This window comes from Buchnera aphidicola (Mindarus keteleerifoliae) (assembly GCF_039392895.1).
In the GTDB taxonomy this organism is placed as follows: domain Bacteria; phylum Pseudomonadota; class Gammaproteobacteria; order Enterobacterales; family Enterobacteriaceae; genus Buchnera_A; species Buchnera_A aphidicola_A.
The window spans coordinates 461,372-519,042 of sequence record NZ_CP135027.1; the positions used below are offsets into that span (position 1 = coordinate 461,372).

At 24.3% G+C, this 57,671-nt stretch carries 69 protein-coding genes and 4 tRNA genes (2 of these 73 running past the window's edge); 16 read left to right on the forward strand and 57 right to left on the reverse strand.

The features are described from left to right. The 32 genes from rpsK to tusD all read right to left on the reverse strand — a co-directional run. Nucleotides 1-65: the 5' portion of a 30S ribosomal protein S11 gene (gene rpsK / locus RJT62_RS02095; RefSeq protein WP_343153507.1), read on the reverse strand. The gene continues 325 nt to the left of window position 1, outside the view; the window shows 65 of its 390 coding nt (coding positions 1-65); the start codon lies at nt 63-65; the stop codon falls past the left edge of the window. A gap of 16 nt (nt 66-81) precedes the next feature. After that, a complete protein-coding gene (rpsM, locus tag RJT62_RS02100) occupies nt 82-438 on the reverse strand; it encodes a 30S ribosomal protein S13 (RefSeq protein WP_343153510.1) in 357 nt (118 codons plus the stop codon). Between the two features lie 109 nt (nt 439-547). After that, complete coding sequence (rpmJ, locus tag RJT62_RS02105; RefSeq protein WP_343153512.1) at nt 548-664, reverse strand: 50S ribosomal protein L36; 117 nt, start codon at nt 662-664, stop codon at nt 548-550. Between the two features lie 29 nt (nt 665-693). Continuing rightward, on the reverse strand, nt 694-2,025 hold the full coding sequence (gene secY / locus RJT62_RS02110) for a preprotein translocase subunit SecY (protein ID WP_343153515.1): 1,332 nt from the start codon (nt 2,023-2,025) through the stop codon (nt 694-696). Between the two features lie 10 nt (nt 2,026-2,035). After that, nucleotides 2,036-2,470, reverse strand: coding sequence for a 50S ribosomal protein L15 (gene rplO / locus RJT62_RS02115; RefSeq protein WP_343153518.1), 435 nt, complete (start codon nt 2,468-2,470; stop codon nt 2,036-2,038). Between the two features lie 3 nt (nt 2,471-2,473). After that, nucleotides 2,474-2,653, reverse strand: coding sequence for a 50S ribosomal protein L30 (rpmD, locus tag RJT62_RS02120; protein ID WP_343153520.1), 180 nt, complete (start codon nt 2,651-2,653; stop codon nt 2,474-2,476). A 4-nt stretch (nt 2,654-2,657) separates the two neighbouring features. Further along, complete coding sequence (gene rpsE, locus RJT62_RS02125; RefSeq protein WP_343153522.1) at nt 2,658-3,158, reverse strand: 30S ribosomal protein S5; 501 nt, start codon at nt 3,156-3,158, stop codon at nt 2,658-2,660. A gap of 14 nt (nt 3,159-3,172) precedes the next feature. Beyond that, entirely contained in the window at nt 3,173-3,541 is a 369-nt protein-coding gene (gene rplR, locus RJT62_RS02130; RefSeq protein ID WP_343153524.1) for a 50S ribosomal protein L18, read from the reverse strand. Nucleotide 3,542: 1 nt separating this feature from the next. Continuing rightward, the gene (gene rplF, locus RJT62_RS02135; protein ID WP_343153526.1) at nt 3,543-4,085 is read right to left on the reverse strand and encodes a 50S ribosomal protein L6; all 543 of its coding nucleotides are present in this window, start codon (nt 4,083-4,085) and stop codon (nt 3,543-3,545) included. A 29-nt stretch (nt 4,086-4,114) separates the two neighbouring features. Continuing rightward, a complete protein-coding gene (gene rpsH / locus RJT62_RS02140; protein ID WP_343153527.1) occupies nt 4,115-4,507 on the reverse strand; it encodes a 30S ribosomal protein S8 in 393 nt (130 codons plus the stop codon). Between the two features lie 31 nt (nt 4,508-4,538). Then, nucleotides 4,539-4,844 carry a 30S ribosomal protein S14 gene (gene rpsN, locus RJT62_RS02145; RefSeq protein WP_343153529.1) on the reverse strand — a complete coding sequence of 102 codons (306 nt, stop codon included), beginning with the start codon at nt 4,842-4,844 and terminating at the stop codon, nt 4,539-4,541. A gap of 25 nt (nt 4,845-4,869) precedes the next feature. Continuing rightward, nucleotides 4,870-5,409, reverse strand: a complete 540-nt coding sequence (rplE, locus tag RJT62_RS02150; protein ID WP_343153531.1) for a 50S ribosomal protein L5 — start codon at nt 5,407-5,409, stop codon at nt 4,870-4,872. Nucleotides 5,410-5,428: 19 nt separating this feature from the next. Then, nucleotides 5,429-5,743 carry a 50S ribosomal protein L24 gene (gene rplX / locus RJT62_RS02155; RefSeq protein WP_343153533.1) on the reverse strand — a complete coding sequence of 105 codons (315 nt, stop codon included), beginning with the start codon at nt 5,741-5,743 and terminating at the stop codon, nt 5,429-5,431. A gap of 13 nt (nt 5,744-5,756) precedes the next feature. Continuing rightward, complete coding sequence (gene rplN, locus RJT62_RS02160; protein WP_343153535.1) at nt 5,757-6,125, reverse strand: 50S ribosomal protein L14; 369 nt, start codon at nt 6,123-6,125, stop codon at nt 5,757-5,759. 123 nt (nt 6,126-6,248) lie between these two features. Then, nucleotides 6,249-6,503, reverse strand: a complete 255-nt coding sequence (rpsQ, locus tag RJT62_RS02165) for a 30S ribosomal protein S17 (protein ID WP_343153537.1) — start codon at nt 6,501-6,503, stop codon at nt 6,249-6,251. Continuing rightward, nucleotides 6,500-6,697, reverse strand: a complete 198-nt coding sequence (gene rpmC / locus RJT62_RS02170; RefSeq protein WP_343153539.1) for a 50S ribosomal protein L29 — start codon at nt 6,695-6,697, stop codon at nt 6,500-6,502. The genes rpsQ and rpmC overlap by 4 nt, the downstream gene beginning before the upstream one ends. Further along, the gene (gene rplP, locus RJT62_RS02175) at nt 6,697-7,107 is read right to left on the reverse strand and encodes a 50S ribosomal protein L16 (protein WP_343153541.1); all 411 of its coding nucleotides are present in this window, start codon (nt 7,105-7,107) and stop codon (nt 6,697-6,699) included. Before rplP ends, rpmC begins: the two co-directional genes overlap by 1 nt. A 12-nt stretch (nt 7,108-7,119) precedes the next feature. Beyond that, complete coding sequence (rpsC, locus tag RJT62_RS02180) at nt 7,120-7,830, reverse strand: 30S ribosomal protein S3 (protein WP_343153543.1); 711 nt, start codon at nt 7,828-7,830, stop codon at nt 7,120-7,122. Nucleotides 7,831-7,845: 15 nt separating this feature from the next. Further along, nucleotides 7,846-8,178: a 50S ribosomal protein L22 gene (gene rplV / locus RJT62_RS02185; protein WP_343153545.1), complete on the reverse strand. Its 333-nt coding sequence runs from the start codon at nt 8,176-8,178 to the stop codon at nt 7,846-7,848. Between the two features lie 16 nt (nt 8,179-8,194). Next, nucleotides 8,195-8,473: a 30S ribosomal protein S19 gene (rpsS, locus tag RJT62_RS02190; RefSeq protein WP_343153547.1), complete on the reverse strand. Its 279-nt coding sequence runs from the start codon at nt 8,471-8,473 to the stop codon at nt 8,195-8,197. A gap of 18 nt (nt 8,474-8,491) precedes the next feature. Next, nucleotides 8,492-9,313, reverse strand: a complete 822-nt coding sequence (gene rplB / locus RJT62_RS02195; protein WP_343153549.1) for a 50S ribosomal protein L2 — start codon at nt 9,311-9,313, stop codon at nt 8,492-8,494. A gap of 28 nt (nt 9,314-9,341) precedes the next feature. After that, complete coding sequence (rplW, locus tag RJT62_RS02200; RefSeq protein WP_343153551.1) at nt 9,342-9,644, reverse strand: 50S ribosomal protein L23; 303 nt, start codon at nt 9,642-9,644, stop codon at nt 9,342-9,344. Beyond that, a complete protein-coding gene (gene rplD / locus RJT62_RS02205; RefSeq protein WP_343153553.1) occupies nt 9,644-10,246 on the reverse strand; it encodes a 50S ribosomal protein L4 in 603 nt (200 codons plus the stop codon). The genes rplW and rplD overlap by 1 nt, the downstream gene beginning before the upstream one ends. Before the next feature lie 3 nt (nt 10,247-10,249). Beyond that, nucleotides 10,250-10,891, reverse strand: a complete 642-nt coding sequence (gene rplC / locus RJT62_RS02210) for a 50S ribosomal protein L3 (protein ID WP_343153555.1) — start codon at nt 10,889-10,891, stop codon at nt 10,250-10,252. 36 nt (nt 10,892-10,927) lie between these two features. Continuing rightward, nucleotides 10,928-11,239 carry a 30S ribosomal protein S10 gene (gene rpsJ, locus RJT62_RS02215; protein WP_343152651.1) on the reverse strand — a complete coding sequence of 104 codons (312 nt, stop codon included), beginning with the start codon at nt 11,237-11,239 and terminating at the stop codon, nt 10,928-10,930. Between the two features lie 441 nt (nt 11,240-11,680). After that, complete coding sequence (gene tuf, locus RJT62_RS02220) at nt 11,681-12,865, reverse strand: elongation factor Tu (protein ID WP_343153557.1); 1,185 nt, start codon at nt 12,863-12,865, stop codon at nt 11,681-11,683. Between the two features lie 59 nt (nt 12,866-12,924). Then, the gene (gene fusA / locus RJT62_RS02225) at nt 12,925-15,030 is read right to left on the reverse strand and encodes an elongation factor G (protein ID WP_343153559.1); all 2,106 of its coding nucleotides are present in this window, start codon (nt 15,028-15,030) and stop codon (nt 12,925-12,927) included. Between the two features lie 99 nt (nt 15,031-15,129). Further along, nucleotides 15,130-15,600: a 30S ribosomal protein S7 gene (gene rpsG, locus RJT62_RS02230; protein WP_343153561.1), complete on the reverse strand. Its 471-nt coding sequence runs from the start codon at nt 15,598-15,600 to the stop codon at nt 15,130-15,132. A gap of 62 nt (nt 15,601-15,662) precedes the next feature. After that, nucleotides 15,663-16,037, reverse strand: a complete 375-nt coding sequence (gene rpsL, locus RJT62_RS02235) for a 30S ribosomal protein S12 (protein ID WP_343153563.1) — start codon at nt 16,035-16,037, stop codon at nt 15,663-15,665. A gap of 126 nt (nt 16,038-16,163) precedes the next feature. Beyond that, the gene (gene tusB / locus RJT62_RS02240; protein WP_343153565.1) at nt 16,164-16,451 is read right to left on the reverse strand and encodes a sulfurtransferase complex subunit TusB; all 288 of its coding nucleotides are present in this window, start codon (nt 16,449-16,451) and stop codon (nt 16,164-16,166) included. 14 nt (nt 16,452-16,465) lie between these two features. Further along, entirely contained in the window at nt 16,466-16,861 is a 396-nt protein-coding gene (gene tusC / locus RJT62_RS02245) for a sulfurtransferase complex subunit TusC (RefSeq protein WP_343153567.1), read from the reverse strand. Continuing rightward, a complete protein-coding gene (gene tusD / locus RJT62_RS02250) occupies nt 16,839-17,201 on the reverse strand; it encodes a sulfurtransferase complex subunit TusD (RefSeq protein ID WP_343153569.1) in 363 nt (120 codons plus the stop codon). The genes tusC and tusD overlap by 23 nt, the downstream gene beginning before the upstream one ends. Nucleotides 17,202-17,809: 608 nt before the next feature. On the opposite strand from tusD, the gene tsgA reads away from it, so the two are divergent. Beyond that, a complete protein-coding gene (gene tsgA, locus RJT62_RS02255) occupies nt 17,810-18,991 on the forward strand; it encodes an MFS transporter TsgA (RefSeq protein ID WP_343153571.1) in 1,182 nt (393 codons plus the stop codon). 23 nt (nt 18,992-19,014) lie between these two features. On the opposite strand, the gene trpS is transcribed toward tsgA, so the two are convergent. The 4 genes from trpS to aroK form a co-directional block, all read right to left on the reverse strand. Further along, complete coding sequence (trpS, locus tag RJT62_RS02260; RefSeq protein ID WP_343153573.1) at nt 19,015-20,025, reverse strand: tryptophan--tRNA ligase; 1,011 nt, start codon at nt 20,023-20,025, stop codon at nt 19,015-19,017. Between the two features lie 62 nt (nt 20,026-20,087). Beyond that, nucleotides 20,088-20,774: a ribulose-phosphate 3-epimerase gene (gene rpe / locus RJT62_RS02265; protein ID WP_343153575.1), complete on the reverse strand. Its 687-nt coding sequence runs from the start codon at nt 20,772-20,774 to the stop codon at nt 20,088-20,090. 365 nt (nt 20,775-21,139) lie between these two features. Beyond that, nucleotides 21,140-22,222 carry a 3-dehydroquinate synthase gene (gene aroB / locus RJT62_RS02270; protein ID WP_343153577.1) on the reverse strand — a complete coding sequence of 361 codons (1,083 nt, stop codon included), beginning with the start codon at nt 22,220-22,222 and terminating at the stop codon, nt 21,140-21,142. Nucleotides 22,223-22,273: 51 nt separating this feature from the next. Further along, nucleotides 22,274-22,798: a shikimate kinase AroK gene (aroK, locus tag RJT62_RS02275; protein ID WP_343153579.1), complete on the reverse strand. Its 525-nt coding sequence runs from the start codon at nt 22,796-22,798 to the stop codon at nt 22,274-22,276. Between the two features lie 400 nt (nt 22,799-23,198). On the opposite strand from aroK, the gene RJT62_RS02280 reads away from it, so the two are divergent. Beyond that, nucleotides 23,199-23,283, forward strand: a tRNA-Ser gene (locus tag RJT62_RS02280). 55 nt (nt 23,284-23,338) lie between these two features. Here the strand turns inward: RJT62_RS02280 and deoD are convergent. Both deoD and RJT62_RS02290 read right to left on the reverse strand, forming a co-directional pair. After that, on the reverse strand, nt 23,339-24,061 hold the full coding sequence (gene deoD / locus RJT62_RS02285; protein ID WP_343153972.1) for a purine-nucleoside phosphorylase: 723 nt from the start codon (nt 24,059-24,061) through the stop codon (nt 23,339-23,341). 37 nt (nt 24,062-24,098) lie between these two features. Beyond that, complete coding sequence (locus tag RJT62_RS02290; RefSeq protein ID WP_343153581.1) at nt 24,099-25,340, reverse strand: phosphopentomutase; 1,242 nt, start codon at nt 25,338-25,340, stop codon at nt 24,099-24,101. 331 nt (nt 25,341-25,671) lie between these two features. On the opposite strand from RJT62_RS02290, the gene ansA reads away from it, so the two are divergent. Then, complete coding sequence (gene ansA, locus RJT62_RS02295; RefSeq protein WP_343153583.1) at nt 25,672-26,715, forward strand: asparaginase; 1,044 nt, start codon at nt 25,672-25,674, stop codon at nt 26,713-26,715. 23 nt (nt 26,716-26,738) lie between these two features. On the opposite strand, the gene RJT62_RS02300 is transcribed toward ansA, so the two are convergent. After that, complete coding sequence (locus tag RJT62_RS02300; protein WP_343153585.1) at nt 26,739-27,314, reverse strand: NifU family protein; 576 nt, start codon at nt 27,312-27,314, stop codon at nt 26,739-26,741. A gap of 128 nt (nt 27,315-27,442) precedes the next feature. Here RJT62_RS02300 and bioH point away from each other — a divergent pair, with 128 nt between their 5' ends. After that, on the forward strand, nt 27,443-28,237 hold the full coding sequence (gene bioH / locus RJT62_RS02305; protein WP_343153587.1) for a pimeloyl-ACP methyl ester esterase BioH: 795 nt from the start codon (nt 27,443-27,445) through the stop codon (nt 28,235-28,237). Between the two features lie 86 nt (nt 28,238-28,323). Here the strand turns inward: bioH and RJT62_RS02310 are convergent, their stop codons facing one another. Continuing rightward, nucleotides 28,324-28,842 carry a single-stranded DNA-binding protein gene (locus tag RJT62_RS02310; protein ID WP_343153588.1) on the reverse strand — a complete coding sequence of 173 codons (519 nt, stop codon included), beginning with the start codon at nt 28,840-28,842 and terminating at the stop codon, nt 28,324-28,326. A 235-nt stretch (nt 28,843-29,077) separates the two neighbouring features. On the opposite strand from RJT62_RS02310, the gene dusA reads away from it, so the two are divergent. The 5 genes from dusA to hemW all read left to right on the forward strand — a co-directional run bounded on the left by dusA (nt 29,078) and on the right by hemW (nt 34,596). Then, entirely contained in the window at nt 29,078-30,097 is a 1,020-nt protein-coding gene (gene dusA / locus RJT62_RS02315) for a tRNA dihydrouridine(20/20a) synthase DusA (RefSeq protein WP_343153590.1), read from the forward strand. Nucleotides 30,098-30,359: 262 nt separating this feature from the next. Beyond that, a complete protein-coding gene (dnaB, locus tag RJT62_RS02320; protein WP_343153592.1) occupies nt 30,360-31,748 on the forward strand; it encodes a replicative DNA helicase in 1,389 nt (462 codons plus the stop codon). Between the two features lie 133 nt (nt 31,749-31,881). Further along, nucleotides 31,882-32,832 carry a glutathione synthase gene (gene gshB / locus RJT62_RS02325; protein ID WP_343153594.1) on the forward strand — a complete coding sequence of 317 codons (951 nt, stop codon included), beginning with the start codon at nt 31,882-31,884 and terminating at the stop codon, nt 32,830-32,832. Between the two features lie 26 nt (nt 32,833-32,858). Then, the gene (gene ruvX, locus RJT62_RS02330; protein WP_343153596.1) at nt 32,859-33,275 is read left to right on the forward strand and encodes a Holliday junction resolvase RuvX; all 417 of its coding nucleotides are present in this window, start codon (nt 32,859-32,861) and stop codon (nt 33,273-33,275) included. A 196-nt stretch (nt 33,276-33,471) separates the two neighbouring features. Further along, a complete protein-coding gene (hemW, locus tag RJT62_RS02335; RefSeq protein WP_343153598.1) occupies nt 33,472-34,596 on the forward strand; it encodes a radical SAM family heme chaperone HemW in 1,125 nt (374 codons plus the stop codon). A gap of 39 nt (nt 34,597-34,635) precedes the next feature. Here the strand turns inward: hemW and trmB are convergent, their stop codons facing one another. After that, nucleotides 34,636-35,352 (reverse strand): tRNA (guanosine(46)-N7)-methyltransferase TrmB, encoded by a 717-nt coding sequence (gene trmB, locus RJT62_RS02340; protein WP_343153600.1) that lies wholly within the window; start codon nt 35,350-35,352, stop codon nt 34,636-34,638. Between the two features lie 97 nt (nt 35,353-35,449). On the opposite strand from trmB, the gene mutY reads away from it, so the two are divergent. Beyond that, nucleotides 35,450-36,487 carry an A/G-specific adenine glycosylase gene (gene mutY / locus RJT62_RS02345; RefSeq protein WP_343153601.1) on the forward strand — a complete coding sequence of 346 codons (1,038 nt, stop codon included), beginning with the start codon at nt 35,450-35,452 and terminating at the stop codon, nt 36,485-36,487. Between the two features lie 10 nt (nt 36,488-36,497). Further along, the gene (locus RJT62_RS02350; RefSeq protein ID WP_343153602.1) at nt 36,498-36,734 is read left to right on the forward strand and encodes an oxidative damage protection protein; all 237 of its coding nucleotides are present in this window, start codon (nt 36,498-36,500) and stop codon (nt 36,732-36,734) included. 21 nt (nt 36,735-36,755) lie between these two features. On the opposite strand, the gene sbcB is transcribed toward RJT62_RS02350, so the two are convergent. Together sbcB and RJT62_RS02360 are read right to left on the reverse strand one after the other, a co-directional pair. Continuing rightward, nucleotides 36,756-38,183 (reverse strand): exodeoxyribonuclease I, encoded by a 1,428-nt coding sequence (sbcB, locus tag RJT62_RS02355; RefSeq protein WP_343153604.1) that lies wholly within the window; start codon nt 38,181-38,183, stop codon nt 36,756-36,758. A gap of 67 nt (nt 38,184-38,250) precedes the next feature. Then, a tRNA-Asn gene (locus RJT62_RS02360) sits at nt 38,251-38,323 on the reverse strand. 142 nt (nt 38,324-38,465) lie between these two features. On the opposite strand from RJT62_RS02360, the gene RJT62_RS02365 reads away from it, so the two are divergent. Continuing rightward, a tRNA-Ile gene (locus RJT62_RS02365) sits at nt 38,466-38,537 on the forward strand. A gap of 447 nt (nt 38,538-38,984) precedes the next feature. On the opposite strand, the gene dut is transcribed toward RJT62_RS02365, so the two are convergent. From dut to pgi, 13 genes are all read right to left on the reverse strand, one after another. After that, entirely contained in the window at nt 38,985-39,443 is a 459-nt protein-coding gene (dut, locus tag RJT62_RS02370; protein WP_343153606.1) for a dUTP diphosphatase, read from the reverse strand. A gap of 201 nt (nt 39,444-39,644) precedes the next feature. After that, nucleotides 39,645-40,406, reverse strand: a complete 762-nt coding sequence (gene cysQ / locus RJT62_RS02375; RefSeq protein WP_343153608.1) for a 3'(2'),5'-bisphosphate nucleotidase CysQ — start codon at nt 40,404-40,406, stop codon at nt 39,645-39,647. A 55-nt stretch (nt 40,407-40,461) separates the two neighbouring features. Further along, a complete protein-coding gene (gene rplI / locus RJT62_RS02380) occupies nt 40,462-40,932 on the reverse strand; it encodes a 50S ribosomal protein L9 (protein ID WP_343153609.1) in 471 nt (156 codons plus the stop codon). A 33-nt stretch (nt 40,933-40,965) separates the two neighbouring features. Next, a complete protein-coding gene (gene rpsR, locus RJT62_RS02385; RefSeq protein WP_343153610.1) occupies nt 40,966-41,193 on the reverse strand; it encodes a 30S ribosomal protein S18 in 228 nt (75 codons plus the stop codon). 135 nt (nt 41,194-41,328) lie between these two features. Next, nucleotides 41,329-41,694, reverse strand: a complete 366-nt coding sequence (rpsF, locus tag RJT62_RS02390; protein WP_343153973.1) for a 30S ribosomal protein S6 — start codon at nt 41,692-41,694, stop codon at nt 41,329-41,331. A 102-nt stretch (nt 41,695-41,796) separates the two neighbouring features. Next, nucleotides 41,797-43,710: a ribonuclease R gene (gene rnr / locus RJT62_RS02395; protein ID WP_343153611.1), complete on the reverse strand. Its 1,914-nt coding sequence runs from the start codon at nt 43,708-43,710 to the stop codon at nt 41,797-41,799. 5 nt (nt 43,711-43,715) lie between these two features. Continuing rightward, nucleotides 43,716-43,898, reverse strand: coding sequence for a hypothetical protein (locus tag RJT62_RS02400; protein WP_343153612.1), 183 nt, complete (start codon nt 43,896-43,898; stop codon nt 43,716-43,718). 212 nt (nt 43,899-44,110) lie between these two features. Further along, nucleotides 44,111-45,418, reverse strand: a complete 1,308-nt coding sequence (locus RJT62_RS02405; protein WP_343153614.1) for an adenylosuccinate synthase — start codon at nt 45,416-45,418, stop codon at nt 44,111-44,113. Between the two features lie 1,430 nt (nt 45,419-46,848). Next, entirely contained in the window at nt 46,849-47,802 is a 954-nt protein-coding gene (gene miaA, locus RJT62_RS02410; RefSeq protein WP_343153616.1) for a tRNA (adenosine(37)-N6)-dimethylallyltransferase MiaA, read from the reverse strand. After that, nucleotides 47,786-49,492, reverse strand: a complete 1,707-nt coding sequence (gene mutL / locus RJT62_RS02415) for a DNA mismatch repair endonuclease MutL (RefSeq protein WP_343153618.1) — start codon at nt 49,490-49,492, stop codon at nt 47,786-47,788. Before mutL ends, miaA begins: the two co-directional genes overlap by 17 nt. 78 nt (nt 49,493-49,570) lie before the next feature. Beyond that, a complete protein-coding gene (locus tag RJT62_RS02420; protein WP_343153621.1) occupies nt 49,571-50,761 on the reverse strand; it encodes a mannitol-1-phosphate 5-dehydrogenase in 1,191 nt (396 codons plus the stop codon). Between the two features lie 68 nt (nt 50,762-50,829). Beyond that, nucleotides 50,830-52,707, reverse strand: coding sequence for a PTS mannitol transporter subunit IICBA (locus RJT62_RS02425; protein ID WP_343153623.1), 1,878 nt, complete (start codon nt 52,705-52,707; stop codon nt 50,830-50,832). Nucleotides 52,708-53,021: 314 nt separating this feature from the next. Then, nucleotides 53,022-54,650, reverse strand: a complete 1,629-nt coding sequence (gene pgi / locus RJT62_RS02430) for a glucose-6-phosphate isomerase (protein ID WP_343153625.1) — start codon at nt 54,648-54,650, stop codon at nt 53,022-53,024. A gap of 200 nt (nt 54,651-54,850) precedes the next feature. On the opposite strand from pgi, the gene orn reads away from it, so the two are divergent. Continuing rightward, a complete protein-coding gene (gene orn, locus RJT62_RS02435) occupies nt 54,851-55,399 on the forward strand; it encodes an oligoribonuclease (RefSeq protein ID WP_343153627.1) in 549 nt (182 codons plus the stop codon). 89 nt (nt 55,400-55,488) lie between these two features. After that, nucleotides 55,489-55,560 (forward strand) — tRNA-Gly (locus tag RJT62_RS02440). Nucleotides 55,561-56,050: 490 nt separating this feature from the next. On the opposite strand, the gene rpmE is transcribed toward RJT62_RS02440, so the two are convergent. Beyond that, the gene (gene rpmE / locus RJT62_RS02445) at nt 56,051-56,251 is read right to left on the reverse strand and encodes a 50S ribosomal protein L31 (protein ID WP_343153628.1); all 201 of its coding nucleotides are present in this window, start codon (nt 56,249-56,251) and stop codon (nt 56,051-56,053) included. Nucleotides 56,252-56,707: 456 nt separating this feature from the next. On the opposite strand from rpmE, the gene hslV reads away from it, so the two are divergent. Continuing rightward, a complete protein-coding gene (gene hslV, locus RJT62_RS02450) occupies nt 56,708-57,238 on the forward strand; it encodes an ATP-dependent protease subunit HslV (protein ID WP_343153629.1) in 531 nt (176 codons plus the stop codon). A gap of 10 nt (nt 57,239-57,248) precedes the next feature. Next, a protein-coding gene (gene hslU, locus RJT62_RS02455) for an HslU--HslV peptidase ATPase subunit (protein WP_343153631.1) crosses the window boundary here: on the forward strand, nt 57,249-57,671 show its 5' portion. 909 nt of this gene lie beyond the right edge of the window; the window shows 423 of its 1,332 coding nt (coding positions 1-423); it begins with the start codon at nt 57,249-57,251; its stop codon lies off the right edge, out of view.

The window sequence follows — 57,671 nt, forward strand, 5'->3', positions numbered from 1 at the left end:
TGTGCAACACCATCTAAAATTTGTTTTTTCACTTTTTTTTTAGTACGAATAGGCATTTTAGCCATTTTTTTCACCTTTTAATTATTTTCGAATTGGTTTTCTAGGTCCTTTTCTTGTTCTTGCGTTGGTCTTGGTTCGTTGTCCCCTTACTGGCAAACTTTTTTTATGACGATTACCTCTATAACAACCAAGATCCATCAAACGTTTAATATTTAAAGTTACCTCCCTCCTTAAATCTCCTTCTACAACAAATTTAGATACAACTTCTCGTAATAATTCTATTTGTTTTTCCGACAAATTTTTAATTTTTGTATTCTTTGGTATTTTTAACTTAAAACAAATATTAAAAGCTCGAGTTTTTCCTATTCCATATATTTTACTTAACGAAATAACCACATGCTTATTATCAGGAATGTTAATACCTGCTATACGAGCCATTTTATTCTCCTATAAATTATTTAATTTTAAACTTTATATTTTACAAAAATATTTTAAAAATTAGAGCTATCATTTAAAAATTAAAATTTATATTTTAAAAATCAAAATATTATCCTTGACGTTGTTTATGTTTTGGATCATTAGCACAAATAACTTTAACAACATTTTTTCTTCGAACTATTTTACAATTTCTACATAATTTCTGAACAGAAGTTCTTACTTTCATAAAAATTTTTCCATTTTTTTAATTAAATGCTATTTTTTAAAATAAAAATTAGCTTTTTTTAATGCTAAATCGTAATGCGTAGACATAATTATAGTTTGAATTTGTGAAATAAAATCCATAATAACTACTACTATAATCAATAATGAAGTACCTCCAAAATTAAAAGGAAATTTAAATAAACTTTTCATAAATTCAGGAACTAAACAAATAAAGGTAATATATATAGAACCTATTAATGTCAAACGAACATTAATTCTATTAATATATCTTGCCGTTTGTTCCCCTGGTCGAATTCCTGATATAAATGCCCCAGATTTTTTTAAGTTTTCTGCTGTTTCCTTAGGATTAAAAACAAGTCCTGTATAAAAAAAACAGAAAAAAATAATTGCTATGGAATACAAAACTATGTAAAAAAAATGATTAGGTTGTAAAAAAGATAACATTTTTTTTAACCAAAAACATTTTGAGTTATATAATTGAAACCAAGATGCAATTGTTGTAGGAAACAAAATAATACTAGAAGCAAATATTGCAGGAATAACACCCGCCATATTAATTTTTAACGGAAGATGACTGCTTTGAGAAATATACATTCTTCGACCTTTTTGACGGCGAGGATAATGCACTACTATTTTTCTTTGACTTTGTTCCATAAATGCCACTAAATACGTAACTAAAAAGGATAGAACAATAATTAACAATATTAATATCTCATGTAAAAAATCTTTTTTTATCTGTTGAAATAATAGAACTACGGTTGAAGGAAAACTAGCCACAATACCTGTAAAAATAATTAAAGATATTCCATTTCCTATACCCCTATTGGTAATTAACTCACCTAACCACATCAAGAAAATAGTTCCTGTAACTAAACTAACTACTGTTGTTACATAAAAAGAAAAATTAAAATGAGTTATTAATCGATACATCCCAGGAATTTTAGGTAAAGTTATTGCCAAGCTAACAGCTTGCGCTATTGCTATTATTAACGTTACGTACCGAACGTATTGATTAATCTTTTTTTTTCCTATTTCTCCATCTTTTTTTATTTCTGCTAATTTTTTATTAGATAAAGTTAATAATTGAACTATTATAGATCCTGAAATATATGGCATTATACCTAAAGAAAAAATAGAAGCACGACCTAAAGAACCCCCTGAAAATGTATTAAACATATCAATAATGGTACCTTTATGTTCTATCAATATTTTCGATAACATTAAAGTATTAATACCCGGAATCGAAATAAAAGAACCAATCCTAAAAATAATCAATGATATTATAACAAATAAAATTCTTTTTTTTAATTCCAAAATTCCATTATTCATTTTAATAGAACTTGATTTTATTTTTTTTACCATTATTTACTAACTATTCCTCGACTTGACCACCTAAAGATTTAACGATAGAAAGAGCACCTTTTGTGATGCCCAAACCTTTTATTTTTAAAAGATTATTTAATTTTCCTGAAGAAATAATTTTTACATATTTTATTTTATTTTTAATAATTTTTTTACTCTTTAACAAATTTAAATCAATGATATTTTTAGATAAATGTTCTAAATCAGATAAACGAACTTCTTTTTGCAATTTTTTTTTTCTTGATGTAAAACCAAATTTAGGAAGCCTTCTATACAAAGGCATTTGTCCCCCTTCAAAACCTCTACGTATACTAGAACCAGATCTAGATTTTTGTCCTTTATGTCCTCTTCCAGAGGTTTTTCCAAATCCAGATCCTATTCCTCTACCTAACCTTTTTTTATTTTTTCTAGATCCTAATTTAGGAGATAATGTATTAAGTTCCATTAACTAAACCTCTTCTATATGTAACAAATATGATATTTTTTTAATCATTCCTTGAATCGAAGGAGTATTTTTCCGAAAAACAACACTTCTAATACGACGAAGGCCTAAACCTTTTAATGTAGCCCTATGCGAAGGAATTCTACCTATGATACTTTTTATTTGAGTTATTTTTATTTTTTTCATATTATTAAATAATATCTTTAACAGACTTATTTCTTTTCTCTGCAATCATTAAAGGAGATTGTATATTTTTCAAAGCGTTTATTGTTGCTCGTACAACATTAATAGGGTTAGTAGATCCATATGTTTTTGCTAGTACATTATGTATACCCGCTACTTCCAAAACGGCTCTCATAGCACCCCCAGCAATAATTCCTGTACCTTCCGAAGCTGGTTTCATAAATATGATGGATCCTGTATGCATTCCTTTTACTGAATACTGTAAAGTTTTTTTATTAAGAGTAATGTTTATCATATTGCGTCTTGCTTTTTCCATAGCCTTTTGAATTGCAGAAGGTACCTCTCTTGCTTTTCCATAACCAAATCCTACCCGACCTTTTCCATTTCCAACTACAGTCAATGCTGTGAAAGAAAATATTCTTCCACCTTTTACAGTTTTAGATACTCGATTTACGGAAATTAATTTTTCTTGTAAATCATGGTTGATTTGTTTATCGATATTTATCATTTTATTATTTTACCTTAAAACTGAAGACCAAATTTTCGAGCTGATTCAGCTAGAGATTTAATTCTTCCATGATATTTAAAACCTGAACGATCAAATGATACTTTTTTAATACCCTTATTCAACGCCCGTTCAGCAATTTCTTTTCCTACTAAACTAGCTGCTTCTTTATTACCAGTTTTTCCATTTAAATCAACAGAAATATTTTTTTCAAGTGTAGATGCTACTACTAAAGTTGTAGCATCAACTTTTGAAATAATTTGAGCATAAATATGTCGAGAAGTTCTATGCACCACTAAACAAATTAAACCCAATGACTTTAATTTAGATCGAGTTTTAGCAGCACGACGCATTCTCGAAATTTTTTTTCTTTTAAAAAAAATCATTTTACTTTTTTTTAGCCTCTTTAATACGGACTATTTCATCAGCATATCTTATTCCTTTTCCTTTATATGGTTCAGGGGGACGAAAAGATCTTATATTTGCTGCTACTTGTCCTATTAATTGTTTGTTAGAACTTTTTAATAAAATTTCAGTTTGAGAGGGAACTATAACCTGAACTTCATCAGGTGCTGAATATTCTATAGGATGAGAATACCCCAAAAACATTTTGATAATATTATTTTGAACTAATGATACTCGATATCCTACACCAATTAGTTGTAACTTTTTTTCATATCCTTGACTAACACCTATAATCATAGAATTAATCAATGATCTTGCTGTACCAGCTTGAACCCAGGAATCATTAGCATTGCATTTTTTTTTTATTTTAAATGAAATTTTATTATTTTTATAATTTATTTGAACATTATCATTTATATCATAAATTAAAATTCCAAGTTTTCCTTTAACTAAAAATTTTTTTTTATCAAAAGATATTTTAACTCCTTCAGGAATTAATATTGGACGTTTAGCAACACGAGACATTTTTTCTCCTATTATAGATTTTTAATCTATTAAGTCACATGACAAATAACTTCACCACCTAAGCCTTTTTCTCGAGCTATTTTATCTGTTAGAACACCTTTTGAAGTAGAAATAATAGCTATTCCTAAACCACCCATAACTTTTGGAAGATCATATTTTTTTTTATAAATTCGTAAACTAGGTTTACTAATCCTTTGTATTTTTTCTATTACAGATTTTCCTTTAAAGTATTTTAAAAAAATTTTTAAAGTTGATTTTAAATTTTTTTCAACCATGTAATTAACTATATATCCTTCTTCTTTTAAAACAGAACTAATAGCTATTTTTAATTTAGAAGAAGGCATGTTAACAAAAAGCTTATTTGCTAATTGTCCGTTTCGAATTCGAGTTAACATGTCTGATATAGGATCTTGCATACTCATAAGATTCTCCTTAAAAAATAAATTTTAATATTTACCAACTAGCTTTCTTAAGACCTGGAATTTCTCCTCGCATTGCAGCTTCTCTTAACTTAATACGACTTAATCCAAATTTTCTTAAAAATCCATGGGGTCTACCCGTTTGTCGACAACGATTCCTTTGTCTTGAAAAACTGGAATCTCTAGGTAATTTTTGTAAATCTAACATCGATTTCCATCGAATTTCAGAAGATAAATTTGAATCAATAATCTTTTTCTTTAATTCTTTTCTTTTTTTAAAAAATTTATTAGCTAATTTTACTCTTTTTTTTTCTCTTTCTTTCATAGATTGCTTAGCCATTTGTTAATAAACCTTTTGTTAGTTTTTATTGTTTAAAAGGAAAATTGAAAGCTTCTAATAACAAAAATCCTTCTTTATCAGTACATGCTGTTGTTGTAATAGTAATATCTAACCCTCGAACACGATCTATTTTATCATAATTAATTTCTGGAAAAATAATTTGTTCTCGAACCCCTATGCTATAATTACCTTTTCCATCAAATGATTTTTTAGATAATCCTCTAAAATCTCGAATACGAGGAATCACAATTGTTATTAATCGATCTAAAAAGTCCCATTTTCTTTTTCCTCTTAAAGTAACTTTGCATCCTATAGGATATCCCTTTCTAATTTTAAAAGTAGATATTGATTTTTTAGCTTTTGTAATTAATGGTTTTTGACCTGAAATAGCTGTTAAATCCGATATTGCAAAATCTAGTATTTTTTTATCATTTACCGCAGAACCAACTCCCATATTTAAAGTTATTTTAACAATTCTAGGAACCTCCATGACTGAACGTAAATCTAACTTTTTCATTATTGTTGATATTACCTTAGTTTTATAAAAATCATAAATTTTTACCATATTTTTATTCCTTAAATTTTCATACAATAATATGATTATTAGACTTTAAAAATCTAATTTTCTTTCCCTTTTCAAATTTAAATCCAATTCTATCAGGTTTATTAGTTATAGGATTTAAAAAAGCTATATTAGAAATATGAATCGTTGATTCTTTTTTTATAATTCCGCCATTTACATTTTGAGAAGGTATTGGTTTTTGATGTTTTTTAATAATGTTAACACCTGAAACAATTACTCTTTTCTTTTTAATTATTTTTTTAACAATACCTATTTTTCCTTTATCTTTTCCGCAAATTACAATTACTTTATCGTTACAATGTATTTTTGTTACCATAAATAAATCACTCCTATAATACTTCCGGTGCTAATGAAATAATTTTCATAAATTTTTCATTTCTTAATTCTCTTGTAACTGGACCAAATATTCTTGTTCCTACAGGTTGCTCGCTATTGTTTAATATAACACATGCATTACTATCAAACCGAATAATAGATCCATCCAAACGACGTATTCCTTTTTTTGTTCGTACTATTACAGCTTTAAGTACTTCTCCTTTTTTAACTTTTCCTCTAGGAATAGCTTCTTTAATAGTCACCTTAATAACGTCCCCAATACAAGCATATTTTCGATTTGATCCTCCAAGAACTTTGATACACATAGCCGATCTTGCTCCTGAATTATCTGCTACAGTAAGCACACTTTGTTCCTGAATCATAATACTTTCCTTAATTATTAAATTAAAAAAAAAATATATTTTTTAAAATAAAATTTCATTAGAAAACATGAATAATTATATACAATTTTTCATGTTTTCTTCATTTTATGCATAAAAGAAATTTTACGTATCTATTCTTTTCACTATATTTATTAATATCCAATTTTTAGTTTTAGAAATAGGTTTACATTCCTGAATTTCTACTATATCTCCTATTAAACATTCATCTTTTTTATCATGAACATGAAGTTTAGTAGTTTTTTTAATGAATTTTTTATATAAAGGATGTTTAATAATTCGTTCAATGACAACTACTATTGTTTTATTCATCTTATTACTAATTACACATCCCTTTAAAATTTTAGACTTAGAGATCATAATTTACCTCGTATTTTTCCATGCAAAAATGTTTTAACACGAGCTATCTTTTTTCTACTTTCTTTTAATAAATGAACTTTTTGTAATTTTTTACTAGAAAATTGAACTCTTAAATTAAATTGCTCTCTTAACAATTCTGATAATTCAATTTTAAGCTCTTCAATACTATTCTCTTTGAATCCTTTTACTTTCATTACATCTCCATTCTAGTTACAAAAGTAGTTTTGATAGATAATTTTGCACCTGCTAACTTGAATGCTTCTTTTGAAATTTCTTCAGAAACACCTTCTATTTCATACAAAATTTTTCCAGGTTGAACCAAAGCAACCCAATATTCTACATTTCCTTTTCCCTTTCCCATTCTAACTTCTAATGGTTTTTGAGTAATAGGTTTATCAGGGAAAATTCTTATCCAAATTTTACCCTGTCGTTTAATAAACCGAGTTATCACTCTTCTTGCAGCTTCAATTTCACGCGCTTTTAAACGACCTCTAGTTGTTGCTTTTAAACCAAATGTTCCAAAATGAACTTTTTCATTTGTAACTAACCCTCGATTTCGGCCTTTATGCATTTTTCTAAATTTTGTTCTCTTAGGTTGTAACATAAAAATTTTCCCTTATTTTCTATTTTTTCTACTTTGTTTTTTTATTTTAGAAAAATTTTTTTTATTTCTTTCAACTGAAATGTTTAACGGCATACCTCCCAAAATTTCACCTTTAAAAATCCAAACTTTAATTCCTATTACTCCATATGTGGTATGAGCTTCTGAAGTATTATATTCAATATCAGCACGAAGAGTGTGTAAAGGAACTCTGCCTTCTCGATACCATTCTCTTCTAGCTATTTCAGAGCCACCTAATCTACCACTTATTTCTACTTTAATTCCTTTTGCACCTTGACGAATAGAATTTTGAACAGCTCTTTTCATAACTCTTCTAAACATAATTCTTCTTTCTAACTGAGAACTAATGTTTTCTGCTACTAATTTTGCATCTAATTCAGGTTTCCTAATTTCTGAAATATTAATTTGAGCAGGAACTCCCGCTATTTTTGAAATTACAATACGTAATTTCTCCACATCTTCTCCTTTTTTTCCAATAACAATTCCAGGACGAGCAGTATGAATAGTTATTCGAATACTTTTCGAAGGTCTTTCTATAACAATTCTTGAAACAGAAGCTTTAATTAACTTTTTAACTAAAAAAGATCTAACCTTAAAATCACTTTCTAAATTATTAGCAAAATTTTTGCTATCAGAAAACCAAACGGAGTTCCAAGATTTAACAATTCCTAATCGCATTCCATTAGGATGTACTTTCTGACCCATTATTTATCTCCAATTTTAGAGATTAGATACAACTACTACGATATGACTAGTTCGTTTCAAAATTCGATCTGCTCGACCTTTAGCTCGAGGCATCATTCTTTTTGTAGTTGGACCTTCATCGATAAATATTTTTTTAATTTTTAAATTATCTATATCTTCACCATTATTATGTTCCGCATTAGATATAGCAGAAGAAAGAACCTTTTTGACTAAATTAGCTGATTTTTTTTTGCTATATGTGAGTATTTCTAATGCTTTTAAAACTTTTTTCCCTCTTATTAAATCAGCAATTAATCTTACTTTCTGTGGAGAAGCATTTGCTTTATAATGCTTAGCTATAATTTCCATTTAAAACCTCATATTTTTATTTTTTCTTTACTTTTTTATCAGCAGTATGTCCTTTATAAGTTCTTGTTAAAGAAAATTCTCCTAATTTATGTCCAACCATTTCTTCAGTAATAAATATTGGTATGTGCTGTCTACCATTGTGCACAGAAATAGTTAACCCAATCATATTTGGAAAAATTGTTGATCTTCTAGACCATGTACGAATGGGCTTTTTATCTTTATTTTTTAAAGAGAGTTCTACTTTTTTAAATAAACTAGAATCTATAAAAGGACCCTTTTTAAGGGAACGCGGCATTATTTTAACTCCATTTTTTTATTTTTTTCTACTATGAATAATATATTTATTAGTTCGTTTATTTCTTCTGGTTTTTTTGCCCTTTGTTTGTAAACCCCAAGGACTTACTGGATGTTTTCCAAAATTTCTTCCTTCTCCTCCACCATGAGGATGATCTACAGGATTCATAGCAGTCCCTCTAACTGTTGGTCTAATTCCTCTCCATCTAGAAGCCCCTGCTTTTCCTAATGCTTTCAACATATTTTCAGAATTTCCGACTTCTCCAATAGTTGCCCTACATTTGGATAATATTTTTCGAATTTCTCCTGATTTTAAACGTAAGGTTACATAAAATTCATCCCTAGCAACTAATTGAACAAAATTTCCAGCTGAACGAGCAATCTGTCCTCCTTTACCCGGCTTCATCTCTACATTATGAATTATAGTTCCGATAGGAATGTTACTCATTGGCAAAGAATTTCCAATTTTTATATCTACTTTTAAACCAGAATTAACTACATCCCCTACTTTTATATTCTTTGGAGCAAGAATGTAATTTCTAGATCCATCTGAATAAAGAACTAATGCTATATGTGCTGAACGATTAGGATCATACTCCAATCGTTCTATTTTTCCTAAAACACCATCTTTTTTTCTTTTAAAATCAATTATTCGATATAATTTTTTATGCCCTCCACCAATATGTCGAGTAGTAATTCGACCGTTATTATTTCTTCCACCTGTCTTTTTCTTTCTTCTCAACAACGAAAAATACGGCTTTCCTTTATATAAATTTGAATTAATAACTTTAATCACATGTCTACGACCAGGAGATGTTGGTTTGCATTTGACTATCGACATTGCATTTTATTCCTCTACTTATTTTTTATTATTCAACACTACCCATGAAGTTTATATCTTGTCCTTTTTTTAAAGTAACATAAGCTTTTTTCCAATTAGAAGAATAACTTATTTTATTTCCTCGACGTTTTTTTTTCCCTTTAATTAACAAAGTTTTAATTGAATTTACTTCAATATTAAATATTTTTTTAATTGCCTTTTTAATTTCATATTTACTCGAATTTCTCAATACTCTTAAAACAACAGTATTGTTATTTTCAATAAGTATTGTTGATTTTTCAGAAATATGCGGACCTAGTAATATTTTAAATAATCTACTTTCATTAATCATTAAAATAATTCCTCTACAACTTTTAATGCTTTTTCGGTAATTACAAGTTGTTTAAATCGAATTAAATCAACAGGATTAATATCTTTTACATGAATGACATTGACTTTGTGTAAATTTCTTGAAGCTAAAAAAAGTTTTTCATCTAATTTATCTAATAATATTAATGCTTTATCTATTTTTAATTTATTAAGTTTTTTTACTAATAAACTAGTTTTTGTAGATTTTATTGAAAATTTTTTAAATACAATTATTTTTCTTGTTCTAATTAATTCAGAAAAAATAATTTTTAAAGCTCCTTTATACATCTTTTTATTAACTTTTCTAAAATATTCTTTAGGCTTAGCTGCAAAAGTAACTCCTCCTGAACGCCAAATAGGACTTCTTAAAGAACCTGCTCTAGCCCTACCTGTTCCTTTTTGACGCCAAGGTTTTTTACCAGAACCAGAAACCTCTGATCTGTTCTTTTGTGCTTTTGAACCTTTCCTTTTCATTGTATTGTACGAAGTAACAATTTGATGTATTAAAGATTCATTATAAGGAACATTAAATACTTTATCCGAAATAACTATTATTTCTTTATTGTCTTGCAATAATAATTCCATCGATTATACTCTTCTTTTTTCCTTAACTGCCGGTTTTATAATAAGATCACTTCCTATTGAACCTGGAACAGAACCTTTAATTAAAATTAAATTTTCTTTTTCATCAATCTTTATAATTTTTAATGATTGTATTGTTGTTCGATGATCTCCCGAATGTCCTGCCATTTTTTTTCCTTTAAAAACCCTTCCAGGAGTTTGATTTTGACCAATTGAACCAGGTGCTCGATGTGACAAAGAATTTCCATGTGATGCATCTTGCATTCGAAAATTCCATCTCTTTATAGTACCTGTAAATCCTTTACCTTTCGAATATCCTGTAATGTCAACTTTAGAAACATTTTTTAATATTTCTGCAGTAAAAAATTCTCCTATTTTATAGGATACGTTTTTTTCTGTCCTAAACTCCCACAATCCTCGACCAGCTTTAACACCAGAAGAAATAAAATTTCCTATTTCAGATTTTGTTAATTTACTACTTTTCTTTGTTCCAGTAGTAACCTGAATAGCATTATAAGAATCTCTTTTTTCATATTTTATTTGAGTAATAAAATTTTTTTTAACTTCTATTACCGTAACAGGAATAGATCGACCATCTTCGCTAAAAATACGAGTCATACCGACCTTTCTTCCTACTAAACCTATCATTTTATTTTAATTCCTCTTAATAATTCAAGAAGTTAATTAACCTAAACTAATTTGAACATCTACTCCTGCAGCAAGATCCAAACGCATCAATGCGTCAACAGTTTTTTCAGTAGGCTCAACTATGTCTATCAATCTTTTATGTGTTCTAATTTCGTATTGATCACGAGCATCTTTATTAACATGAGGAGAAACTAAAATAGTAAATCGTTCTTTATGAGTAGGTAATGGAATTGGACCTCGAACTTGAGCTCCAGTTCTCTTAGCGGTTTCAACAATTTCAGCAGTTGATTGATCAATTAAGCGATGATCAAAAGCTTTAAGACGAATACGAATTCTTTGGTTCTCCATTAGAACAGGACTCCAATTATATACTACTAAAAAAATGCTATTCTCAACTTACTTACATAAGTGAGCTTAACGGTTTATTATGAATAATCTTATTTTTTTTATACAAACTTTTAAAAATATTTTATTTTTAAGTAAAAAATTAATCTTTCAAAAAATATCTTTTAAATAATAAATATATATCTAAATGAAGGTATTACCTTTGAACTTTAAGATCTTTAAAATATTTAATATTTTAACAAAAAAAATTGCATCAACAAAAAGTTTAAAACTTTTTTTTAGAATATTATAATATTATAGATTTTTTGCCGATAAATTAAAACTATTAATATTTTTAACACTTATTTTAAAAAATATTTGATGAAAATCATCAAGAAAAGATTTTAAGTAAATATCTTTTCCTGACTTTTCATTGTATCAAAAATTAATAATAATAATAAACTATTAACTAATTACTTTTGTTACAACTCCTGCTCCAACAGTTTTTCCACCCTCTCGTATAGCAAAACGCAATCCTTTAGCCATAGCTATAGGATGAATTAAAGTAACAACAATTTTTATATTATCTCCTGGCATAACCATTTCTATTCCTTCAGATAATTCTATAAAACCAGTTACATCTGTTGTTCTAAAATAAAATTGAGGTCGATAACCCTTAAAAAAAGGTGTATGTCTACCTCCTTCTTCCTTTGATAAAACATATACTTCAGACTCAAATTTAGTATGAGGATGAATAGTGTTAGGTTTTGCTAAAACTTGTCCTCGTTCGATTTCATCTCGTTTGGTTCCTCGAAGAAGAATACCTACATTTTCTCCTGCTCTACCTTCATCTAGAAGTTTTCGAAACATTTCAACTCCAGTACAAATTGTTTTTGTAGTTGGTTTTATACCAACTATTTCAACTTCTTCGCCTACTTTAATTATTCCTGTTTCTACTCTTCCTGTTACTACGGTACCTCTTCCTGAAATTGAAAAAACGTCTTCAATCGGTAATAAAAAAGGTTGTTCAATTGATCTTTTAGGTTCAGGAATATAAGTATCTAAACAATTTGCTAAATCAATAATCTTTGATTCCCAGATAGGATCACCCTCTAATGCTTTTAATGCTGATCCTCTTATGAATGGTGTATCATCTCCTGGAAATTCATATTGTGTTAAAAGATCTCTAACTTCCATTTCAACTAATTCTAACAATTCTTCATCATCAACCATATCACATTTGTTAAGAAATACAATTATATGCGGTACACCTACTTGTCTTCCCAATAAAATATGTTCTCTAGTTTGCGGCATAGGTCCATCTGTTGCAGCCACTACTAATATAGCTCCGTCCATTTGAGCAGCACCTGTTATCATATTTTTAATATAATCGGCATGTCCTGGACAATCTACATGTGCATAATGTCTAGTTTTAGTATCATATTCAACATGAGAAGTATTTATAGTAATACCTCTTTCTTTTTCTTCAGGTGCATTATCTATTTGATCAAAAGCACGAGCAGAACCTCCATATTTTTTAGCCAATACAGTTGTAATTGCCGAAGTTAAAGTTGTTTTTCCATGATCAACATGTCCAATAGTACCTACATTTATATGAGGTTTTAAACGTTCAAACTTTTTTTTAGACATAAAAAATTAACTCCCTATTATATTTTTTCTTATAAAGTATTAATTAAAAAATAAAAAAATTATGTTGTCCTAGATTCAATTATTAAAGAAGAAATTGATGATGGAGTTTCTACATATTTAAAAAATTCCATGGAATAAGAAGCTCGCCCTTGTGTTTGAGAACGCAAATCAGTTGCATATCCAAACATTTCAGATAAAGGAACTCTAGCTTGAATAATTTTACCCATTGTTGTATTATTCATTCCTTCAATTATTCCTCTTCTTCGATTTAAATCTCCTATAACATCTCCCATATAATTTTCTGGACTTTCTACTTCAACTTGCATTACCGGTTCAAGTAATACTGGATTTGCTTGTTTAAAAGCCTTTTTAAATGCAATAGAAGCTGCTAACTTAAATGCTAATTCTGAAGAATCTACATCATGATATGAACCATAATATAAACGAATCCCAACGTTTACGACAGGATATCCAGCAAAAGGACCTGATTTTAATTGTTCTTGAATTCCTTTATCAATAGCTGAAATGTATTCTCCTGGAATTACACCTCCCTTTATATCATTTATAAATTTATAATTTAATTTTTCTTCTGAACTTAATGGAAACAATTCAATTACTACATGTCCATATTGTCCTCTTCCCCCTGATTGTTTAATATGTTTACCTTCTATATCTTTTACAGCATTTCGAATTGTTTCTCTATATGCTACTTGTGGTTTTCCAATATTTGCATCAACATTAAACTCTCGTTTCATTCTGTCAATTATAATTTCTAAATGCAACTCACCCATTCCAGCTATAATGGTTTGGTTAGTTTCTTCATCTGTTCTTACCCTAAAAGATGGATCTTCTTTTGCTAATCTTCCCAATGAAATTCCCATTTTTTCTTGATCAACTTTTGTCTTAGGTTCAACTGCTATCGATATTACTGGATCTGGAAACTCCATTTTTTCCAAAATAATTGCTTTCTTTAAATCGCATAATGTATCTCCTGTAGTAACATTTTTTAAACCAATAGCCGCAGCTATATCTCCTGCATATACTTCTCTAATTTCTTCCCTTTTATTAGCATGCATTTGTACTATTCTACCAAATCGTTCTTTTTGCAATTTTGCAGAATTTAAAACAGTATCTCCAGAAGAAACTACTCCGGAATATACCCTAAAAAATGTTAAGTTTCCAACAAAAGGATCATTTGCTATTTTGAATGCCAAAGCAGAAAAAGGTTCGGAATCATCTGATAATCTAACAATTTCTTCATTTTCATCTTTAATACCTTTAATTAATTTTATATCACTAGGTGCTGGTAAATATTCAATTACTGCATCGAGTAAAGTTTGAATACCTTTATTTTTAAAAGCTGATCCGCATGTTACTAAAACTATTTCATCATTTAAGCTTCTTTTTCTTAATGCTCTTTTAATTTCTTTTTCAGATAAATTTTGATTGTTTAAATATTTATCCATTAAATTTTCATCTATTTCAACAGCAGCTTCTATTAATATATGATTCCATTTTTTAGAAACTTCTTTTAAATCATCTGGAATACTTCCATATTTGAAAGTTAATCCTTGATCCCCTTCACTCCAATTAATAGATTGCATTTTAATCAAATCAATAACACCTGAAAAATTTTCTTCTGATCCAATTGGAATTTGTAAAGGAATTGGATCGATTCTAAGACGATTTTTCATTTGGTTTAACACATTAAAAAAATTTGCTCCCATACGATCCATTTTGTTAATAAAAGCAATTCTTGGAACATGATATTTATTTGCTTGCCTCCAAACTGTTTCCGATTGAGGTTGCACGCCTCCAACCGCACAATATACCATAACAGCACCATCTAAAACTCTCATAGAACGTTCTACTTCTATAGTAAAATCAACATGTCCTGGGGTATCAATAATATTTATTCGATGTAATTTAAATTGATTTTTCATTCCAGCCCAAAAAGTAGTAGTAGCAGCGGATGTTATAGTTATTCCTCTTTCCTGCTCTTGCTCCATCCAATCCATTGTTGCTGCTCCATCATGAACCTCACCTATTTTATGATTTATACCTGTGTAAAAAAGAATGCGTTCCGTAGTGGTAGTTTTTCCAGCATCTATATGTGCACTAATTCCAATATTTCGATAACGTGTAATAGGGGTTCTACGAGCCATTAAATTCCTCTAAAGTTACATATAACCATTAACTCTATTTAAATAAATGTTAATTTTATTAAATATATATACTGATTAATTTAAATTAATATAAAAAATCTACCATCGATAATGTGCAAAAGCTTTATTTGCTTCTGCCATTTTGTGAACTTCCTCACGTTTTTTAACTGCATTTCCTTTATTATAAATAGCATCAAATAATTCATTTGATAAACGTAAAGCCATCGATTTATCATTTCTTTTTCTAGAAAATTCTACTATCCATCTCATCGCTAAAGCACTTCTTCTAACTGAACGTACTTCAACAGGAACTTGATAAGTAGATCCCCCTACCCTACGAGATTTTACCTCGATTACAGGTTTAACATTCTCTAAAGCCATATCAAAAGCTTCTAATTCAGTTTTTTTTACCCTCTTTGATAAATTTTCTAAAGCAGTATAAACTATTGTTTCCGCAATGGATTTTTTACCATCAATCATTAAAATATTAATAAATTTAGCTAAAATTTCCGAAGAAAATTTTGGATCCGGTAAAATTTTTCGTTTTCCTATAATCCTACGACGTGGCATAAAAATTCCTTTATTTTATAATAATATTTTATATAAAAAAATATTTTTTATTTTTTTAAAAATTAATTTTTACTTCTCTTTACTCCATATTTAGATCGACCTTTTTTTCTATCTTTAACGCCAGAACAATCTAATGCTCCTCTTACAACATGATAACGAACACCTGGTAAATCTTTTACTCTTCCTCCTCGAATTAAAATTACTGAATGTTCTTGTAAATTGTGTCCTTCTCCTCCTATATAAGCTGTTACTTCAAAATTATTAGTTAATCTAACTCTACAAACTTTACGTAGTGCTGAATTTGGTTTTTTTGGTGTAGTTGTGTAAACTTTTGTACATACTCCTCTTTTTTGAGGACTACTACCTAAAGCTGGAACATTACTTTTAATATTTTTTCGTAAACGAGGTTTACGGACCAACTGATTTACTGTGGCCATTAAAAACTCCTTCTGAACATTTTTAATATTTTAAAATATTTAATATGATAAAAACATTAAATATAAGATTATGAAATGAAATTTCACACTAAAAAAAAACAATTTTTCTAATTTTTAAAAAAATTATTACCAATTCATCTGCATTTTATTAATTTTAGTTAAAAAAACAAAATCTCTGTAAGTAATTTTTAAAAAATGATCAGATACTCTATTTGATATACCTCTAGCTTGCAAATCCGAATCTAAAACATACAAATTAGCTTTAGATTTTAATAAAAATTTTAAAAAAAAATTTTTCTTTAAGGAAATTAACACGCCATCTTGCAATGCTAAAAAATCATCTATAGGTTTTAAAAAATTGAATAATAATATTGTATCTATTTTAAAAGGAGACTGCATTAAAGTATGTAACATTTTAAAAATTCCTTTTAAAAATTTAAAATAATATCAAATTTGTTTATTTTTTTTATAATACATTTTTTATTTAATAGTTGTACTTTTAATAAAAAGTTAGATGCTTTTTTAATACCTCTACTAGATAAGGAATCTAAACATACAAAAAAATCTGAAAAATTGTAATCAGATAAAATAAAAAACAAAGAAATATAACTTTTTGAAAAAATTTTTTTTGGCTGCTGATCTTTAAATATCTGAAATACACCATCTCCAATAAAAAATAATCCAATTTTTTTGAAGATTAATGATGAAGCTAAAACATAATCTAACCCCTCTCTACTACAATGATCACCATGGGGGGAATTGGAAAAAATAAATGCTACTGAAGATAGTATCTCTTTTCTTTTAAAATTGAATAATTTGGTCACAATATCTCATTTCCTGAACAATTTCTATTAATCCAACTAACTGAAAATAAACCAATTCTTTATCAATATTATTTTTTTTTTTGCTTATTACTCCTCTTCTTAAAGAAGCACTTTCACAAACGTTCAGCTTAACCTTAAATTTTTTATTTAAATCAATCCAAGCTTGTACTAAATTGAATTCATTTTTGGAAGGGGAATACTTTGTATTAAAATTTGTGACTCCATTACAATAAAAAAAAATACTACTAATATTGTTTCCAGAAGAGAATGCATTTCTAGCAAATAATAATCCTGTCAAAGCATTTTGACTTCCATAAACCGGACCTGTTATTAACAACATGTATTTCATATATATTTTTAACTTTTTATTGAACATATAAAAAAATATCTTTTCATTCACATTTTAAATAAAACGTTTATTTTAAAATATAAAATAAGTCGATTTATATAGTTTAAATCGATTAATTAATATTCTTACACTCTCTTAAGACAAATTTATATTTGTTTAATTATAAACAAAAAATACTTTTTATCCAATAAAATATATTTTATTAAAATTTAATTATAGAAAATATTTCTTTATTTTTTAATTGATTAAATCATTTTACTCAACTAACCTATATTTTATGCATTTTTTTCGATTAATTAATTAAAAATTAAAATTAATAGCTTTTACTAAAAAATACTTTTCCTTTTTTTAAAATTATTCTTTTTAAAAAATATAAATCAGAAATTCGAATTAATTTTTACTAAAAATTATTTTTTTAATTAAAAAATTTCTTTTATGTATTTTCGTTTAAAAAATAATTAATAATTATTCTTAACTATGAAAAATTTAAAAAATATGCTTTCTATTAACAAAAAAAGATAAATTTCATTAAAAATTACTTAAAATATTTCAAATATACTAATAAAAAATTGAACGTTTAAAAAAGGAAAAATTCATCAATGAAAAATAAAATATTGCTTACAATAATTAGTTTTTTTTCATACTTTATAACTGGGGGTTTAATAGTTACAACAGGAATGATATTAGGAAAAATTGCAAAATATTTTGATCTTTCTACTACCAATATGAGTAGTACATTTACTTTTTTAAATGCTGGTCTTTTAATTTCAATTTTTCTAAATGCTTGGATAATTGAATTTATTTCAATAAAGAAACAACTTATATCTGGATTTTTATTAATGTTATTTGCAATAATTGGATTAATAAAAAGTTCAAATTTAATAATTTTTAGCGGCAGTATTTTCATATTCGGATTGGTAAGTGGTATCACTATGTCAATAGGTACTTTTTTAATAACTATTTTATATAAAGGAAATCAAAGGATAAAATTTCTTTTATTGACAGATTCGTTTTTTAGTATGTCAGGAATGATTTTTCCTTTTATCGCAACTAAAATTTTTGATTATCATTTGACTTGGTACTGGATATATATCTTAATTTTTTCAGTTTACATAATAATTTTTTTCCTAACAATCAATGCGAAATTTCCAATTCCGACTAAAAGAATTAATTTAAAAAAAATAAAAATAAAAAAAAATTTTATAATTGGAAATATGTTACTATCAATTATGGCTTTACTATACATTTTAGGTCAGTTAAGCTTTATTTCGTGGATTCCAGAATATGCAACTCAATTATTAAAACTCAATATAAAAGAAGCTGGAAAATTAGTAAGTTTTTTTTGGATGTCTTATATGATAGGAATGTGGTTTTTTAGTTTAATACTTAAATTTTTTGATTTACAAAAAATTTTAGTTTTATTAACAGGAACTTCTAGTTTTATTATGTATCTATTTATTGGTGCAAATAACTTAAAACTATTATCGATAACAATCATTTCTTTAGGATTCTTTTCTAGTGCAATTTATACAGTAATTATAACTCTATCTTCCTTACAAACAAAAAATCCTTCCCCTAAACAAATAAGTTTTGTTTTAACTTCTGGAACTGTTGGAACTTTGTTAACCTTTATCGTCACAAAACCAATTATTATAAAAAAAGGACTAATTTTTGCTTTAATTACAGCAAATTTTTTATATACAATTGTTTTCTGTCTATCTATAACTTTTGGGTTTTTTACAAATCATCGAAAAAATATCATTCATAATCATAATCTATAGAAAATTTTTTTAAAAAAATATATTTAATTATTTTTTAGTAAAGCAAATAAATTGAAAATTTTATTCATTGTTTTTTTAGCAAAAAATCTTGCTCTTTCAGCACCTTCATTGACAATTTTTTTTAAAAACAATTCATTTTTTCTAAAAAAATAAAAATCATTTTTAATTTTTTCAATTACTGTACTAACTTCATCGATTAAAACTTGCTTTAAATCACTATAATTTTTTCTGGAAAATTCATTCTCTAAAACAAATATCGGAATCTCTCTAATGCTAGACAAAATCTTCAAAAAATTAGAAATTCCAGGTTTTTTTTTCAAATCGTAACATATTTTACCATCTTTATCTGAATCAGTTACAGCCTTCTTTATTTTTTTTATGATAGATTCTTTTTTATCTAATAAAAAAATTGTACTGTTGACATTTATATCAGATTTAGACATTTTTTGATAAGGATTAAGTAATGACATTATTTTACTACTGTATTTTGGAACTATTGTTTCAGGAATTACAAAAGTATCCTTTTTAAAAGAGTTAATTTTTTTTGCCAAATTTCTTGTTAATTCTAAATGTTGTTTTTGATCTTCTCCAACAATTACTTTTTTAGATTGATACAATAGTATATCTGCTGCCATTAAAATTGGATAATTTAACAAACCAGCAGTAGAAAAAGAAATATTGCTTTTTTGTTTTACTTTAAATTGTGTCATACGTTTTAATTCATTATAACTTGAATGACAATTTAAAAACCAATACAATGAAGTATGTTCCAAAACATGAGACTGTACAAAAATAATACTTTTTTTAGGATTTATGCCACATGCCAAATACAATGCAACAGCATCCAAAGTATTTTTTTCTAAATTGCTATTAATATTTAATGTAGTTAAAGCATGTAAATCTGCTATACAATAAAAACACTGGTATTTTTTTTGCATGTCAGACCAGTATTTAAGCGAACCTAAATAATTGCCTAAAGTAAAAGATCCTGAAGGTTGCATAGCACTAAATGCTACTGATTTAAAATTATTCATTTTGTTCCTAAAAAAAATTAAATTGAATTAGATAAAGTATTTTCTTAAAAAATACTAAACATTTAATTCATTAAATTAAAATGTACTTTTTTTAATTCTTGTCTTAGCTTTCTTATAACAAAAGTGTAATCAGAGGAACCAAACAAAGCTGATCCTATAACAAAAACATTTGCTCCTGCTAAAGCTATATCAGAAATATTTTTAATATTAATTCCACCATCTACTTCTAATAAAATATTATTTGAACTTTCATTAATCCGTTGTCTAACTTGCCTAATTTTATTTATACTCTCTGGTATAAAAGTTTGTCCTCCAAATCCCGGGTTTACGGACATTACTGTTATCATGTCTAATTGATCCATTACATAATCAAGATAATTAATAGGAGTTCCAGGATTTAAGCTAATTCCTGCTTTACATCCATAATCTTTAATCATTCGTAAAGTTCTATCAATATGATTCGTTGATTCAGGATGAACTGAAATAAAATCAGCTCCGGATTTTGCAAATTTAGGTATTAAAGAATCTACAGGACTAGCCATTAAATGAACATCTATTTTAGCAGAAATTTTGTAATCTCGAAGAGATTGTAAAACCATCGGTCCAAAAGTTAAATTTTCCACATAATGATTATCCATTACGTCAAAATGTATTATATCCCCCCCTGCATCAATTGATTTTTGAATATCTTCGCCTAATTTTGAAAAATTAGCTGATAAAACTGAAGGGGCTAAAAAAAAATTTTTCATTTTTTAATCCTCAAATTTGATTAATAATAAACATTATTTATGAAAAATTTATCTTAAAAAAATAAAAATTTGTTAATTTTTTTAAAATATTTTTTATATAACCAATTTAAACAAAAAATATTTTAGATGATTTAAACAACTTTTAAAATTTCTGTTTATAAAAACTTAGTTTTAAATTTAACTTAAAAAAAATATTTTAATTTTGTTCAAAAATTATATACCTTAAAATTTTTTACATAGATTTTATCTAACAAAAATTTCTAAATTTTTTATTTTAAATCACTTTTATTTTTTAAAAAAATATATATGTAATAAATATTACGTAATACTTTAACTTAAGATATTTAAAATGCTAAAAATGATGTCTATTGACTACTTCTAATGGCTGATAAAAGAACGTTTTTATCTATATTAGTGAATATTTTAACTTCCCCAATTTTTACTGGTAAAATGAATCGTATTATCCCTGAAAGTACTTTTTTATCTTTTGTAAGATAAGGAAGATAAGCATGAGGCGTCATATTTTTTGGTGCTTTTGTTGGTAAACCAACTTTTTTAAATAAATTAACAATTCGATTTACTTCAATTTTACTGATTTTTTCTAATAAATATGAAACTCTTGCCGCAATAATGATTCCAACAGATACAGCTTCTCCGTGCAACCAACTTCCGTATCCTAAATGTGCTTCAATAGCATGTCCAAAAGTGTGTCCTAAATTCAAAAGTGCTCGAACATTATCTTCTCTTTCATCAACAGAAATAACATACGATTTTAATTGACAACACTTTGAAATACAATAAGAAAGTTCTGGTTCATTTAAAGCTAAAACTAAATGAATTTTTTGTTCTAACCAAATAAAAAATTTTTCATCAAAAGCAATCGCATATTTAATAACTTCAGCTATTCCAGAAACCATTTCACTATTAGGCAATGTCGATAGACAATTAATGTCAATAATTACCGAAGAAGGTTGCCAAAAAGATCCGATCATATTTTTCCCTAAAATATGATTAACCCCCGTCTTTCCTCCAACAGAAGAATCTACTTGAGATAACAAAGTTGTAGGAATTTGAATAAACCTCACTCCTCTTTGATAAATAGAAGCAGCAAACCCTGTTAAATCTCCTATAACACCTCCTCCTAAAGCAATTAAAGTTGTATCTCTATTATGAAGCTTTTCTAATAATGCTGAAATAATTAACTCCATTTCATTTAAAGTCTTATACTGTTCCCCATCGGATAAAATTACTTGATCTAATTTAATACCAGCTTGTCTTAATTGATAAAAAACCTTATCTTTCCAAATATTCGCTAATGTTTTATTAGTTACTAACATGGCCTGATTTCCTGGTTTCAAAGGCCAAAAAATATTATCTAACTCTAAAATTTTAGATCCAATAGTAATTGGATAGCTCCTATTTCCTAAACTAACCTGTAATTTCTCCATTATTTGATAAACCTCATTATAAATTTCACTGAATTTATTTAATTCCTAATTTTATTTTCTGTTTAGTAAATCTATAATTTGATGCGAAACAACTTTTGCACTTTGTTCATCTGTACATACGGTAAAATCTGCAATTTCTTCGTATAATGGATTTCTATAATTAGCTAATTTTTGTAATATACCTGTATCAGATATTCCCTTTTCCTTTAACAAAGGTCTTTTTTTATCCCTATTTGTACGCATTAATTGTTTTTCAATAGTTGTCTTTAAGTATATTACTACACCTCTTGATGAAAGTTGATTCCTTGCTTCCTTTGTAGTTATGGAACCTCCTCCTGTTGCTAATACTATTCCCTGTTTCATAGTTAATTCATTAATTATCTTTTTTTCTCTATTTCTAAAACCTTTTTCACCTTCCACGTCAAAAACCCAGTTTATATCTGCACCGGTTCTTTTTTCAATCTCTTGATCAGAATCATAAAAGTCCATATTAAGTTGTTGAGCTAATTGCCTTCCTATGGTGCTTTTCCCTGCTCCCATTGGTCCAACTAAAAAAATATTTCGTTTTTCTGCCATTTTTTTATTTTATTAAAATAATTGTTAATATAAACCCAGCATAAATACTTTGATTGCTGGAAGCAATATAAATAGAATTTAAATTCATTAAATAAATATTCCAAAATTAATAAAAAATTTTATTAACATAACAAATAATTTTTTACTTGTAACAAAACTATTCAAATATTGATTAACTCTATTTTTTGTTTATAATGTATAATCAATAAATATAAAAATAGAATATTTTAATTACTTTAAACTTCTTGCACAAAATATTCAAGAACGATTTATTAAAAAAATTAAAATAAATAAATTTATATTTAAAAAAATTCAAATATTTAAATAGTATTAAAATACTTTCAAAAAATATATAAATTTCAAAAAAATCTCTCTTTAAAGTATATTTTTAAAACAAAATGGTGAAGTGTCCGAGTGGCTTAAGGAGCACGCCTGGAAAGTGTGTATACGGAAACGTATCAAGGGTTCGAATCCCTTCTTCACCAAAATTAAATTCTTTTAATTTAACTAAAAATATTAACAATTTAAAAAAGATAGTTATTATAATATTCCTTTTAACAATACTGATTTTAAAGCAACACCAATCATTTTATCAAAACTTTCTTCTCTTTCTTTAATAGTTAACTTTTCCCCGGTAATGATATTATCTGAAACAGTACATATAGAAGCCGACTTAACATTTAATTCAGAAGCTACACTATATAAACCTGCTGTTTCCATATCAATACCAGAAATATTATATTTTCTTAATAAAGAAAGATATTCTTTTTTCCTCGGAAAATAAAATGAATCAGTGCTAAAAAAATTTCCAACTCTAATAAAAACATTATTTTTTTTAGCAGCCTTTATTAATTTATAAACCGTATTAAAATCAGGAATAGCAGAGAAATCATGATCTAAAAATTTAATTCTATTCATCTTTGAATCTGTACAAGCTCCAGTAGAAATAATTAAATCATTTAATTTTATGTCTTCTCTAACTATACCACAACTACCTAAACGAATTATTTTCTTAACTTTATAAAATTCAATTAATTCTCTTACATATAAACAACATGAAGGCATTCCTATACCATGTGCCATGAGAGATATAATTTTGCTTTTGTACCTTCCAGTAAAACCAAGCATAGCACGAACCGTATTCACTTTAATAACATCTGTTAAATAATTCTTAGCTATATATCTTATTCTATTTGGATCACCAGAAACAAATACAACTTCAGAAAAACTGTTTTCTTTAGAATCAATATGAGGAGTAATCATAAATAAATAATCTCTGATATTAATAATATTATATATTTTAAAAAGTAAGTTCATTAGAAACCATACTTTTTCCATAATTCATTTTAGAAAGTGAGAAAAAACTAGCTATCGTTTGTGCTATATCTGAGAATGTTTTTCTATGTCCTAAAAAAACAGATTTTTTATTTTTTTGATATAAAAGAATAGGAATGTTTTCTCGTGTATGATCACTTCCTTTCCAGGTAGGATCACATCCATGATCTGCTGTTATAATTAACAAATCTTTATCAGTAATTATTTCTAATATCTTTGGTAAATTTTGATCAAATAATTCTAATCCTTTTGCATATCCAGAAACATCTCTTCTATGTCCCCATAAAGAATCAAAATCAACAAAATTAGCAAAAATGATTGTATTATTTTTTGCTTTTTTTATTTCTTTAATAATTTTATTAAACGAATTTATTATACCATTTGATTTGATCGAATAACTAATTCCTACATTTGAAAATATATCACTTACCTTTCCAATTGAAATAACTGTTCCTAAATTTTCTCTTATTAATTTAACCATTACAGTATCATCAATTGGTTTGATCGAAAAATCTTTTCTATTGTTTGTCCTAAAAAAAGACCCTTTCTTTTCTCCTAAGAAAGGTCTAGCTATAACTCTAGCAACTTTATATTTCTTATTATTTAAAATTTTTCGTACTTTCAAACATAACTCATATAATTTTTGTAATCCGAAAAAATTTTCATGACATGCTATTTGTAACACAGAATCTGAAGATGTATAAAATATAGGTTTGTTTGTTAAGATATGTGTTTCTCCATAAATATCTAAAACATCTGTTCCAGAAGCATGGCAATTTCCTATTATTCCTGAAATATTTGAATCAAAAATAATTTGATTTACTAAATCTGTTGAAACACTCTCAAATTTGTTTCTAAAATAATACCAATCAAATAATATTGGTACACCTGAAATTTCCCAATGTCCAGAAATAGTATCTTTCCCAGAAGAAACTTGACTTGCATAAGCATAACTACTTATAATAGGTAAATTTCTATTTAATCCCAAAGGAAACCTATTAGTGGCCTGATATGCTGATTCTGCTAATCCCAATTTAGTTAAATTGGGTATACGTAAGACTCCTGATCTACCTTGATTTGCTTTACCTAAAAAACATTTTTCTGCTATATGACCTAATGTATCTGAACCATCATCTCCAAACAATTTTGAATCTTTACTTGACCCTATTCCTAAAGAATCTAGTAATAAAATGAATACTCGTCTCATATATTGTTTCCAATTTTAAAAAAAAATACTTTATGTATATTTAAAATTTATCAATTTTTTAAATTAACTATTTAAAAATTATAAATATATATTTATAAAAATATCAAAAAACTGAATTCATTTTTCTTGATAATACCATACAAATTTTTTTTTTAGATACAAAAAATTAATTTAATTAATAGATCATTAAATCTAATATATATATATTGCATTGAAAATAAATTTTCTTATTGATAAAATTAAAACCATTAAAATTAATGTTTTTATCAATAAAAATATTAATTCTTTTTTAATTTAAGTTACCTAAAATCATTTTGAAAAGAGTTTAAAAATGAATAGAAAAAAAATTTACATTGCTTATACAGGCGGGACTATTGGAATGAAAAAATCTAGATCAGGTTATATACCAGTAGCAGGGTATTTAAAAAAAAAAATAATGAAAATTCCAGATTTTCAAAAAAAAGAAATTCCTTTTTTTAAAATAAACGAATATCAACCTCTAATTGACTCTTCCAACATGACACCTAATGAATGGAATATTATTGCTAATGATATTCATAAAAATTATAAAAAATATGACGGTTTTATAATTTTGCATGGAACTGATACAATGGCTTACACCGCTTCAGCTCTTTCATTTATGCTTCAAAATTTAGAAAAACCTATAATTATAACTGGTTCCCAAATTCCTCTTTCAGAAATTCGATCAGATGGAAAACAAAATTTATTAAATGCTTTAATAATTGCAGCAAACTATCCTATTAATGAAGTTACTTTATTTTTTAACCATAAATTATTCAGAGGCAATCGTTCTACTAAATCCAATGCTAACGGATTCAACGCTTTTACATCTCCTAATTTTCCCTGTTTGTTAAAAACTGGAATCAGTATATATCACGATTATAAAATTATTAAGAACAAGTACAAAAAAAATATTAAATATTATTCAATTACTCCTCAACCAATAGGAATTATTACTATTTATCCTGGTATTTCGGAAAAAATAATTCATAACTTTATTGTTCAACCACTAAAAGCATTAATATTATGCTCTTATGGAGTTGGTAATGCTCCTCAAAATAAAAAATTTTTAAATGAATTAAATTATGCTTCAAAAAAAAATATCATCTTAGTTAATTTAACTCAATGTACATCTGGCACTGTAAATATGTCTGGATATGCAACGGGAAATGCTCTTTCTAATGTAGGTGTAATCAGTGGATACGACTTAACAGTAGAAGCAGCATTAACTAAGTTACATTTTTTATTTAGCAGTTATAAATCTGTTGATAAAATTAAGAAAATTATGAAGAAAAATCTTTGTGGAGAATTAACTCCAGAAAAAAATAATACTTTACATAATTCAAAATATTAGTTTTGGAAAAAAAACACTCTTTTTTAAAAAAAAGAATGCTTGCCTTTTTTATGTTCTGTAATATCTATTACTTTTTTTAATTCCGGAAAGTACTTTAACAACTCTTTTTCTACTCCTGATTTTAACGTTATATGTGCCATAGAACATCCATTACAACCACCTTTAAACTCTAGCACAGCATGCTTATCTTCTGTTATTTCTACTAAAGAAATTGAACCTCCATGTGCATTGAGTTTTGGATTGATTTTTTCATTTAAAAAAACAATCAGTTTATCTTTTAATGATAAGGAATGGTTTAATAATGATTTTTGAACATAAGGAGCATTCAAAACTAGCCTAGAATTCTCATTCTCTTTTATAATATCTATTGTTGCATCTTTAAAATATAAAACTACTGAACTATTTATATAAACGTTAAATTTTGAATATTTAATTTCTTTATCCAAAGAAGATATTTCTTTTTCAAAGCAATAAGTTAAACCACATTCTGCAAACTTAGTGCCTGGATTTTTTACAAATATCCGAATATGCGTATTTTTTTTTTCTTTTCCCAAAAGATTTACAAAATAATCTTGTGCTAATTTAGAGATATTAATCATGTTTTATATAAAAATTGAATTAGTTTATAAAAATAAGTATTATTATTACCTATATATTTATACGAGACAAGTACATAAAAATATTTTATACATTAAACTAAAAAAATATTTTTTTTGATCAAAAATTTATGAAAAAATTTTATTTGCATAGTATTGGAAACGGATCAAAAAATTTAGTTCTAATTCATGGATATGGATTTGATTCAACGATCTGGTTTTATCTTATTAAGAAATTAAAAAAATATTACAAAATATATGTTATAGATTTACCTGGATTTGGGAAAAATCGTTTTTTCCCCGTACTAAAATTTAATCAATTAATTAAATTAATATCTCTATATATGCCACCAAAAGCAATCTGGATGGGTTGGTCTTTAGGCGGGTTAATAGTTAACAAATTAGCTTTAACTCATCCTGAAAGAATATCATCAATTATAAATGTTTCATCTTCTCCTTATTTTTTAAAGAAAAAAAATTGGCCTGGTTTAGAATATTCAGAACTATTAAATTTTAAGAACCAATTAAAAAAAAACTACAAATTATCTGTGAAAAATTTTTTTCAAGAACAAAAGCTAAATAACAAAGAAAATGTTAACCCTATCTATTGGAAAAATTTTCAAAAAAAAATGTTGGCTACATTTTCTCCTTCAAATTTAGCTTTAGAAGAAGGATTTAAAATTCTTTGTTCCATTGATTTAAGAAAAGAAATCAAAAATATTAAGATACCTTTACTTAGAATATACGGATCTTTAGATTTGATGGTTCCAAAAAAAATTTCAAACCTATTAGATTTATGTTGCTATGAACCAAAATCTATTATTATAAAGAAAGCTTCTCATGCTCCATTTATTTCACATTTAAAACAATTTTGTAAAATAATTTTGTTATTTTCAAAACAACTAACCTTTAAAAAAATTTCTTAAAACGTTTTCTTGCAAAAAAACTTTTATTTTTTTTAGATAGTTTGTACAAATAAAGTATTTGTTTTAAACTATCTAAATATATTTATCTAAAAAGGAATGTCTTCATCATCAAAGTCTATATCAGATATAGAATTCACAGTAGATAATTTGTTACCTTTATTACTCAAATTATTTTTAGAAGATTTTTCATTGAAAGATAATGATTTAGAATCAGAAGAGGAACGACTTTCGTCTCTCATATTATTAGAATGAGAGTGTCTATTACCCAACATTTGCATTGTTCCTCCTATATTTACAACAATTTCGGTTGTATATCGATCTAAATTATTTTTATCTTGCCATTTTCTAGTTTGTAAAGAACCTTCTATATATACTTGAGATCCTTTACGTAAATATTCTCCCGCAATTTCTGCTAATTTTCCAAACAAAACCACTCTATGCCATTCTGTTTTTTCTTTGTTCTCTCCTGTATTTTTATCTTTCCAAACATCTGAAGTTGCTAATGTTATATTAGATACTGCAGTTCCATTAGGCATATATCTAACCTCTGGATCCTGACCTAAATTTCCTATTAATATTACTTTATTAATTCCTCTACTAGCCATTTTTTGTAATCCTCAAAAAAATCAACAACAAATTTATTATTTGAATTCTTTTAAATTGCATTTTTTTAAAAAATAAACTTATTATGTAATTTTAATCTTTTTTTTAAAAAAATAAAATAATCATCATTATTTTTCATTTTTTTTGAATATAATAATCATCATTTTTCTAAAAAATGTGTGTATTATACATAGTATACTTGATAAATATCTACTTTAATATTTTTAAAATATTCAAATGAAAAATAAAAAGAAAAAAATCTCAAACGAAACTTATTGTCACAAATTTTCTGTAGCTCCAATGCTTAACTATACAAACAAACACTGTCGACATTTTTATCGAAAATTAACAAAAAAATCACTTTTATATACAGAAATGATAGTTGCTAATGGACCTTTTGAAAAAATAAAAAAGAAAATAATTTATAATTCAAAACCGGAAAATCCCATATCTATTCAATTAGCGGGAAGAATACCAAAAAAAATAGCAAAATGTGCTAAATTAGCTTATTTGAAAGGATACAACGAAATCAATTTAAATATTGGTTGTCCTTCTAAAAAAGTTAATAAATCTCATTTTGGTATTTCTTTAATGAATGAAACAAATACCGTCCGTAGTATTATAAAAGCCATTTCTGAACATGTTTCCATACCTATCACAATAAAAACAAGAATAGGAATAAACCATCAAGATAGTTATAATTTTTTAAGTAACTTCATATATGAAATTTCTAAAGACAATATTTGTAAAACTTTTATTATTCATGCAAGAAAAGCGTTAGTTTTTTCTTTAAATACTAAAAAAAATTTTAAAATTCCTAAAATAAATTATGAATTTGTTTACAACTTAAAAAAAGATTTTCCTAATTTAATGTTTATAATTAACGGAAATATTAAATCAATTTCTTCAGCTAAAAAACATCTTAAAAAAACAGATGGTGTAATGTTAGGAAGAGCAGTATATAATAATCCATCAATTTTAAAAAATGTAGACAATTTGATTTTTAATGAATTTTACAAAACTTCTGAAGAAATGTCGAAAATTATACAAAGCATGTATCCTTACATTGAAAAAGAACTTTTAATTGGAACTTCTTTATATCAGATAGCTAGACATTTCTTAAATGCTTTTTATGGAATGAAAGGATCATCTTTTTGGAAAAAATATCTATGCAAAAATGCTACTAAAAATAACGCCGATTTAAATGTATTAGAAACTGGTTTAGAACTAATGAAAAATAACTATTTTTCTAATTAATTTTTGTATTTATAAATAAGTAAAATTAATTTCAAAAATTACTTAATATGATTATTTTTACAAAAATATAATTAAATAATGCATATAACAATTTAAAAAGTAAGCGTATTTTTAAAGTTCAAAACTATTAATGTCTTTTCTAATAAAAAAACTTTTTATAAACATCTTTTTAAAAATGTAAAGAATTTAACTTCTTAATTAAACAAATTTATTTTTTTAAAAAATGTTAACTATAAAATTAAATTTTGGTAATGTACTGAACATGATTAAAAATAAATTTTATCAAAAATTAAAAACAAAAGAAGAATTTTTAAAAATTCCACCTCATTCTCTAGAAGCTGAACAATCAGTTCTAGGAGGATTGATGTTAGACAATGAATTATGGGACATTATTTCTGATAAAATCGTCGTTAATGATTTTTTTAGTCAAGCACACAGAATAATTTTTTTAGAAATGCAACAATTATTTAATCTTGGACAACCTATAGATTTAATTACTTTATCTGAATCTCTAGAACAAAAAGGAATATTAGATAATGCTGGAAGATTTTCTTATTTAGCAGAATTATCAAAAAATACTCCTAGCACAGCTAACATTTCAGCTTATGCCGATATAATTAAAGAACGTGCAATTATCAGAGATATAATATTAGTTGCTAACAAAATTGCAAATGCTAGTTACAATCCCCAAGGTAAAAGAAGTGAAGAACTATTAGACTATGCTGAATCTAGCGTATTTAAAATTTCAGAAAATAGAAATAAAAATCATTCAGGACCTAAAAATATTGAAGAAATTTTAGACATCACCGTCGCAAAAATAGAAAAATTATTTAATGCTCCTCAAGATGGATTAACTGGACTAAATACGGGATATCCAGATTTAAATAAAAAAACATCAGGTTTACAAAATTCTGAATTTATTATTATTGCTGCAAGACCATCAATGGGAAAAACTACTTTTGCTATGAACATTTGTGAAAACGCTGCAATGATATATGAAAAGCCAGTCTTAATCTTCAGTTTAGAAATGCCAGGAGAACAAATTATGATTAGGATGTTATCCTCATTATCTAGGGTAAATCAAACAAAAATTAGAACTGGCCAACTAACTGATGAAGACTGGTCTAGAATTTATGGAACTATTAACATTTTATTGAAAAAAAAGAACATTTACATCGATGATTCTTCAGCATTAACGCCTACAGATATCAGATCTAGAGCGAGAAGAATTTACAGAGAAAATAATGGGTTAAGTTTAATTATGATAGATTATTTGCAACTTATGCGAGTACCTTCTTTATCGGAAAACAGAACGTTAGAAATCGCAGAAGTTTCCAGAAGTTTAAAAGCTTTAGCTAAAGAATTAAAAATTCCTGTAATTGCCCTATCTCAACTAAACCGTTCTTTGGAACAAAGATCTGACAAAAGACCCTTAAATTCGGATCTAAGAGAATCGGGTTCTTTAGAACAAGATGCAGATCTAATCATGTTCATTTATAGAGATGAAGTTTATCATCAAAATAGCGATCTAAAGGGAATTGCTGAAATTATCATTGGAAAACAAAGAAATGGACCAATTGGAACAATTAAACTTACATTTAACGGAAATTGGTCTAGATTTGATAACTATGCTTCCCAATTGTATAAATAAAAATTTATATTTTACTTTTTACCAAAATTTTTACTAAAAATCTAAAATTTGTAATTTAAGTGTTTAAATTTTCAAATTGTTTTTGTAAAATATAAAAAATTAACTTCTTAAATAATAAAATAGGTTTAAAAATATGTCTGTTCATCTTGGTGTAATCATGGATCCAATTTCCAAAATAAATATTGAAAAGGACTCAACTTTTTCAATGTTATTAAAAGCTAAAAAAAGAAATTATATTTTGTATTATATGCAACTAGGAGATGTTTTCCTAAAAAAAGATAGAATTTATGGAAAAACAAAAATTTTAAATGTTATTAATGACAAAAAAAAATGGTTTTCTTTTTCAGAAGAAAAAATAATTCCATTATCAAAACTCGATGTTATCCTAATAAGAAAAGATCCTCCTGTAAATATGGAATTTATCTATCTTACTTACTTATTAGATAAATTAAAAAAAGAAAACGTTCTTTTAATTAATAATCCTACTAGTCTTCGAAATTATAACGAAAAGTTATTAGCTACTAATTTTCCAGAAATTATACCTCAAACTTTAATGAGCAATAATATTTCTGAAATAAAAAAGTTCTTAAGTAAACATAAAGATATTATTATCAAACCACTAAATGCAATGGGAGGAAAATCTATTTTTAGAATAAAAATAGAAGATCAAAACAAACAGGTTATTTTGGAAACTATGACTAAAAATGGAAGTAAATTTTGTTTATCCCAAAAGTATATTACAGATATTAAAAATGGAGATAAACGAATTCTTATAATAGATAATTACATTGTTCCTTGGTGCCTTACTAGACTACCTATAAAAGGAGAGAATCGAGCAAATTTAGCAGTTGGAGGAATTGGAATAGTAAAAACTTTAAATAAAACAGATTATAAAATTGCTAATACTACACTTTCATTTTTAAAGAAAAAAGGATTAATTTTCGTAGGATTAGATATTATTGGAAACAAACTGATTGAGATAAACGTTACCAGTCCTACTGGAATTTGTCAAATTGAAAAATTCTGCAAAATATCTATTGCTGAAAAACTATTCAATTTCATTGAAAAAAAAATAATTAAATAACTTTTTTAAAAAGGATTAAAATTCTATTGATTGCTCTATCGTTTGATTATGGAACTAAAATTATTGGAGTAGCTGTTGGAGAAACTTTATTTTCTACAACAAAAGCTTTAAACCATTTACAATGTATTAAAAATTATCCAGATTGGAATGTTGTTAACAAATTAATAAGTTATTGGGAACCAAATATCTTAATAGTTGGTTTTCCTATATATAAAAACAAAAAAAAACAAAACATAACCAAAAAAACAAAAAAATTTGCTAATATTTTAAAACATAAATATCAACGTACCGTAATATTGCATAACGAATATTTAACCACAATAGAAGCAAAAAATTTTTTATTCAATAAAGGAGGATTCAAAGCTTTAAAAAAAGGAAAAATTGATTCTATTTCTGCTGCCTTAATTTTAGAAAGTTGGTACTTTTCCTTAGAAAAAACATAAAAAAAATATTTTTCATATACGATTTTTTATCTTCTAAAATTTTATCTTAATTTTTTTTAACAATAGACTTTTTTATTAATTTAATTTAATCTTTACAAAATATAATTTATTTGCATAAATAAACATTTTTAAAATTTAATTTTAAATGAACATTTAAATTCTTTTTACAATATTATAATAATAAAAGTCATTAATTATGAAAAAATTACCTAAAGTTAGTTTATATGTGCATATACCTTTTTGCATCAAAAAATGTCCTTATTGTGATTTTCATTCATTAAAAAAAAAATATATTCCTGAAGAAAAATATATTTATCATCTTATTCAAGATCTAAAAGAAAGTATACATTTGATAAAACATAGAAAAATACAAACAATTTTTATTGGAGGAGGAACTCCTAGTTTATTTAGCGCAAAAAATATAAATTTTTTGATAAAAGAAATCAAAAATAATATAAAAGTTGTAGAAAATCCAGAAATTACTATAGAAGCTAATCCTACAACTATTGAAAATAAAAAATTTTTGGAATATAAACAAGCAGGGATAAACAGATTGTCCATAGGAATACAATCTTTTAAAAAAAGTAGTTTAGATTACTTAAATAGAGAATATTCTACAAAAAATATTTTAAATTCTATTAAAATAGCTAAATTAGCTAATTTTGATAACATAAATTTTGATTTAATGCATAGTTTACCTCATCAAACCTTAAATATGGCAATTTCTGATTTAAAAAAAGCAATTTCATTTAATCCTTCTCACATTTCTTGGTATCAATTGTCAATAGAGCCTAAAACAAAATTTTTTTACACTAAACATAAATTTCCAAGTGAAAAAACTATTTTTAATATATTTAAAAAAGGTGAAGAAATACTTATTTCTTCAGGATATAAAAAATATGAAATATCTTCATATTTTAAAAAAAATCCTTGTTTACACAATTTAAATTATTGGAATTTCGGAGATTATCTAGGTATCGGATCTGGTGCTCATAGCAAAATAACTCAAATAAATGGAAAAATCATCAGAATTTCCAAAACAAAAAAAGTATCAAACTTTATGAAAGGGTTATATATAGAAGAAAAAAAAAATATTTCTAAAAAAGATATCATTCTTGAATATTTTATGAATGTTTTAAGATTAATAAAACCAATCAAAAAAAAAGATTTTCATAGAAAAACAGGGATAAATCAAAAATATCTTTATCCTTTTATAAAAAAAGCAATAAATTCAAAATATCTAATAGAAGATTCAAAATATTGGAAAACTACAAAAAAAGGGAAAAATTTTTTGAATGACTTATTAGAAGAATTTATGTAATAAAAATCCTATTCAAAATTAATAATATTATTAACAAAATTACTTTATACATCGAAATATTAACTCAAAAATGACTTTTCCTAAAGAGATTCCTTTTTTTTCAAATTTTGTTATAGGTCTATTTCTTAATCGTCTTACATATCTTTGATCATCTGATAGATTTATATATTTAGAAGTATCATCGAATATATATAAAATATCTTTAGCATATGTTTCGACATCAGTAACTATGTAAATAATTCCGTTATTAGTTAATTTCTTATGAATAACTTTAGAAAAATGTTTAGTTACCATTCTTCTTTTTCTATGACGACGTTTTTCCCAAGGATCAGGGAAAAAAATTTGTACCCTTGATAAAGTTTCGTTTTTTATCATATTATTTAAAACTTCTACAGCATCATAAAAAATAATTTTTATATTATTTAAATTATACTTATTAATATATTTTAAACAATTTCCTATTCCAGATTCATAAACTTCTATTCCTAAAAAATTTTTATCTAGATTTTGTATTGCTGTTTTAACTAAAGATTTTCCTGTTCCAAAACCAATTTCTAATACAATTGGCATATTTTTAAAAAAAACTTGCTCTAAATTTAAAAAATTTTTTTCAAACATTATTCCAAATCTGGGCCAAAAATCATTTATCGCACTTACCTGAGATTTTGTTATTCTTCTTCTAACTACAAAACTTCGAATCTTTCGTAAGAAAAGTTCTTTTTTTTGAAAAATTACAGGAGAAATATTCTCATTCATATTTTACCAATTCTTTTATTTTTTATATAATTAATTAATCTTAACTTTGATTAATTTAACATTAAATCATATTAGTCTAAATAAGGAAAACAAAAACTTGATTTTTTCTCAATTAGTATTAAATTGGTATCATCTAAACGGAAGAAAAAATTTGCCTTGGCAAAAAAAAAGAACTCCTTACAAAATATGGATTTCTGAAATTATGTTACAACAAACTAAAGTGAAAACAGTTATTCCTTATTTTAATAAATTTGTTCAAATGTTTCCAACTGTTGACAGATTAGCTAAAGCCAATTTAAATGAAATTTTATATTTATGGAGTGGATTAGGATACTATAAAAGAGCAAAAAATATTTATGAATCCGCTAAATTAATTAAGCATAAATATCATGGAATTTTTCCAAATAATTTTTATAATGTAATAAAATTACCAGGAATAGGAAAAACAACTGCTGGAGCTATTTTATCTTTATCTTTAGGATTCAGATTTTGTATATTAGATGGTAACGTAAAAAGAATTATCATTCGTTGTTATAGTATAAAAAAAGAACCTTTTAACAAAAAACTAGAGAATAAATTATGGAATTTAATCGAAAATATAACTCCGTTTCATCATATTCGCCAATTTAATCAAGGATTGATGGACATAGGATCGCTTATATGTACTCCTAATAATCCAAAATGTTATATTTGTCCTTTATCTTTTAAATGTAATACTTATAAAAAAAGAAATTTAAAAAAAATTGTTAAAAATAAAAAACCAAAAAAAATTACAAAAAAATATTTTTTTCTAATTATTAAATATAAATCCTATACTTTTTTAAAAAAAATGAACTCTAAAAAAATTTGGGGAGATTTGTATTCTTTTCCAATTTTTAAAAAAAATAAAGAAATGAAAAAATGGATTAAAAAAAATGATATTGATGTAATTCAGAAAGAAAAAAAAAATGAATTCATACATTTTATAACTCATTTCAAAATCAGAATTTTTCCTGTTCTTTTAAATGTTTCAGAAAAATTTAATTTATTAAATAATAAAGACTATATTTGGTACAATACAGAAAAAAAAAATTATGTAGGACTTCCTAAACCCGTACAAAAAATTTTAACACTATACTTTCATTCATTAAACTAGAAAAAAAAATATGTCAAAAAAAATATTCTGTTCGTATTTAAAAAAAAATGAAAAAAAACAAAAGAGACAAATATATCCAGGAAAATTAGGAAAAAAAATTTTTAATAAAATTTCTCAACCTGCTTGGGAAAAATGGATTATAGAACAAACTAAAATAATTAATGAACAAAAATTAAATACGTTTGATCCGATTCATCAAGAAAAAATTGAAATTTATATGATCAATTTTTTATTCAAAAAAAAATAACAATCTTCTTATTTTTTTAATTTACATAAATTTAAAAAACTTTAATAAGTTAAAAACATGTTTTAAAAGATTTTTTAATATATAAACATTTTTTTGATTATTTTTTTCTAATTCAAGTAAAGAATTTATTTTTTCTATGTATAGTTTTGTTTTTTTTTCTTTAAAAAATTGAAAACAATGTAATTTCCATTTGTTTTTTTCATCAGCATTTAATATGTGAGGAAAATTTCTTGCTTTACAACGAAAGATAATTTCTTTAATTCTTGAATCATTAAAATTATTTAAACTAACATTAGAAACATTAAAAAAATTTTTTCGATAGCTTTTAATTAAATTTTTATCATTTTTATTAAAAAATGAATCGTAAATTTGTAAATCAACATCTCTAAATGAAGAAAATCGTAATTTTGAAAAAAAAAATTTAATTTTGCTTTTAACATAATCATTATTTTTTAATATTTTTAAATTTTTAAAACAAATATCTAAATTAATTTTTAATCTAGAAATATCTTTTAACGATAAAACATTAATAGGAATTAAAATAGGACATTTATTCACATTAATTATTTGTAATCCATTTTGAAATAAATATTTCAAATCATTTGCTTTTATATCTTTTTTTTTAACAAAATCAACTAACTTGTTAATATCATTTATGATATTAACAGCTATAAAGGAATTAGAATTATTTGAATCCCAAAAAATAGGTACAATTATACCTAGATTATTATTTTTTGTTCCAAAAAAACTTGAAATATAAATAATAGGTCTACTTTCTTTTACATTTACTATTCTTTTTAAATTTTCTTTAAATCTATTTTTAAATAAGAAAGAAAACAACCTCTTTTTCTTATTTTTTATCAATTGCATTAATTTGAATGTAGCCATTACATCGGATAAAGCTTGATGAGCATGTTCATGCTGTATTCCGTTAACATAGGTTAAATCAGATAGTTTAAAACTATTTAATCCCGTAGAATTTTTAGGCCAATTTATTCCTTCAGGCCTTAGAGCAAAACATGCTCTAATAACATTTATAATATCCCATCTAGAATTTCCATTCTTCCAACTCCATTCGTAAGGATCAATTAAATTTCTATAAAATATATTTCTTGTAATCTCATCATCAAAAGCTATGTTATTAAACCCAACTATACAAGAATTAGGTTGACTAAAAATATCGAATATTTTTTTCGAAAAAATGAACTCATTCATTCCTTTTAAATAAGTTTCTTTTGGAGTAATTCCTGTTATTAATAATGATTTCGGATCAGGAAAATAATCCATGGGAGGATAGCAGTAAAAAATTTCTGATTCATACAAATTATTAAGACTAAAATCTGTTCGAATATAGGCAAATTGACATGGCTTATCTAATGCAGGATTTGTTCCGAATGTTTCATAATCATAAAATAAAAAAGAAGTTGGATCTTTTCTTATTATATTCATAAATATTTTTCTTTAAAAAAAAATCTCTTATTATTTTTTTATTTTAAAGCTCTATTGTTTTATTTTTCTCCTCCGACTGGGCTCGAACCAGTGACATACGGATTAACAGTCCGCCGTTCTACCAACTGAACTACAGAGGAATTCACTTATTGTTACATTATTTTTTTTTTTTGTCAAAAATTTTGTATAAAAATATTTTTAAAATTAATTTTAAAAAACTTTGAATAATTAAAGATACTGTAATATACTACTGGTTCCAAATCTTTAAAATTAACAAAACCTGGCCCTTTAGCTCAGTGGTAGAGCACGCGACTCATAATCGCTTGGTCGCTGGTTCGAATCCAGCAAGGGCCAAAAAAATAAAGTTTTTAAACAACTTTAAAAAAACATTTCTTATATCTGAATACGTTTTATCATTTAAATTTTAAAAATTAAAAAAATAATACATTATCTTTAAAGACTATTAAAATCGATAAAATAAAAAAAATATATACTTTTATTATTTAAAATGTGCTTATTTAAAAAATAAAAATTTAATTATTTTAATCTAAAAAATACTATTTTATTTATAATAAATATTAAATAATTTATAAATAATTTCATTAAAAGATTTCTTTCGCGTAATTAAAACAAAAAATATTTTTTATGAGTAAAATTATTTATTTGTAAATAATTAAATATTTATTTTTAATATCTTAAATTTTAAAAATTAACGATGTTAAGTTACATAAATTTTTTATTAAAAAAATATAAAATTTTTATCGATTATTTTTCATATATATTTTAAAAAAATCAAAACTCTTATCTTTGTCCAGTATGTCCAAAACCTTTATTCCCTCTTTTAGTAACATTGCTAAATTTATTTACTACTTTTAATTTTATTCTTTTAATTGGAAAAAAAACTAATTGAGCAATTCTCATTCCAGGAAATACAATAAAAGATCTTTTACTTCTATTCCATAACGAAACCATTAATTCTCCTTGATAATCTGAATCTAACAGACCAACAGAATTTCCTAAAACTAAACCATATTTATGTCCTAATCCTGATCTAGGCAAAATGCACCCTGCTATTGTACTATCTTGAATATATAAAGCTATTCCTGTAGGAGATAAAATATTCTCGTCAGGCAACAAAATTTTTTCTTCCTTTAAAGAAGATCGTATATCTAATCCTGCTGAACCTTTTGTTGCATATTTTGGAATAGGAATTGTTTTTCCAATTCTAGAATCTAAAATAATGAAACTAATTTTTTTCATAAAAATATTTTTTTTGTTTTAAATAATTTATTTAATTTTTCAAAAGTTTGAAAAAATTTAACTTTTTATATTTTTGTACTTTTTAAAAATAAAAAATATTATAGAATTAAATATTTTGTATATATATATTTCTATACTGATTTCACATATTTTTATTTAAAAAAAAACATTTAATAAATACCTTTTCTAGATAATCTTAATTTATAATTTATTAAAAACAGTGACAATAAATCCCGGATTATATAAAGAATTGTTTTTCAAAGAATAAACCAAAGGTTTTTTATTCCATGTCATTACTTTAGCGCCAGCTGAAACTGAAATTATATGCCCAGCAGCAGTATCCCAAATTCCAGTTCTACCAAACCTCGGATAAATTTGTGCTTTTCCTTCTGCAATTAAACAAAATTTTAAAGAAGAACCAACTTTTTTTATTTTAAATTTTTTTTTATCGATTAAATATTTTTCTAATTCTTTATCAGAATGTGATCGACTTACTACTATTTTATTTAGTTCAGAAAAATTCGAAAATTTAGCTTTAATGACACTTTTATTTCCATTTTTTTCTTTCCAAGCAATATTATTACAACTATAATATAAAATCTTATTAAAAGGTAAAAAAATTGCTCCAAATATTGGTTTTTCATTTTTAATTAAAGCAATATTGATCGTGAATTCTTTTTTTTGACTTAAAAATTCCTTAGTACCATCTAATGGATCAATTAACCAATATTTTTTAACATTTTGACATTTTCTATAATTTAATAACATTTCTTCAGATAAACAAGGTATTTCGGGGGTAATTTTTTTTAATTTCTGTAGTAGTAAATTACTAACTAATGTATCTACATTTGTAACTGGAGATTGATCTTTTTTATATTCAATTAAAATTTTCTCTTTTCGATCATAAAAATTCATTACAATCTCTCCAGCATAAAATAACGTTTTAAATATTTCAGAAAACATATTTCGTCCAAAAAGTTTTTTTTATCAGAATTCGTTTTTTAAAAAACGTAAAAAATTACTTATTTTTTTTAAAATTATCTATTGAAAAAACATTTACTTTTAATTCCATAGAAATTTCTTTATGAGGTTTAAATATTACTGAATGTTGACCCAGAGTTTTAATAGAACCTTTTGGTAACTGAATTTCTTTTTTATTCACTTCTAAACCTAAAGAAAATAATTTTTTTGATATATCTCTAGCTGTTACAGAACCGAAAACTTTCCCTTCTAAACTAGCTTTACAAAAAATATCTAATGATCCTATTTTTTGTATTTTCTTTCCTCGTAATTTAGCCAATTCCAATTTTTTTTCTATTTTCTTTTGCAATACCATTTTAGATATTTTATATTTTTCAATATTTTCTTTAGTAGCTAATATTACTTTTTCATTCGGAATCAAAAAATTTCTTGCATATCCTGATTTTACCTTTACTATTTCACCAACGTTTCCTAAGTTTTCCAATTTTGATAAAATAATGACTTTCATAAAGAATATCCTTTCCACTTTTTGTAATTATTGTTATTGATGTTGATCCGTATAAGGTAACAATGCCAGATATCTAGCCATTTTAATTGCTCTTGATAATTTTCTTTGATATTTTGCTTTAGTACCCGTAATCCTACTAGGAACAATTTTTCCACTTTCTGTTATATAATTTTTTAACAAAGCAACATCTTTATAATCAATTTCTTTTATTCCTTCTGCAGTAAATCTGCAAAATTTTCGACGACGAAAATAACGAGCCATTAATACCTCTATTTTTTTTAAAAACTACTAATAATTATACATCAACCTAATAACTTATTATACTTTTAATAGGATTTAATTTTTTAAAAAAAATACCAAAAAATCAATCATTATTTTGTTAGTTAAATTAGTAATTTACAACATCGTTTTTTTGATATTTTCATTTTTTTCTTTTATTTCATCATTTAACTTCATCATAGGTGATGGAGTAGTCACTATATTTTTTATAGCAATTATTATATTGCGTATTATTAAATCACTAAATCTAAAACTTGTTTCAATTTTAGAAATAATTTCAGGTTTTACTTCTATATTCATCAAAACATAATGTGCTTTATGTAATTTATTTATAGCATATGCTAATTGTTTTCTTCCCCAATCTTCTAATCGATGTATTTTACCCTTGTTATTTTTAATTAAAGTAATATAATTATTAATTATATTTTTGGCTCGATCGCTATGATCCGGATGAATCATAAAAATGATCTCATAATATCTCATCAAATAATCCTTATCAAAAATTTATGTAATTAGTTACTTACGCTTAATTTACATTTAAGAATGTTTATTTAAACAATTTTAAAAGCTAAAATTTATTAATAATCATGATACTATATCAAACCGAATTCGTCTATCTTCAGAATCAACTGCTAATATTTTAACCTTTAATTGATCACCTATTTTATAAATTTTTTTTGTATTTTTTCCTATCATTTGCTTTTTTTCGCCATTATAAAAATAACTTTCATGTGACAAATCTTTTAAATAAACAAACCCATCTATAAATAAGTCCCTTAAATGAATAGATATCTTATCTTTAAAAAGATTATAAATTATAGCTACAAAAGAATCTTTAATTTTGTCCTTTACAAATTCACATTTCATCCATTCCAAAATATCTCTAGATACAAATTCAGCTCGTCTTTCTGTCATAGAACAATGATTTCCTATACTTTCTATATTTTTTATTTCTAAAAAACTATCTTTTTTTCTAGAAATCAAATTTTTAATAATTCTATGTATTAACAAATCAGAATATCTTCTAATAGGAGATGTAAAATGAACATACTCTGAAAGAGCTAATCCAAAGTGCCCTATATTAATCGAACTGTATTTCGCCTGTTTCATGGATTGAAGAAAAAATGTTTGTATCATTTCTTTATCAGAATGATTTTTAATAAATTTTAAAAAATTTATGTAATCATCATGTATAAGAAATTCATTTTTAATTGATTTTAATCCTAATAGTTCTAATGTTCTTTGAAATTTAAATATTTTATCTTTATTTGGCTTATCATGAACTCGGTATAAAGCATTTTTACTATTTTTTATAATAAAAAATGCAGAAACAACATTTGCTGTTAACATACTTAATTCAATTAATTTATGAGCTTTATTTCTTGTAAAAGAACTAATTTTTTTTATCTGAAAGTAATCATTTAAAATGAATTTAGGTTCTGTTCGATTCAAAAATAAACTTTTTCTAAATAATTTCAATTTTTTTAAAACATCATAAAAACTAAAAAAATTTAAAAGATGTTTTAAAATGTATTTATATTTTTTAAGTAAAGATTTTTTACCTATCCAAATATCGTTTAATTCAATGTAAGTTAATCTAGCAACTGATTTAATCTTAGCTTCATAATGTTTATAAGAAATTAGTTTTCCATCTTCAGAAATTGTAATTTCACAAATTAAAACAAGTTTTTTTTTATTTGGTAATAAAGAACACAAATTTTCAGAAATTTCTTTAGGAAACATTGGTATAACTTCATTAGTTGGAATATAAATTGAATTGCCTCGATTAAATGCTTCTCTATCTAGAAAAGTATTTTCTTTAACATAACTACTTACATCTGCTATCGCTACATATAAAACCCATTCAGAATTTTTATTTTTTTCGCAAAAAATAGCATCGTCAAAATCTTTTGCATTTTCTTCATCTACCGTCACTAAAGGCAAATGAGTCATATCTTTATAACCATTATTTTTTTTTGCTATTTCTTTTTTTTTCAATAAATTTAATTCAGATTTTATTTTATTAGACCACAAATTAGGAATGTTATGAATCTTAAGTACAATTTTTTTAATTAAAAAAACATTTATGTTTCTTCCTAATATTTGTACAATTTTCCCTATAGCTTTTTTATTTTTTTTCGGACGTTGTATTAACCTAATTAATACCATTGAATTACTTAAATTATTATTTTTTTTGTTTTTAGCAACATAAATTTTAAAACTAAATTTATTGTCATAAGGAAGTACAAAATCTAAATTTTCCCTTACATGATATTTTCCTATAATATTTTGCTTATTTGGTTTTAATAACTTTATTATTTTAATTTTGTTATTTTTATTCCAACTAATATTAATTAAACGAGCTAATACTACATCACCATGGATGTATTCTTTCATTTGATTTTCAGAAATCCAAATATCTTTTTCAAAAAGTGAAGTTTTTAAAAATCCATATCCATTTCTGTTTCCAATTATTTCTCCCTTAACTAATTTTAACAAACCTATTAACTTTTTTTTTTATTAAAAAAATGAAAAATTTTATCGTTTTTTTTTATAAATAAAATAGGAGCAGTTAAAAAATCTTTTCTTGACTTTTTTTTTAAATTCAAAAGAAACAATAACTTCTTAAAATCAACTATTTTTTGATGCACAACAATCCAATCTAAAATTTTTTTTTTATTAATCATTTTATTTCCATTTAATAAAATTACTTTTAAAAAATTTAAAAAATAAATTTCTAAAAGAACTAATGTTTTCTATCTATCAAAAACAAATTATAATTTTATAACATTTAAAAATTATTTAATTTCAAATATTTTTTTTAACTTAAAAATTAACCTCTTTTAATAAGAATAATTTTAAAAAAAATTACTCTTACTAAATAAACATTTTTAAAAAACTATATTTTAAAAGGATGCCTTATAACAATAGTTTCATCTCTTGAAGGACCTGTAGAAATAATATCTATAGGAATACCTATTAATTCTTGAATTCGATTAATATATTTTTTTGCTAAAATAGGTAAAAATTTAAAATTAGTTATTCCTGCGGTTGATTCATTCCATCCTGGAAGAGTTTCATAGATAGGAGTTATATTTTCTAAAGTATTTTGAGAAAAAATAAAATCTTCTTTTCTAATAGAAGAATTAATAGAAGAAAACTTATAATCTATGCAAATTTTTATTTCTTTTAATTCATCTAAAACATCTAATTTGGTTAAGCACAAAGCAGTTAATGAATTAATTTTTATAGCTTTTCGCAATAAAACAATGTCTAACCAACCAGTTCTTCTTCTTCTTCCTGTAGTTGAACCTGATTCATTACCTTTTAAAAAAAAATAATCGTCTATTTCATCAAAAACTTCTGTTAAAAACGGACCTAGTCCCACTCTAGTCATATAAACTTTACTAACTCCTAAAATATAATCTAAATGTTTAGGACCAACTCCTGTTCCTGTACAAACTCCACCAACCGTACTATTTGATGATGTTACATATGGATAAGTTCCGTGATCCACATCTAGTAACGTTCCTTGAGCACCCTCAAATATTATGGATTTTTTATCTTTTATTGCTTTATAAAGAATTTCTGGAACATTTCTTACCATTGAAAGTATAAAACTAGCTGATTGAGCTAGCTCATTAAAAATAACTTTATAATCTATTGATTTTTCTTTATAAAAATTAACCAACTGATAATTATAATAATTTAAAACTCTCTTAATTTTTAATTTTAAAACATTTAAATTTGCTAAATCATAAATTTTTATACCTATTCGTGATATTTTATCTTCATAAGCAGGACCTATTCCTTTTCCAGTTGTTCCAATTACTATTTCATTTAATCTTTTTTCGCGAGCTAAATCCATTGATATATGATAATTTAGTATTAAGGAAGCATTTGGAGAAATATATACCCTATCTTTACAACAAATATTATTAGCTTCCAACATTTTTATTTCTTTTACTAACGAAGTAGGAGATATTACAGTACCATTTCCTATTACAGAAATAACTTTTTTATGCATAATTCCAGAAGGTATTTGATGTAATACTATTTTTTTTTTATTTACTATTAAAGTATGTCCTGCATTATTTCCACCTTGATATCGAACAACGAAATCTGAATTTTCAGTTAAAAAATCAACGATTTTTCCTTTTCCTTCATCTCCCCATTGCGTTCCGAGGACTACGATTGTTTTATTCATAAGTTTTCTCTTGTAAGTATATTTATTAAACATATTATCTTAATTTTTAATGTTTAAAAAAGCATTCTTTTAAATTTTACTTTTAAAAGCTATTAAAAATATTTTTTATATATTTAAAAAAAATATCTTTAAAAATAATTATCATTATATCTTTTTAAAAAAATATTTTTATATACCTTTAAATATTAATTGAAAGTATAGAAATAGATTTTCTTATCTAAAAACAAAAATTACTCTATCGAATTCCGATCTTTAATCATTTTTTAAAATTGAAACTTTTTCAACATTTGAAATAATATTTTTGCTGAAAAAAACAATTTTATTTTTTTTAATTTATTATTTTATTTTTTTTAATTACTTTCTGTCATTTTATCTTTTGAATATAACTTTCCATCAAAAAAAAACCGTTAGATAACTCCATTTTTTTATGTAAATATTAATAGTTTGTTTAGATTTCTAATCTTATGATTTCGTTAATTTTTTTTATTTTTTTAAAATTATTTCATTCATTATTTTTCTTTATATTTTTTCTAAAACTATTAAAACCTCATTCCTTATTTTTTTTGCTTAAAATCTATTAACATCTCTTACTAAAATTTTACTTAAATTATTACTAACATCTTCATTATTTAAAAAAATGTTTTTAAATAAAATTCAAATTTTAACTTTTATTTTAAAAAATATCCTACCTAAAATTTATTTTTATTTCCCTAAGAAAAGCAATATTAGTTAAAAATAAATATTTTTCACCTCATAAAAGAATTAACCAAAAATTTTTTTTTATTAAATAATTATTCTGAATAATTATTTAACATTTAATACAAAAAGCTAAAATTTCAACAAGTTCTAGTAATAAAATTTTTATATGCAACTTTAGAGTCAATATGTTTTTAACTTTTTAAAATTATCTCTTGTCATTTTACTTCATCAAAATATTGATCTTGTTTCTTATTTTTATACAATAAAAAAAAATAATATCTTTTATATATTTCCATTATTTATTCTTAAATTAGCAACAATATTACCTCATAAAAAATTAACTTTATGTTGCTTGACCTAATCTATTACTTTTTAATATACTTAAGTTTTTATTTTTATTTCATCTTTTTTTTAAACTTCATTTATATATTGAAAATATATTGAAACATTTTTCTTCATCTATTTAATAAAAAATAAAGACTTAAAGAAATGTTTTTATTTATGTTAAAAAAAATAGAATTGTTTTCTTTATCTTTCTTATTACCTATTAATTCTTATTAAAAATTTTATTAATTATTAGTTTTTAACCCATATTTATACTCTAAAAAACTAGAGAATATTTTAATATTATTATAAAACTAATAACATTAATTATTATTCAATCCATTTACCAAAAAATATTTTTCTTCAAATGTTGATAATTTACAAGTAGTTCAGTGCTAATTGTAAAATTAATAATTTTTAGTATCTAAAATACTTAAAATTTTTTTAATTGATAAATCATGATTAGAATTTTCAATCCAGTGTAAATTTTTCCATTTTTTTAACCAAGTAGTTTGATGTTTTGCTAGTCGAAATGTATTTAACAAAATTTGTTCTATCATTTGTTGATACGTTATTTTTCCTTCTATATAATTCCACATTTGATAGTATCCTATACGTCGTATCGCCGGAAAACTTTCTTTTAGTTCTTTTTTAAATAATAATTTTCTTACTTCTTCTTCAAATCCTAATTTGATCATATTATTTAATCGAGTTTTAATTCTTTTATGCAATTCTTCTTTTTTAGAAAAAAAAATAGAAAACTGTGTAATTTCATATGGAAAATTTTTAATAGTAAAATGTTGTAATTCAGAAATTTTTTTCCCTGTTATTAAAAAAACTTCTATTCCTCTTATTACTCTCTGAATATCATTTGGATGAATTCGAACAGATAAATTAGGATCTATTAACCTCAAAATATTATATAAATACTTACATCCAAAATGTCCACTTTGTTTTAATAAATAATTTCTTATTTCATTATTTGCTGGTGGTAAAACTGCTATTCCATCATTTAATACTTTAAAATATAACATCGTTCCTCCAACTAAAACAGGAACCTTTCCAAGGGATAAAATTATTTTTATTTTTTTAAGAGCATCTTTCCTAAAATCTCCAGCTGAATAATATTCACTAGGATCTTTTATATTTATTAAATGGTGAGGTACTCTAGATAATTCTTTTATATTTGGTTTTGCTGTTCCAATATTCATTTTTCTATAAATCAATCCTGAATCTACACTAATAATTTCCATTGGAAAATGTTTTGATAAGTTAATAGCTAATTTGGTTTTTCCAGAACAAGTTGGTCCCATTATAAAAATTAATTTAGGTTTCTGAAAAAAATTAATATTTTTTTTCATTTTCAAATACAGATAATGCTGAATTAATATCAATACATCGTAAAAATCTTTTAGATAAATTATTGAATATTAGAAAACTATATTCTTCCATTTCTTGTAAAATTTGATACATTCTTTGCCTTCCCCAATTTTCTTTTATTTCCATTTTTAGCAAAAATAAAAAATAGTTTATTACTTTGACTTCTGAATTTTTTTTTTTCTTTCTTAAAAAAGAAAAAAGATGCGTTAATATATTAATTATATTATTTTTTTCTAATAATTTAGGAATTGACTTAATTTCTATAAAGCTTGAGGATACTAAATAATCAAACCCTAATTTAAAAAATAAACCTTGATAGTTCAAAATCATTAATTTAATATCTATAGGAAAAAAAAATTTTTTAGAAAATATCAAATATTTTTTTTTAAAATCAATATAATTATCATTATCTAAATTATGTTCAATCATTATTAACTTAACATCAGGTAAAGAAATTAAAAAAAATTTTCCATTTTTTTCAGTAAGAACATAACAATTTTTAATAAATGCTATTATTTTTCCAAAAGAAAAAAAAATTTTTCTATTATTTTTGTTTAAATTTAAAATTTTATGTAAAAAATTGTTATAACCTAAAATTTTTTTTATACTCAGTTCTTTTCTATTTTGTTTTTCATATAGATTCAAAAAAGAAAAAAAATTTTTTTCTTTTAATAAAAAAGAAGATATAGCTCTATAAAAAAAATTATAAATTTTAAATGAACTACCAAACAAAATTTCACTTTTAGTTGGGTGATAATTTACATCAACTAAATTAGTTGGTATTTTCAAAAAAAGAATATACGAAATATTCAATGAATCGTATTTCTTGATCTTTTTAATAATTTTATTTAATGTAAAAGTTACTTTTTGAGATCTAACAAAACGTTTATTAACATAAAAAAGTCTAATCTTTTGATTATTATCTATGATTTTACATGTAGGTTTCTGTATCCAACCAGATAATTCAATTTCTTCCTCTTTAAATTTGATTTTTAATAGAGTTTTAAAAAAAATTTCTCCTAAAATAGCTTTTATTCTTTCTTTATTGTCATCTTTTTTGTTATTTACCAAATATTCTTTAATCAGTTTTCCATTATGTTTCAAAACAAAAGAGGTGTTATTCTCTGATAAAGCAATCATATCTACTATTTTAACAATTTTTGAAAATTCTACTTTTGTTTTTTTTATAAAATTTCTTCGAATAGGACAATTATAAAAAAGATCGAAAATTTTAACAGTTGTTCCTGTTAAATGTGCTTTTGGTTCTATAAAAAACTTGTTTCTTTCATTTTCTTTTAAATAAATTTTCCAACCTTCTTTTTGAAAATTAGTTCTAGATATCAATTCTAATCGAGACACTAAAGACATATTAAATAAAGCTTCTCCTCTAAATCCAAATGTAGTAATGTTATGCAAATCTTTTAAAGAAACGATCTTACTAGTTGAATATGAAGAAATAGCTAAAATTAGTTCTTTTTTAGAAATACCAAATCCATTGTCATTTATAATAATAGAATCTATTCCTCCTTTTTTTATTTCAATAAGAATTCTATTTGCTTTAGCATCTAAACTATTTTCTAACAGTTCTTTAACTATAGAAGAAGGACCTCTTATAATTTCTCCTACAGAAATTTGATTTACTAATTTTTTGGATAACTTTCGAATCAACATGTGAATAACTCTATTGTTCAAATTTAAAAAATTTAAACTCTCAACTAAAATACAGTTTTTAAAAAAAAGTCATAAAAATTATTCTTTTATATTATTTTTTTGATTAATATAATTTTTATATATTTTATATTTATCAATGATAGAATTCATTAATTCATATTCCAAATTAACTCCTATAACTTTTTCAAAAAATAATTTAATTCCAAACTTTTTGACAAATTCTGTCATTATAATGGATTCTTCATCTTTAGAGTTTTCATAATGAAGAACTATAGAAACGGTTTTTACTAAATTTGAATAAGGTAACCCATATTTTTTTGCTTCTAAAATTGGCATAAGTAACCTATTATTTAATCCTAATTTTTGTATTGGATTTCTAGCAATTCTTTTTAAATTATCATTTAAAAAAGGATTTTTAAATCGAAAAAGAACGTCTTTTATATATTGATCTTGCTTATTTTTTGAAAATCCAAATTTTTTAATTAAAATATTACTATTTTCTTTCATAACTGAAAAAACTAATCTTTGTATTACTAAATTTTTAATAGCTTCTTTTACATTATCATATCCTAATAATAATCCAAAATATGCTAATACAGCATGCCCGGAATTTAATATTAATAACTTTCTTTCTAAAAAAATATCTAATAAATTACTAGTTTTTATACCTTTAATTCTGGGAAAACTTTCCTTAAATTGTTTTTTATCAATAATCCATTCTCCAAAACTTTCAGTCTTAATTAATAATTGATTATTTTTTCTTTGAAAAAAATAAGGAATAATTTTATCTATTGTACAATCTATAAAACATAAATATTTGTTTACAAACTCAAAATATTTTTTACCTAATAAATCCAATAAATTATTTTTTAATTTTGTACTGGCCCTAATAATATTTTCACATGCTATTATATTTAATATTTTTTTATTCTTTTTTTTAACTTTTTTTAGAATTGCCTTTGCTATAATAATAGCAATAAATTTCAAATTATTTGCACCTACTGATGTAGTAATTAATTCAGTATGATTTATAGATTCAATAAGATTGATATCATCAATATGCATTGCTTTTATATTTTTTAAAACGTATTTCCTAGCATTCATTTTTTTCATGTTAAACTCTTGCACTACATATTTTTTATAATGATTTAACTTATTAACTAAATTTTTATTAGCATCTACAAAAATTAAGTTTATACCAGCTTCTAATAAGATTTTCCCTACAAACCCTCTTCCTATATTTCCAGCTCCAAAATGTAATCCTTTCATAAATTTTTCCAATGAAAAAGTTTTTTCTTATTTTTATTTATTATTTAAGACATTTATTAAATTTGATATTATTTTTTAAATAAAGAAAAAATTTCTTGAATATCAGTAGTAATAGAAATTTTCTTAATAACTTCTATATCATCTAAAGCATTTATTATTTGACTGGTAACAAGTATATGTTCATCATTTTGAGTAGCCACTCCAATTACTATATATACTATATCTTTATCATTTTTCCTAAAATATACTCCTTTCGGAAATTGTAAGAAAACTACTCCAGTTTTTAAAATATTTTTCTTTCCTTCAATCGTGCTATGAGGCAACGCAACAAAATTTCCTAAATATGTAGATGATAAATTTTCTCTTTCTAACATAAATTTTATATAATTATACTCAACATAACCTCTATCGAATAAATATTTTCCTGCTAATCTTATAGCATCTTCTTTAGACATAGCGCATTGATTCAAAAAAATATCTTGTTTATTTATCACAAAAATTTTTTTTTCTTTTAAATTTGACTTTTTATCATCTTTTTCATTTAAAAAACTAACTTTATTCAATTTAATCAACGATTTTGTCAAATTATTATAAAAATTTTCATCAAGAAAATTTTCTATAGAAAAATGTTGAGCTAAAGGAGCTTTTTGTTTTGCTAAATGAGTTAAATTTGAATGTGTAATAATTATATCAGAATCATTAGATAATAGACTAATTGGTTGATTTGAAACTAAAATATTTCTTACATTCAGTAAATCTATCTTTTTTTTTAATATACTTGCTCCAATTGCGCTAGTTCCCATGCCTGCATCGCAAGCAAATATTATTTTTCTAACATTATTTTCATTTACAAAATTTCTTTTTAATTTTAAATTTGTTTTTTTTAAGTTGAAAAAAAATTCATTACTTTTGCTAAAATCTTTCTTTTTTACACTATTTCTTAATAAAAAATAACTTACTATAAACGAAACTACACAAGAAACTAATACAGCTGACATATTTATTAAATATAATTGCTTAGAACTCATTATAAAAATTGATACAATGGAACCAGGAGAAGCTAAAGAAAGTATACCTCCTTTAAATAACATTATAACTGAAAGACCACTAATACTACCTAAAATTAAAGATATGATGAGTTTAGGAGTATTGATAACATAAGGGAAATATAACTCATGAATACCTCCAAAAAATTCAATAAAAGCAGATTTTATAGCAAAACTTCTATTTTTTTTATGTCCAAAAAAATAAGATGCTATTAATACTCCACATCCTGCACCTGGGTTTGATTCAATAAAAAAAAAGATAGATTTCTTATTTTCTAAAACTTCCTGAATACCTAAAGGTAAAAAAATGGTATGATTAATAATATTATTTAAAAATAAAATTTTAGCAGGTTCTATTATAATAGGAATGAAAATTAGTAAATAGTACTTAACTAACATATGAACAATGATATTTAATAATATAAAAATATTAATCAAAATAGGAAAAACTACGTATGAAGAAAAAAAAATAAAAAACAAACCAATTATACTAATTGAAAAGTTATTCACCAACATTTCAAATCCACTTTTAACTTTATTTTTAATCAATTTATCAAAATATCCAATTGTAAAACTACTAATTGAACTAATAACTATACTTCCTAAAATCATAGGTATTGAAAAGGTGAAAATTAATCCTATGACTGCTATACTACTTACTATAGCACCTCTTTGTCCACTTATTATACCTCCTCCAGTATGTGCTAAAAGTATTGGTAATAAACTGCTTATCATCACATTTGAAATCATTTGACATAATTTATTAAAATCTTCAAAATTAAATAAAAAACTCAATGCATTCACCAATCCTAATGCCACAAATATTCCAATATTTCTTGTAATAATAGTACTAATAAATTTACAAATTTTTCGAAATTTTTCCTTGATTGAAATAGACATAAAATATTTTCCTATAACTTAATATTATTTTAATGTTTATTATCAGTAAATATAAATTTTAAACTCAAAATAATAACTGGAATTATTAACTATATATATAACGTTTTATTTTAACATGCTATCAATAATCAAATCATCACGATATATTTTGTATATTTTATGTTTTAAAACTAAGCTTTAAAAATACTTTTAAAACTTAACTTGAGTATTAATCACTAAAAATTAATATTCATCTTTTTTTACCATAAAAAAACTTTATATGTTAAAAATATATTTATTTTTTTAAACAATTTTGTTTTAAAAAAAATTAATCATTACTTTTGCTTAAAAATTTCGTAATACTTTATTAATCCTAATGTTGATGAATCAAGAAAAGATTTTTTTTCTGAATGAAATAATTTACTTAATATTTTTTTAGAAGATTCTTTTCCTAGTTCAACACCCCATTGATCAAAACTAAAAATGTTAAATATTACACCTTGAACAAATATTTTATGCTCATATAAAGCTATTAAACTTCCTAATGTAAAAGGAGTAATCTTATTTACTAAAATAGAATTTGTAGGTTTATTTCCTAAAAAAGTTTTAAATATCAAAAATGGATCATTTTTAATATTACTTTTTTTAGAATAATTATCTTTTCCAAAAGCTAAAGCATGAGTTTGCCCTAAAAAATGAGACATTAATTTAATATGATGATCATTTATAGGATTATGACTTATTGCTGGAACTATAAAATCACAGGGTATTAATCTGGTTCCCTGATGAATTAATTGATAAAAAGAATGTTGTCCATTTGTTCCTGACTCTCCCCATATAATAGGTCCTGTTTTCCATTTTACAGGAACACCGTTTCTATCTATAGATTTTCCGTTAGATTCCATATTGCCTTGTTGAAAATACGAAGAAAATTTATGCATGTATTGATCATAAGGCAAAATTGCTTCCGTTTCTGACAGAAAAAAGTTATTATACCAAATACTAATAAGTGCTAATAACAAAGGAATATTCCTATCAAATTCCGTATTTAAAAAATGTTGATCCATCTCATAAGCTCCTTTTAATAAAGAAACAAAATTAATATAACCAATAGAAAGAATTATAGGTAATCCTACTGAAGACCACAAAGAATATCTACCTCCAACCCAATCCCAAACTGGAAATATATTATTTTTATGAATGCCAAATTCAACTGCTGATTGAATGTTCATTGAAACTGCTATGAAATGGTTTTGAAAATCACTTTTTTTATTTGTTCGAGCAACAAACCATTCTTTTATAGTCATTGCATTAGTCATGGTTTCTTGTGTACTAAAAGTTTTTGAAGAAATAATAAACATAGTTCGTTCCAAATTTACTTTTTTAATCAACTCAGCAACATGAGTGCCGTCTACATTAGATAAAAAATGAACATTTAAATCATTCTTATATGGTTTTAATGCTTCTGTAACCATTTCCGGACCTAAATGTGATCCGCCTATACCTATATTAACAATATCAGTGATTGATTTACCAGTATATCCTTTCCAATTTCCAGAAATAACTTTTTCTGAAAATTTTTTCATTTTTTTTAAATTTTTGTTTACTTTCAACATAACATTTTCTTGATTAACATAAATTGGATTTTTAGATTGATTTCGTAAAGCTACATGCAAAACAGCTCTATTTTCTGTTAAATTTATTATTTTTCCGGAAAACATTTCTTGAATTGCATTACTTACCAAAGTTTCTTTTGCTAAACTAAGTAATAATTTGATAGTATTATTTGTGATTAAATTTTTTGAAAAATCAACAATCATTTGATTATTAAAAACAATTGAAAAATTTTCAAATCGATTTGGATCATCTAAAAATAGCTCTTTAATATGAATTCTTTTAATATATTTAAGATGTTTATTTAACTTTTTCCAAGATTTAGTTTTTGTTGGATCAACATTTTTCATAAAAATTACCTTATTTTACAATTAAATTATTGTTATAAATTTTTTAAATTTTTAAAAAATAAAAATTTTATTTTTTAAAATATTATCATTTAATAAAAAAAAATAAATATAATTTATTTATATCTTCCTAAAAATAAAATAATTTAAATTTTTCTAAAAAAAATGTTATTTTATAAAAAAAATAACTCCTATTACAAAAAATGAAAATAAATAACACTCATCTAATTTGGATTGATTTAGAAATGACTGGATTAAATCCAAAAAAAAATAAAATAATAGAAATTGCAACTCTAATAACTGATAAAGATTTAAAAATTTTATCCGAAGGTCCCGTTATTCCAATTCATCAATCTTTAAAAGAAATATCTTCTATGAATAGTTGGAATAAATATGTTCATACAAAAAGTGGTTTAATCAAACGTGTTCTAAAAAGTCGTTTTAATGAAAAACAAGCTGAAAAGGAAACTATAAAATTTTTAAAAAAATGGGTTCCTATTAATACTTCTCCTATTTGTGGAAACAGTGTAAATCAAGATCGAAGATTTTTATTTGAATATATGCCTAAATTAGAAAAATTTTTTCATTACAGATCAATAGATGTTAGTACTCTTCGAGAATTAGCTATTAGATGGAAACCTTCTATACTTAGAAACAATCATACTTCGAAAAAAAAACATATAGCTTTGGAAGATATTTATCTCTCAGTAAACGAACTTGATTATTACCGAAAAAAATTTATTCAAATATAAATAAATTATATTGCTTTTTTTTTAAAAAAAATTTATGATTATTTTAAATAAGTATAGTTTTTACGTTTAGAAAATTAAATAATTAATAAGCGGGAATAGCTCAGTGGTAGAGCATAACCTTGCCAAGGTTAGGGTCACGAGTTCAAATCTCGTTTCCCGCTCAAGAATATAAATAATCAATTTTTCGTTCAACTATATTAATAATGAATAATACCTTTTACTTTTTATTAAATTTAAATATTTTTAAAAACCCTCAAAACAAATAGCTATTTTTTCTTATATTTTTAATGTAAATCATTTTTTCATATTAGAAAAATAGCATTCAGATTTTTATACAAAAAAATGTTTTTAAAAAATCGTTGAAATTTCCGAAACAAATAAATTAATTTATTTTACAAAAGAAAGATACTAAAAGATGATTTAATGATCGTAACCATCTGAATATAAACATCATTAAGAAAATAATAATAATTATGATGGATACGATTTAAAATTCATTAAATCTAGCTAAATAATAAAAAATATTGTTTTTTTAAGTTTAAAATACAAAAACCATTTTAAAAAAAAATAAAGCATCAATAACTTATGATTAGTTATAACATTCAAAAAAATATTTTTAATAAAAAATTAAAAAATAACATCTGTAATTATTTAAAAATTAAATCTCTTTTTAAATTTTTCAATTCTACCACCAGTATTTATTGTTCTCTGTTTTCCTGTATAAAAAGGATGACATGCCGAACATATGTCTAATTGAATATTATTTTTTATTGTTGAAAAAAAAATATAAGTTTTGTTACAAGAACATACAGCTTGTATTTGATGATATTCAGGATGAATTTTCTTTTTCATGTTAGAATTATAAATTAATAAGAAATTGTATTTGATTATTATGAATAATTTTTTTTTTCCTAGCAAATAATTTTAATTAAAATATAACTTTTTATATCAAATAAAATTTACATTTTAAATTTTTTTTCTAGACTACTAAGATAGTTAACGTTTTTAAATAAAAAATATATAAAAAAATCAATATTATCTTAATTAAAAAATTAATAATTTGATTTAAAATTAAATAATCTTTAAAAAAACAAAAATCTTAAAAATTAATCTATACAAATTAATAAGATTTATTGAAAGATTAATTAATCAAATTAAATATGATAAAATTAGTCAATCAATATTAAACTAAGCAACTTTAATTAAGAAAATACATCTATTATTACTAATTGTTAAACTTCAATAAATATAACGTTAAAAAATATTATTTATAGTAAAGATTATTATTTTTTTATAAAGGATCAATTTGTGACTACAATATTAAGTATTAGAGTTAGAGATCAAGTAGTTATTGGTGGAGATGGACAAGCTACATTAGGCAATACAATTATGAAAAGTAATGTTAAAAAAGTAAGAAGTCTTTACAAAAAAAAAATTATTGTAGGTTTTGCTGGAAGCACAGCAGATTCTTTTACTTTATTTGACTTATTTGAAAAAAAATTATCTATGTATCAAGGACAGTTAAAAAGAGCTGCTATAGAACTAGCAAAAGATTGGAGAACCGATCGAATTTTAAGAAAATTAGAAGCATTGCTAGCAGTGGCAGATGAAAAACATTCATTAATTATTAGTGGGAACGGAGATGTAATTCAACCCGAAGATAATCTTATTGCCATTGGTTCAGGCGGACCTTATGCACAATCAGCTGCTAAAGCACTAATTGAAAACACTAGTCTTGATGCAAAAGAAATTGTTAAAAGATCATTAACCATCGCCGCTAATATATGCATATATACTAATCATACTTTCACTATAAAAACTTTATTTTCAAAAAAGTAGGATCATCCATATGTCAGAAATGACTCCTCTAGACATTGTTCTAGAATTAAATAAATTTATTATTGGACAAAAAAAAGCTAAAAGAGCTGTAGCTATTGCTCTTCGAAATCGTTGGAGACGAATGCAACTTAATGATGAATTACGTCATGAAATTACTCCTAAAAATATTTTAATGATAGGCCCAACAGGTGTTGGAAAAACTGAAATTGCTAGAAGATTAGCTAAATTAGCTAATGCTCCTTTTATTAAAGTTGAAGCAACAAAATTTACTGAAGTAGGATATGTTGGAAAAGAAGTAGATTCTATCATTCGAGACTTAACTGATACAGCAATCAAATTAATCAAAACTAAAGTCATTGAAATTAATAAAAATAAAGTAAAAAAAAGAGCAGAAGAAAGGATTTTAGAAGTCCTAGTTCCAACTCCAAAAAGC

Bases quoted from the DNA above. Each gene is read 5' to 3' on its own strand.
- rpsL (WP_343153563.1), bottom strand. From the start codon at position 16,037: ATGGCCACAGTAAATCAGTTGGTCCGTAAACCTCGTTTACGAAAAAAT.
- RJT62_RS02420 (WP_343153621.1), bottom strand. From the start codon at position 50,761: ATGAAAGGATTACATTTTGGAGCTGGAAATATAGGAAGAGGGTTTGTA.
- rplV (WP_343153545.1), bottom strand. From the start codon at position 8,178: ATGGAAATTATAGCTAAGCATTATAAAGCAAATGCTTCTCCACAGAAA.
- rplD (WP_343153553.1), bottom strand. From the start codon at position 10,246: ATGGAATTATTATTGCAAGACAATAAAGAAATAATAGTTATTTCGGAT.
- rplC (WP_343153555.1), bottom strand. From the start codon at position 10,891: ATGATAGGTTTAGTAGGAAGAAAGGTCGGTATGACTCGTATTTTTAGC.
- rplB (WP_343153549.1), bottom strand. From the start codon at position 9,313: ATGTCGATAGTCAAATGCAAACCAACATCTCCTGGTCGTAGACATGTG.
- rplP (WP_343153541.1), bottom strand. From the start codon at position 7,107: ATGTTACAACCTAAGAGAACAAAATTTAGAAAAATGCATAAAGGCCGA.
- trmB (WP_343153600.1), bottom strand. From the start codon at position 35,352: ATGAATGAGAATATTTCTCCTGTAATTTTTCAAAAAAAAGAACTTTTC.
- tusD (WP_343153569.1), bottom strand. From the start codon at position 17,201: ATGTTGTTAATAACAGGTCCGGTTTATGGAAGTCAAAATGCTTTGACA.
- fusA (WP_343153559.1), bottom strand. From the start codon at position 15,030: ATGGCTCGTAGAACCCCTATTACACGTTATCGAAATATTGGAATTAGT.
- ansA (WP_343153583.1), top strand. From the start codon at position 25,672: ATGAATAGAAAAAAAATTTACATTGCTTATACAGGCGGGACTATTGGA.
- rplI (WP_343153609.1), bottom strand. From the start codon at position 40,932: ATGAAAGTCATTATTTTATCAAAATTGGAAAACTTAGGAAACGTTGGT.
- rpmD (WP_343153520.1), bottom strand. From the start codon at position 2,653: ATGAAAAAAATAAAAATAACTCAAATAAAAAGTATCATAGGTAGAATT.
- rpsH (WP_343153527.1), bottom strand. From the start codon at position 4,507: ATGAGTATGCAAGATCCTATATCAGACATGTTAACTCGAATTCGAAAC.
- rpmC (WP_343153539.1), bottom strand. From the start codon at position 6,697: ATGAAAGTAAAAGGATTCAAAGAGAATAGTATTGAAGAGCTTAAAATT.
- rpmE (WP_343153628.1), bottom strand. From the start codon at position 56,251: ATGAAAAAGAAAATTCATCCTGAATATCATCAAATACAAGCTGTATGT.
- rpsJ (WP_343152651.1), bottom strand. From the start codon at position 11,239: ATGGAGAACCAAAGAATTCGTATTCGTCTTAAAGCTTTTGATCATCGC.
- aroK (WP_343153579.1), bottom strand. From the start codon at position 22,798: ATGGCAGAAAAACGAAATATTTTTTTAGTTGGACCAATGGGAGCAGGG.
- dnaB (WP_343153592.1), top strand. From the start codon at position 30,360: ATGATTAAAAATAAATTTTATCAAAAATTAAAAACAAAAGAAGAATTT.
- bioH (WP_343153587.1), top strand. From the start codon at position 27,443: ATGAAAAAATTTTATTTGCATAGTATTGGAAACGGATCAAAAAATTTA.
- RJT62_RS02310 (WP_343153588.1), bottom strand. From the start codon at position 28,842: ATGGCTAGTAGAGGAATTAATAAAGTAATATTAATAGGAAATTTAGGT.
- rpsC (WP_343153543.1), bottom strand. From the start codon at position 7,830: ATGGGTCAGAAAGTACATCCTAATGGAATGCGATTAGGAATTGTTAAA.
- hemW (WP_343153598.1), top strand. From the start codon at position 33,472: ATGAAAAAATTACCTAAAGTTAGTTTATATGTGCATATACCTTTTTGC.
- rplX (WP_343153533.1), bottom strand. From the start codon at position 5,743: ATGGTAACAAAAATACATTGTAACGATAAAGTAATTGTAATTTGCGGA.
- gshB (WP_343153594.1), top strand. From the start codon at position 31,882: ATGTCTGTTCATCTTGGTGTAATCATGGATCCAATTTCCAAAATAAAT.
- rpsE (WP_343153522.1), bottom strand. From the start codon at position 3,158: ATGATAAATATCGATAAACAAATCAACCATGATTTACAAGAAAAATTA.
- rpsS (WP_343153547.1), bottom strand. From the start codon at position 8,473: ATGCCGCGTTCCCTTAAAAAGGGTCCTTTTATAGATTCTAGTTTATTT.
- dusA (WP_343153590.1), top strand. From the start codon at position 29,078: ATGAAAAATAAAAAGAAAAAAATCTCAAACGAAACTTATTGTCACAAA.
- tsgA (WP_343153571.1), top strand. From the start codon at position 17,810: ATGAAAAATAAAATATTGCTTACAATAATTAGTTTTTTTTCATACTTT.
- secY (WP_343153515.1), bottom strand. From the start codon at position 2,025: ATGGTAAAAAAAATAAAATCAAGTTCTATTAAAATGAATAATGGAATT.
- rplE (WP_343153531.1), bottom strand. From the start codon at position 5,409: ATGGTAAAAATTTATGATTTTTATAAAACTAAGGTAATATCAACAATA.
- rpsM (WP_343153510.1), bottom strand. From the start codon at position 438: ATGGCTCGTATAGCAGGTATTAACATTCCTGATAATAAGCATGTGGTT.
- dut (WP_343153606.1), bottom strand. From the start codon at position 39,443: ATGAAAAAAATTAGTTTCATTATTTTAGATTCTAGAATTGGAAAAACA.
- rpmJ (WP_343153512.1), bottom strand. From the start codon at position 664: ATGAAAGTAAGAACTTCTGTTCAGAAATTATGTAGAAATTGTAAAATA.
- rplW (WP_343153551.1), bottom strand. From the start codon at position 9,644: ATGATTAATGAAAGTAGATTATTTAAAATATTACTAGGTCCGCATATT.
- rplR (WP_343153524.1), bottom strand. From the start codon at position 3,541: ATGATTTTTTTTAAAAGAAAAAAAATTTCGAGAATGCGTCGTGCTGCT.
- RJT62_RS02400 (WP_343153612.1), bottom strand. From the start codon at position 43,898: ATGATTAATAAAAAAAAAATTTTAGATTGGATTGTTGTGCATCAAAAA.
- rplO (WP_343153518.1), bottom strand. From the start codon at position 2,470: ATGGAACTTAATACATTATCTCCTAAATTAGGATCTAGAAAAAATAAA.
- trpS (WP_343153573.1), bottom strand. From the start codon at position 20,025: ATGAATAATTTTAAATCAGTAGCATTTAGTGCTATGCAACCTTCAGGA.
- mutL (WP_343153618.1), bottom strand. From the start codon at position 49,492: ATGTTGATTCGAAAGTTATCCAAAAAATTAGTAAATCAAATTTCTGTA.
- miaA (WP_343153616.1), bottom strand. From the start codon at position 47,802: ATGAAAAAAAATATTAATTTTTTTCAGAAACCTAAATTAATTTTTATA.
- orn (WP_343153627.1), top strand. From the start codon at position 54,851: ATGAAAATAAATAACACTCATCTAATTTGGATTGATTTAGAAATGACT.
- RJT62_RS02290 (WP_343153581.1), bottom strand. From the start codon at position 25,340: ATGAGACGAGTATTCATTTTATTACTAGATTCTTTAGGAATAGGGTCA.
- RJT62_RS02405 (WP_343153614.1), bottom strand. From the start codon at position 45,418: ATGAATAAAACAATCGTAGTCCTCGGAACGCAATGGGGAGATGAAGGA.
- RJT62_RS02350 (WP_343153602.1), top strand. From the start codon at position 36,498: ATGTCAAAAAAAATATTCTGTTCGTATTTAAAAAAAAATGAAAAAAAA.
- RJT62_RS02300 (WP_343153585.1), bottom strand. From the start codon at position 27,314: ATGATTAATATCTCTAAATTAGCACAAGATTATTTTGTAAATCTTTTG.
- cysQ (WP_343153608.1), bottom strand. From the start codon at position 40,406: ATGTTTTCTGAAATATTTAAAACGTTATTTTATGCTGGAGAGATTGTA.
- rpsQ (WP_343153537.1), bottom strand. From the start codon at position 6,503: ATGATCTCTAAGTCTAAAATTTTAAAGGGATGTGTAATTAGTAATAAG.
- rpsN (WP_343153529.1), bottom strand. From the start codon at position 4,844: ATGGCTAAGCAATCTATGAAAGAAAGAGAAAAAAAAAGAGTAAAATTA.
- rpsR (WP_343153610.1), bottom strand. From the start codon at position 41,193: ATGGCTCGTTATTTTCGTCGTCGAAAATTTTGCAGATTTACTGCAGAA.
- pgi (WP_343153625.1), bottom strand. From the start codon at position 54,650: ATGAAAAATGTTGATCCAACAAAAACTAAATCTTGGAAAAAGTTAAAT.
- tuf (WP_343153557.1), bottom strand. From the start codon at position 12,865: ATGTCTAAAAAAAAGTTTGAACGTTTAAAACCTCATATAAATGTAGGT.
- aroB (WP_343153577.1), bottom strand. From the start codon at position 22,222: ATGGAGAAATTACAGGTTAGTTTAGGAAATAGGAGCTATCCAATTACT.
- deoD (WP_343153972.1), bottom strand. From the start codon at position 24,061: ATGATTACTCCTCATATTGATTCTAAAGAAAACAGTTTTTCTGAAGTT.
- rpsG (WP_343153561.1), bottom strand. From the start codon at position 15,600: ATGCCACGTCGTAGGATTATAGGAAAACGAAAAATTTTACCGGATCCA.
- rpe (WP_343153575.1), bottom strand. From the start codon at position 20,774: ATGAAAAATTTTTTTTTAGCCCCTTCAGTTTTATCAGCTAATTTTTCA.
- rpsF (WP_343153973.1), bottom strand. From the start codon at position 41,694: ATGAGATATTATGAGATCATTTTTATGATTCATCCGGATCATAGCGAT.
- sbcB (WP_343153604.1), bottom strand. From the start codon at position 38,183: ATGAATATAATAAGAAAAGATCCAACTTCTTTTTTATTTTATGATTAT.
- RJT62_RS02425 (WP_343153623.1), bottom strand. From the start codon at position 52,707: ATGTCTATTTCAATCAAGGAAAAATTTCGAAAAATTTGTAAATTTATT.
- tusB (WP_343153565.1), bottom strand. From the start codon at position 16,451: ATGTTACATACTTTAATGCAGTCTCCTTTTAAAATAGATACAATATTA.
- rplN (WP_343153535.1), bottom strand. From the start codon at position 6,125: ATGATTCAGGAACAAAGTGTGCTTACTGTAGCAGATAATTCAGGAGCA.
- rplF (WP_343153526.1), bottom strand. From the start codon at position 4,085: ATGTCTCGTGTTGCTAAACGTCCAATATTAATTCCTGAAGGAGTTAAA.